Raw genomic sequence first — 57,671 nt, forward strand, 5'->3', positions numbered from 1 at the left:
CGCGACGGGGGCGACGCTGCGTTGACTTCAAGGCTCGGAATGACCGGGGCCGCGGCGATCGCTTTGAGTGAGGGTTTCTTGACACCAAACTGGTCCATTGGGAAGTTCTTAAATCCGATCGCCAAAGCGGGTGAACCCTCCTGCACACGAAAGTCGCCTCGGAGGGGATCGACAAACACCGGGTCCGCGGCAATGGAGTTCACGTCCCAACCGAATTCTGCGTAGCGATCCTTTGCTTCGGCGTCGGTGGAATAGAAAAGGTTGCCATCAATGCGTTTTCCCTTGGCATTATCATTCGGCATCCGAGCGCCACGGGCGGCGGCCATGAACAAGTTGCCATACACTTCATCGCCGCTGTGGTTGTACCACACGTGCGGGTGAAAGCCGTTGTTGACGGTGATGTTGTTCCAAGCCCGGCGCCGGAACCCTTCACGCAGTTTTAGCCCGCCGGAGAGTAGCAAATTATTGTAGATGTCGTAGTTGGACGAACCATCGTCGAGGTCGATGTCCCAGCCATGATCGCATCGCCAGCGACTGTTGCGAATCACGGTTGTTTCAACCGCGTCGAGAAATGGCAGCGTCGGATCCTCGTCAATTGCCGTTTGGCTTGCGGATCGATCGCTGCGCCAATAGCGATCTCGCCCCCATGAATTGAACGAACCATGATCATGAGTTTCTTGCACGGTGTCGAACACATCACATCGTTCGATTAGGTGTCCGCCCCAAGCTCCATCACCGATGTTGATACCGGCACGGGCGCAATCGTAGATGGAACAATCGCGAACCGTGATCCGACGGGCCATCTCGATTTGGACGCCGGCAGGCTGCCGTTCCACGCGACCGATGCCGTGAATCAGACAGTCGGCGACCATCGAATCGGCGGGATAATTGTTGGTCTTGGGGCCCGGTGTGCGGTCAATCTTGGACAGATCGTTCTTTTCACCATATTGGAACAGGGGATCGCGCACGGCGTTGGGATCTCCGACAAAGCAGATGCCGCTGGCACCGGTATCGTGAATATGGCACCCCTTCACCAGCAGTCGCCGGTTGTAATTGCTGGCGAATATCGCGTTTCCCCCAACTTGATCAAACTCACAATCGAGCAGTTGAACGTTTTCCGTTCCTGTTAACAAAAACGCCCCGCCACGATAGATCGTCCAGTCGCTACGGAGCATGGGCTCCATCGTCAGCATGAACGTCCGTGCGGCATGGCGAATCACGAACCCGCTTAGCGTGATGAACTTGGCGGGATGCGGTTCGTCGCCGCGAAACTCGATCAAATGTCGCAGTCGCACGACCTCGACGGTTGCATTGGCCAAATCCGTGCCCGGCTCAGGCTGATAGTACAGCGTGTTGGCCTCGGCATGGTGATACCATTCGTTGGGCCCGTCGAGTTCTTCGAAAATGTTCTCGACCATACGGAACTCTTTGTGCATGCCCATTTGACGGTTGTTCTGCCAGCCGCCTTCATAGATCACTTCACCCTCATCGTTCTTGCCGGTGATGCGGTAGTGATATCCGCCCCATCGAGCGCGGTGCATGGCGTGGATGTATCCGCCTTGGGGATTCGCCCAATTGGCAGCCCGCTGTTGGGAAAACGCGTCGGCCGCAAAGCCCTGGTAGGCTTCCGTCTTCTTGGTTGCGTCGAAGTTTGGATAGCGAGCCATACGCTGGTTCTTGCCGTCCACGAACAGTTGGTCAATGACCAATCCCGGTTGGGTCTGGGCCATGAAGATGCCATCACGATACGGTTTCCAAGTCAATTCGAGTCTTGACCCACCGCTGAGGACCGCGCCGCCCTCGTTGTCCGCTTGGTAACGAACGGGAGCATCCGAGGAACCGGAATCGGCTTCTGTGAAGACGAGTGTCTCCGGCAAATAATAGACCCCATCGGCAACATGAACCGTCACGGGTTCGGTGCCAGCGTAGGATCGAGCCAGGGTTTGTACTCTTTTCAGCGAGGCAACCGGTGCCCTTTTCGTACCTCGATTCGAATCGTTTCCGGTCGGGCTGACGTAGAGGTCCATCGCGGCCGTCGCCCTCATGCCAAACGCGATCAGCAACAGCAAGGCGACAAGTGTTTTGCTTGAATTCATGGGTGGGGCTCTTAAGGTGTTGTCGCTTCTCGGCAAAGGACCGAAACGGCCTTTGCAATGTGCGCTGCGATGATCGCGTTTCCGGCGTTGCTAGGATGCACGCCATCGTTGCTAAGCCATTCCGGGTCATTCGTCAGCAGCGACTGTAGATCGACGAGAGGCACATCGCATTTTTTGGCGACGTCGGCTGCGGCGGCTTGATAGCGGGCGACTAACGCGGGCAAACCGCCGGACTGTTCGAAAGCGTTGCGATCGTGCCGGGTGAAATAGGGACCGGGATCAATTGGCGGCAGCGTGCACAGCACCACTTTGGATCCGGCACCACGGCAATCGTTGATGATCGCCGTCAAGTTATCCTTGTACTTGTCCACGGGGACGAATGCTCTTTCGCTGTCGATCCTCATATCATTCGTTCCAAACAAGATGACGACGACCTCGGGTGAGTGATCCAAGACGTCGCTTTGGACGCGCCGCAGCGCCTGCGAAGTCGTATTGCCTGCGACTCCCGCATTGATGCTGTCAACGTCCACCAGACCACTCAAAATCTTGGGATAGCCCCGCTTGGTAATGCTGTCTCCGAAACAAACGACCTTGGGTCGTGATCGTGCATCCCTCGTTTGCACGTTGCAAATCGCCTCGGCGTAGCGTTGGCCGAGCAGCAGTTGGCTCGGCGCGTCAAAATGGGTGCCTTCATCCCAAGTGGTTGTGTCGTCGGACGAAACGAATCCGACTCTGGGACCGCTGGTACCCACCGCCCGAATCGCGGCACGAACATTGTCGCGTTTACGGTTGTCGAAAACTTCGCCAACGATGACGGGCAAGTCGGCAACACCGAGGTCTTCACGAATACGGATGATCAATTGATCCAGTCGCTGCTGATAGTCTTTGACGCTGGATTTTGAATCGGATTCACCTTGATGCCACAACAAACCGCGCAGCGTGTAGGTTTCACCTCGCTGTGTGAGTTGATTGGTGGCCAACCGAATGGTCTCGATAAAATCCCGATAGCGAGGTCCCTGAGAGTCAGGATCCCCTTGGCTGCCTGGGTTCCAATCGGTTCGCAAGCTGGTGCCACCCTTGGAACCCTTGATCAACGCCAGTTTTTTTAGCGGCTGACCGTCCAACATGGCTCGGGCAAATCCAAGTTCCGGGCCGAAGGTTTGCGACGGCAAGGTCCCTTCGTATTTTGGCGGAATGCTGTATCCCGGGCCGAGCGGTTTCCAGCCCTCGCTCGTGTGCGGCAAGTTGCGATAGAAAATGATGGCGTGCTCAAACGGCTGACGCTGTTCCGCCGGCAAGTCGGATGCTTGTCCACGCCCGTCCATGTTCGACTGGCCCGCCAGCAAGTAGACATCGTAAGAGGCCGCCGCTGCGATGTTGCAGCCGAGCAGCAGCCCAGCCAGAGATACGTAGACCAACCATCGATTGCAAATCGAGCGTTGCCTTGTCAAGGTTCTAAGGCTGCTCGGAAAACAGAGGGCATCGCGACCTTTGAGGTACTCGGCTTTCGTTTTGATGAAGTCGCTCCTGGTCAATGTTTGCCCTTTTCTATCACAATATCCTCGACGTCATTCCTGGCGGCTGGACCGTCCGTGCTACGTCCACGATTCACATCCGATTCAAGCTGAGCCAGTAATCGCTTCGCCACCGCTGGCTCGGATGTGTACAAGTTGTTGGTTTCATGCGGGTCGATTTCCATATCATAAAGCTGAGCGATTGGGGCATCGTCAGCGACTTCGTTTTCTCTCGGTGAAGTCCAACCTCCTGACCCTTTTGCGAGTAACAATTTCCATTTGCCCTGCCGATAGGCAAAATAACCACCGATTGAATGGTGGATGACGCCTGCTCGTGTCGAGTCAATTTTCTTTCCTGACAACGCGGATAGAAAACTGACGCTATCTTCGCCAGCACCATTCGGTAACTCACTGCCCATCAGCTGAGCACACGTGGCCATCAAGTCAATTTGGCAGATCAATTGGTCAGACGATGTGCCCGGTTTCACCTTGGATGGCCATCGAACGATGAACGGAACGCGATGCCCGCCATCCCAAAGGTCTGCCTTCGAACCCCGAAAATGTGCACTCGGGAAGTGTCCTTTGGATTGCAGATCTTTGATACCCGCCGCTTTGGAACAGCCGTTGTCACTCGTCATGATCACGATGGTATTTTCGCTTAGGCCTGCTTGATCAATGGCGTTGACGATCTCGCCGACAACGGCATCGGTTTGCATCACGAAATCGCCGTACTTGCCCAACACGCTCTTTCCCTGCCAATCCTTCGACGGCAGAATCGGTGTGTGGGGTGACGTGAAGGGTACGTAAGCGAAGAACGGCGTTGAGTCCTTTTGTCGCTTGATGAACTCGACCGCTTTACGGCCGATCATGGGCAACACGTCGATCGCCTCGAAGTCCGGTTCGGCCGGGCCTTTGCGATTGAATGCCTTTGTTGCCGTGCCGCGTCCAACGAAACGGTCGTTTTCGATATAGATATACGGCGGCATATCCAACGAGGCGGAAATGCCAAAGAAGTAGTCGAATCCTCGCGTGACGGGGCCGTTGTGGATTTGCGAATCCCAATCAATGTTCTGGGGATTGTTGCCCTTCACGGGCGTGTCGTCGATCCGTGGCAAGTCCATCCCCAAGTGCCATTTGCCAATCCCTGCGGTTGTGTACCCGTGCTGTTTCAAATATCCAGCAACGGTCAATCGGTCCTCCGCAATCAAGGGAGCGTCAAAACCGTGCAACACCCCTTTTTGGAGCTGAGTTCGCCAGTTGTAGCGTCCGGTCAAAATGCCATAGCGTGTTGGCGTGCAAACCGACGAGCTTGTGTGAGCATCGGTAAACATCATCCCTTGTTCGGCCAACCGATCGATGTTGGGCGTTGCGATTTTGCATCGCGTTGGATTGAAGCAATGCACATCACCATAGCCAAGGTCGTCCGCAAGGATGAAGACGATGTTTGGCTTTTCCACGCTGGGTGTATCGGCGCCAACGACCGCCTCGCTATGCCACATTAGCGAGGAGGTGCACAACAGCAGCATCAAGAATCGCAGAAGCTGGCCAATACGGTGGTCGAACTTAATCATGGGAGTCTCTGCTTCGGGCGCGGTTTGGAACGTGGATCCGGTGTTGGGAAACCGGAGGGGTCAAAAGACTCGTTTGAAGTCAATCGACTTCAAGCTTGCCGATTCGAGGTCACCTTCGACGCATTTTACGAAAACGTTGTAGCGGCCCGGTTTGGGGAAATGGATCCATCCAATCGGAAACGCTTGATAGTTATGCGATGAATTCTGCTGATTTTGGATGGATTCGCCGCCTTCAATCGACACGCTCCAAACCAATCTTCCTTCGCCAGCGTACGTCAATTCGACATTGTAGTCGCCTGGTTCGAGCACATCGACTTCCCAGGATGCTTTGCCTCCTGCTTCCCATTGATGCACATGGGTGATTCCCTTCCATTCGCCGAACTTCTCCATCCACCGCTTCTCGGATTGTTCGGCGTCTTCGACGGTTGCGAATTCAGCCAAGATCTCGGTTTTGATGTCTGGATCCAACGTCCATGCCGGATCGACAACCGGCTCGGAAGCCAATTGCAATTCAATCACGGAAACCAACTCCTCTGGTGCCTGGGCAGGTACTTCCAGCACGACCCAGTCACCGGACTTGCTCCATGAAATGGGATCGTGTTCGTCGCCACGTAGCATCGTTGCGGATGTGATTTTGGTCTTCAAGTTCGGTAAATACAGTTGGCCGTTTCTTGGCCACTCAAAGACGCACAAAAACAGATTGTTGTCTTTGCGAGTCACGTCGCCCCAAGGTAAGGCGTGTTGCCAGGGTGAAGCCTGCGCTGCGTAGACCACTTGTGGGTATCGCTGAATCCAATGGCCGGAATGACGGAGCGTTTCCTTCGCACGCTCGGGTACCGCGCCGTCGCCACGTGGGCCGATGTTCAACATGTACGTTCCACCTCGGCCAACGCACGCGATCAGTCGCTTGAGGATTTCTTTGGGTGATTTCCAATATTCGTCGTACCAGGCATAGGCCCAGGAATCGTTCGTTGTATCGACGCTTTCCCACAAGCCTTCGATGTTGTGACGCGGGACTTCCATGTCTCCGAGCGTTTGATAATCGCCAAGTCCATGCCCCGCGCGACCGGAAACCATCGCGTGGGGTTGGTTCTTGTGGACGACATCGACCAATTGTTCGACGTAGTGCTTGGGCATCTTTCCAGGCGTGTCAAACCAAACGATTTCGATCGGGCCGTACTCGGTCGTGATCTCTTTGACTTGCGGCAAGCACTTCTTGACAAAGTAGTCGTCGAAGGTGGCTCGTTTGCCTTGTTCGTCAACGCCAGGGCCATTTCCGCCACCGGGGAACGTCCAGTCTTGGTTGTGTGAGTAGTAGAAGCCAAAACCTAAGCCGGCCTCACGACATGCCGTGGCCAGTTCCTTCATCGGATCTTTGTTCCAAGGTGTTGCGTCAACAATGTTGAAGTCGCAGGCTTTCGAGTGATACATCGCGAACCCATCGTGGTGTTTCGCTGTGATCACGATGTATTTCATGCCGGCATCTTTGGCAAGTTGTGCGATCTGCTTGGCGTCAAAATCCACTGGGTGAAAGGTTCCCGCCAGCCGTTTGTATTCGGGGATGGGGATGTCGGCCATGCGTTTGTTCATAATCCACTCGCCAATGCCGTAGTAGGTCTTGCCATCGACCTTGTTCCCCAACTGGGAATACAGTCCCCAGTGAATGAACATGGCATAGTTCCCCTCATCGAACAGCTGGCCACGTTCCGCGTTTTCCGCACGTAGCTTGACGACGTTCTCGCCCCATAGCTTGTCCATCGACTGGGAGCGATCGGTTGCGCTGTCTTGTGAAAAAACGTGCACCGGTTGCACCGTGAGCATGGCTATCAAGCCAAGAAAAGATAAAGTGAGTTTAAACATCGTGAAGCTTCTCGGAGGGGAGTGGATTTGTTTCGCGGAGTGTTAGTTCCGTCCGTAGAGTGGGCCGAAGTTTTCGCAGGCACGAAAGTCCGCCGCTTCCAAGTTGTCGGTTCCAAAGGCGTTCCAAGCACTTGGGCGGAACACGCGATCTTCCGCGACATTGTGCATGTAGACGGGAATCCGAAGCATCGAGGCCAAGGAAATGAATAGGTGGCCGACGTGCCCGGCGGTCATCACACAGTGGTTCGCACCCCAGTGATTCATCACTTCGTACGTCGAGGTGAACGCGCCACGTCCGGTTACCGTTGGAGCAAACCATGTTGTCGGCCAGGTCGGGTTGGTACGCTGGTCCAAAGTATCATGAACCTTTTGCGGCAGCTCAACGGTGTGGCCTTCGGCGATCTGGATTGCGGGGCCCAACCCGGCGACCAGGTTGATCCGCGTCATGGTCGCGGGCATGCCGCCCAACGTGCTGAAGCGAGAGCTTAGGCCGCCGCCTGGGAAATATTCCGTGATCGAGGGATGCCAAGTGGTCGCCTTCAAACATTCGTGGACTTCTTGATCGCTGATTTCCCAGAATGGCTTCATCGTGGGCCGACCGTCGGCGTCGGATTGTCGGCCGGTGCCGTCGAGTGTGGCGGGACCCGAATTGATCAGGTGCAATAACCCGTCGGAGGCAGCACCCTCGAGCTTGTACCCGTCACAAGCCGAGGCCACAGCATCCGGACTCCAGTAGGTCCGGAGATCGGCAAACACTTGCGCCGTGTTCGTCAGCAAATGGCCAAACAACATCGTCGCTGCATTGAGTGCGTCGTTCTCGGTTGCGACAATGTACGGAGCGCGTTTTCCGTTCCAGTCGAACGACGTATTTAAAATCGCTTCGAGGAAATCCCCATTGGGGAAATGATCCGTCCATTGGCGTTGGCCTTGAAATCCCGACGCGATCGCCTGGTGACCATGGGCCTGTTCTTGAAGGCCCATCTCGGCCAGTTTCGGATTGCCGACCATTAAGTCGCGGGCAATTAACGTCATCTTCACACAGTCGGACCATTCCTTGTCGAGTGTTTCGCGAGATCGTTTCTGGTCCTCGCTGTTGTAATCGTCTCCTTCGGGACAGTTTTCGCGGACCCAATCGAGTGCCTTCTCATACTCGGCTTGGTCGAATTGGCCCTTGTTCATTCGGCCAATGAACTCGCTCATGTCGATATCCTCGACACGCATTCCAAGCCACTTTTCCCAGAAGTTGTAATCGACCATCGAACCAGCAATGCCCATCGACGTGCCTCCCATCGACAGGTACGCCTTGCCCTTCATCAGAGCCGCGGCCAAACCGCAGCGGGTGAAGTCCAGGATTTTCGCTTGGACGTCGGCGGGCATGTTGGCGTCACCGGCGTCCTGCACATCGCGTCCGTAGATGCCGAATGCGGGGATGCCTTTTTGAGTATGACCGGCAAGAACGGCGGCCAAGTAAACCGCTCCGGGACGTTCGGTGCCGTTGAAGCCAAAGACGGCTTTGGGACGCAACGGATCCATGTCCATAGTTTCCGATCCATAGCACCAACATGGCGTTACCGTCAAGGAAACCCCAACGTTCTCGCGACGAAATTGGTCGTCACATGCCGCTGCTTCCGCCACACCACCGATACAGGTGTCTGCGATCACGCACTCGGCCGGGGCACCGTTTGGGTAGCGAATGTTGCTCGAGATCAACTCGGCAACACGCTTGGCCAAGTTCATCGTTTGCTCTTCCAACGATTCGCGAACACCACCCAGTCGACCATCGATGGTGGGACGGATGCCGACTCGAGGCAGGTCGCCTTGAAAGACGGTGGGAGAGGATGGGTTGGCGTTCATGAAAGGAGTCCTCGTTGAAGGGGAAGCGGTAAATGGGAAGTTGAGTGTTGTGATCCTTTTGGGGCACAACGACGGTCCAAACCCGGCAGGTCATCCCCGCCGGTGGCCTCGCGCCGTGACGGATCCAAAAAAATGGATTTCCTAAGCTGAAGCACACGAAATAGGGTCTTGGACGCGAATCTGGAATCGTATTATAGAGTTAAGGGAATAATATGCGACACGTCGCAACGCCATGGGTTATGATTTATCCGGAATGACAACGGTAGACGAGAATAATATGCGACATGGAGATGTGGATTTGCGACATGTTGCAGGAGGTCGCGTCGTGCGATGAGACAGAAATCACGTCCTCGAATTGCGTTGCTGGTGGAGGCGTCGCGTGCCTACGGGCGTGAGTTGTTGCGTGGCGTTTCGCTGTACGCACGCACTCAAGCGGATTGGTCCCTCTTGCATCAAGAGATGACGCTCGATTCTGAAATGCCCGAGTGGATGAGTAACACTCGGATCGATGGTGTGATCGCGCGGGTCGACACTCACACGGTGAAACCACTGCGTGCCTTGGGGGTGCCGATTGTCGACGTGCGTTGCAACCGAAAGTTTTCCGGCATTCCTCAAGTCGAGACCGACAATCAGCAAGTGGCCGAGCTCGCGTTTGAACATCTGTGGGAGCGTGGCTTTCGCCGTTTTGCTTTCTGTGGCTTTCGCTTCGCTTCGTACTCCGATGCGCGACTGCACCACTTTCGAAAATGCGTGACCAAAGCAAACGGTGAGCTTTCCGTCTATGAAACCCCGGGTAAACCGAACGACACGTTAACGGCGATCGAAAAGGCGGGAATGGTTGACTTCAAGCCTTTGTCGGAGTGGCTTTTGTCGCTGAAGCGTCCAACAGGCCTCTTTGCGTGCAATGATATTCGCGGACAACAGGTTGTGAATGCGTGTCGTACTTTAGAGATGGCGGTTCCCGACGACATTGGCATCATCGGTGTCGACGATGATGACGCGATCTGTTTGCTATGTGATCCGACACTTTCGAGTGTGCGGCCCAACGCAGAGCGTGTCGGGTTTCGTGCGGCGGAGATTTTGAATCAGATGTTGGTGGGGACACTCCCCACGGAAGAAATCGAATACGTACCTCCCCAATCGGTATGCGAACGACTTTCGACTCAAGTCGTTGCCGTCGAGGATGTCGAACTTGCGAGGGTTTGTCGATTCATTCGCCAACATGCCTGTGATGGGATCAATGTTAATGATGTTTGCGAATTCACTTCGCTATCGCGTCGTCAGCTTGAACGTCGATTTCGAGAGGAGCTTGGTCGTACACCCCACGAGCAGATCACAGCGACGCAAATCGAGCGTGTCAAGCAATTGCTTCGCGAGACCGACATGACCTTAGAGCAAATCACACCCAAGGCGGGCTATAGCCACAAAGAACGACTCAGCGCCGTGTTCAAGCGAGAAACCGGCGAACCCCCCGGCGAATATCGCCGCACCAAGAGAGGCTAGCCCGGGCGATTCGTTGGAGTGGTAGGCTATCGCCGATTGCGTGCTGGATGCTTGCTATTTGCGGCTGGGCTGTCGATAATCATTCGTCTCGGTTGCTGAGTCGGTTGAATGGGCTACCGTGATATCGGCTTGATTGGCTTGAACGAATTTCCGTTAACCATCGCGAGAGTTTCCTTGAAAAACAACTACTTTTTCCTGTTCATCCTGTCTGTTCTGTTTGTCACGCCCGCGATTGCGGAACAAAGTCCTAACATCGTTTTGATCCTGTCCGATGATCAATCTTGGACGGACTATGGGTTCATGGGGCACGAAGCGATTCAGACGCCAAATCTTGACCGACTGGCTCGCGAAAGCGCGGTCTTTCGCCGCGGGTACGTTCCCACGGCGCTGTGTCGTCCATCGTTGACGACGCTGATTACGGGGCTGTATTCTCATCAAAGCCTGATCACGGGCAATGACCCGGCGAATACACCTGAAAATCGAGCTCATGCATCACGCACCGGCAAGGACGCTCGCGAGTTACTGATCTCCAACGTTGACAATCATCCTACGGTGCCGCGTTGGTTGGCGGATCGTGACTACCTAAGTTTTCAAAGTGGTAAATGGTGGGAAGGCAGCTACGCCCGTGGCGGATTTACACACGGGATGACACGAGGGTATCCCGAGAACGGAGGCAGGCATGGTGATGATGGGTTGAAGATTGGTCGAGAAGGGATGCAACCGGTCAACGATTTTATTGATACGGCGGTCGATGCGAATAAGCCGTTCTTTTTGTGGTACGCCCCGTTCCTACCTCACACACCCCATAATCCGCCAGAACGAATTCTCGCAAAGTATCAAAAGGAAGGACGCCCGAAAACGATCGCAACGTACTATGCGATGTGTGATTGGTTTGACGAAACATGTGGCCAGTTGCTTGATCGGCTCGACGAGAAAGGAATTGCTGACAACACGCTGGTGATTTATGTCACCGACAACGGCTGGATACAGGATCCGAACAGCGGTGGTTATACGGTGCGTTCGAAACGGAGCCCGTACGAAGGCGGCACGCGAACACCGATTATGTTTCGCTGGCCTGCGAAGGTCCGACCAACGGAACGGCCGGAATTGTGCAGCAGTATCGATATCGTGCCTACGATCCTTGCCGCGGCTGGGGTGGAAGTTGCCGAAAACCTACCTGGGCTCAATCTGTTGCCTCATTTGCAAGAAGGGACACCGATCGAACGTGATGCTGTTTTTGGCGAATCCTTCGCGCATGACATTGCCGACATCCAAAAACCGCAGGCCTCGTTGCTCTATCGTTGGGTGATTCGCGGAGACGACAAATTGCTACTCACTTACGATGGCCAACCGGGAAAGATGAAGTTCCCCCCGCAAGGTGGCGAGCCGCAATTGTTCGACTTGAGAGCGGATCCGCATGAAGAGGTTAATTTGGCGTCGCAGCGACCCGAGTTGGTGAAAGAACTTAGCCAACGGCTGACGGATTGGTACCCGGTGACCGAGCGATCCGTGAACGCGGTGGCACCCCGCCGTCAAAACGCCCAATAACATAGATTGGACGCCGACTGCGCGTGTACAGGGCACCGTCTCGTTCTGGTGGTGTTAGTGCCGTGGCAGATCACTCAAATCGATCTGTGGTTTTTGTGTTGGCGTGGATTCACGTAGGAAGAACTGGTCGAGCGCAACTTGGTCAGCAAAGAAACCGCAGTGCCGAAGGAAGAAATGGTCTTCTTCGCTTCCGCCTGCGAAATCGAGCCGGTGTTGGCCTCGTGCGGTGGCGTCGCCCGTAAACCTTGCTCGCGTGATTTCATGCCACGCGCCTTCCGTATCGCAAACCCACTGATTTCCGTAGTGCGCTGACCGCGAGAGGTGGCCGTCGTTCGGGGAGAAATTCTCCAGAAAGGAATGGAATCCGGTCAGATGCTTGTCCGTTTTTGGACGCAGGAAACTGGCAATCAATCGCCATTCCTTCAATTTTTTGTCGCCAAACCATGACGTGTACTGCGTGTTCCCCTGCCCGTCCGGTTTGACTTCCGTCAAGAAACGGTAGGTCACTCCCGCCTTCCACGGGTAGACCAAATAGCTTTGGCCGCCGGAACCTTCGTTTCCAAAATCTTGTGCATGCACGCCCTTGCCCTTGGCTGGTGTGGTCACGCGGTCTTCTGATGGAATCTCCGCTGGATTGTCCGTGCGAAACGGACTCCATACCGAAAACAAGACACGACGTTCGGTGTCGCTGTTGACTTGAATGCCAAAGTAGCCTTCACCAAAACCGTTAGCCATAAAGTAAGCGCCCCTCCGATCTTGCCCGATTGGCACCGTCACTTCATTGTAGGCGTAGGTTAGTTGTTTCCCCTTAGGAAGTTGGTAACCAAGATGCACGGAAGGCCCGCGTCGTCCCCAATAAAACATGTTGCCTTGATTACTCTTGACGTAGTCAAGCGTCAGGTTGTCGGTGTCCGAGGAGACGAGCAATTCGCTCAGCTCCGCAGCTGCATTGCCGGTTTCGTCGTCACCACGCAGGTCAACTTGAACGTACCCTGGTTCCGACCGAGTGAACTGCCCAAGCGAATAAACGCGCTGCGCTTCGTCCCGCAGCGGTGTCGTTCGTGGTTGGCCGTCAACACTCGCTAGCAGCTTGGCGACTCCGTTCACGCCGCGTCCCTTGACGGCGATCGAGAGGTTGCCCGGTCGATCCACGTGGAAAAAGACCGAATAGACGTCATCGGCTCCACTGCAACGCAGCATACCCTGGCGATTACAGGGGTTGCCACCGCGGTGATCGAGGCCCGTCCGGAACGTGTTACCCGCAAGGGGGACGGACCATTCACTGCCAGCGACGGAAGTTGCGGCGAGGGTCATTGCCAATGGCAGCGTCAATAGAAACTGGATGACGGATTTCATAGTTTATTGTCTTGTCGTTGTCGCTCAGAGGTCGATTTGGGGACCAAAAAAGGCTGCTTCGTGGTGGGGTCGCGAAATACTTGTCTCCGCGGGATCTACACCGAATAACTTACCATGTTGATCGCAAGCCGGAAGATGAGACCTCGCTTGCTGGTGCGCTGAGCGGGCGATAGGTTCGTATCGAGGGGGTATACTACAGAAGACTTACTCTTATCTACTGACGCAGACAGAAAAGGCTCACAATGGGTGTACGAATGATGTTGCTGGCGGTTGTCCATTTGGTGTGCATTCTATCAACGGACGCGGCCGAATATGATCCGCTTGGGGTGCCAGATTCGTTCCAGGCAGAGACGCTCGACTGGACGGTGCGAGACGAAGCCCGCAGCCGAGACATTCCGATCAAGGCCTATCTGCCCGCTACCCGAACGAGCCAACCCGTGGTGCTGTTCAGCCATGGGCTGGGTGGGAGTCGTGAGGGATGTTCGTATCTTGGAAAACACTGGTCGGCACGTGGTTACGTGGCGGTTTTTCTGCAACATCCCGGCAGCGACGATTCGGTGTGGAAGGACACATCGCTGTTGAAACGCATGTCTGCGATGAGAGAAGCTGCCTCGGCTGAGAACTTTCGATTGCGTGTGCAGGATGTCTCGGCGGTGCTCGATCAGCTTAGTCGCTGGAACGATTTACCAAGTCACAAGTTGGAGGGGCGACTCGATCTAGAGCATGTCGGCATGTCGGGGCATTCTTTTGGCGCCCAAACGACCCAAGCTGTGTCTGGCCAATCGGCAGGTGTCTTCGGATCGCGTTTCGCGGAGCCAAGGATCCAGGCCGCGATTGCATTGAGTCCCAGCAGCCCGCGACGCGGTGACGTCGCAAAAGCGTTTGGGTCGGTGAAGATTCCATGGCTGGTGATGACGGGGACTCAGGATAAGGCGATGATCGGTAACCAAACGGTTGCATCGCGTTTGGAAGTGTTTCCCGCTTTGCCGCCGGGTGACAAATTCGAACTGGTATTGCACAACGCCGAGCATTCTGCATTTGGCGACCGTAGACTGCCGGGTGAAACCCAGACGCGGAACTCAAACCATCACCGAGTGGTTCTTGGACTGAGCACTGCCTTTTGGGACGCCTACCTTCGAGCTGATGACTCGGCAAAGCAATGGTTAGTCGGCGCTGGACCGTCCGGACTGCTCCAGCCAAACGACCGTTGGCAAACAAAGTGATGACTGCCGAACATTCGAAGTTCTTTCGTCGGACCTACTCTCGTAGTCCGACGTGCCTTGTTTTTCGGGTAGGTGGATTTCGCCAGAAATCCGTAACTCAAATGTTCTTAGGGACTTCTGGCGAAGTCCACTACGTCCCAACTCGCAGTTTTGACCTTGACGGTCCACTAGGGCACAACATGAAAACCGCGATTGTCCTCGATCGTCACGTTCGTTGTGTCCGAGGATTGCTGAATTGTGAGCGGTCTTGCAAACCCAGTCACCGTGTTGGCCCGGATCGTGACATGATCACAGTAGTCCAAATCGATTGTGGGTCCTGGATCGGCGGCCGGGTAATCGTCGCTGAACTCGAGCGTGTTTGCTTCGATCGTTAGTCCGCTAACCGAACGAGCTTGAACAAGCAATCCGTTGAAACTCTTGACCGTGTTTCCGCTAAAACGAATATTGCGGTGGTAGTGTCCTGCACCCATTCGCTGCGCGCCGTTCAGCAGTGGTGAAGCGAGTAACGGATAGTTTTGTGAACCGGAGAAGCCGATGTTCTCAAAAACATTGTTTCGAATTGTGACATCCCCGACGGCCCCCGACTCGTACCACTTGTTGTTGTCGCCTTCGATCAAGATACCGTGCATCTGCGACGAGAAATGGTTGTTCTCAATCAGCACCTTACCTTTGGTTGTAACCAGCACGCTGCGGGCACGGTTTTCGCGAATGATATTGTTCCGCATTTCCAAGTCTGGATACCAGGTCAGGTTCTCAACCGACATCGGGCCGTCTGGCAATGATTCTGGAACCTCGCTGACCGTCATCACAAAACGGTGTTCGTTGAGGACGTGGACGTTTTCGACCGTGGTTTCGGCAAACGGCAGAATCGTCTCACGAGAAAGGAGTGCCACGCGATCGCCTGGTTCGGCGAAGGTCAGACCCCATTGTTGAAAGTGACTGATCTCGCAGAGGAATTCGCGGTCACCAAGATACTTCTCGATCTTCACGTAGGCCCCATGTACGTTGATGCCGTCATCGAGCATGTGCTCAAACAGGCAGTCGTCTAGCTTAATGGTTCCTTTGCAGCCGATGAAATGGGTTGCATCGGCACGCGTTGCAACCAAGTGATCTTGGTTTGACGTGACCACCATGTGATCGAGAGTGATGTTGTTCGTTCGTTCCACGATCAGCGCCATGCCGCCCGCTTCGCGAACCGTAACGTTTTCGATCCGCAAGTCTTGAGAGTTGGTGACGTGAATCGCTGGGCAGAGTCGACTGGTTGGATGAACGCCATAAACGACGAGCACACTACCAACCGGTGGCGATTTCTTGACAGCGTCTGTAATCCGGAGACGGTTTCCTCCAGCCTGGGTCACTTTCGCTCTGCTTGAATTGACGGAATAATCGCGCGTGTTGTGCAGGGGGGCGCGCGTCGTCGGGTCAAAAACAATATTCGATCCGATGGGATCCTCTTGGCCAAAGCGTTGGAACAGTACTTTGGAATCCTGGAGCGTGTAGGGATAAGCCTCGGGATCGACTTGCACCACGAAGCTCTGCTCGTTCGCGTTGCTCTCGACGACGGTGAGCTCGGCGTGGAATGACCGAATCCAATCGATCGAAAAATTCTTGAGCGTTGCGCCGCGGACGTGGTCCATTGTCACGGGGACCATGCGGCCATGAAACATGAATGTCGAATCACCTCCGTCGATCGTGATGTTCTGGCAATCGAACAACGGGAAACCCATTCGTTTCAAGCCGTTATCATGGTTCGCCACCGCACGATACTTTTCGATCGCGTTTTCGGGGTAGAAGTCGTATTGGCCCTTCGGGAATTGCAGCGTAACGCCGTCCTTGTCAAGTACGTCTTGAATCAACTGGTTGACCGCGAAGGTGACATCCTTCCCAGGCACGATGCCGTGGTCAGCAACATTGATGACTTCCGCTCCGAGAGTACAAGTATGCCCACTCAGCAAAAATACAACGAGCAACAATGAGGTAAGGGAATGTTTCATGGCTTACATCTAATTTGGTTCGTAGGTCGTGGGCGTCCGTCTGGTCCGAGTGAACGTTGACGCAGATGAACTTAATCGCGTAGCGAAAGTTTCGCTTGCAGCTGGGTACTCAAGTCGCGGATCACCTCTGGATATTGGTCTGCAACGTTCAATGATTCCCCGAGTGGCGAATCATGATCGTACAATTCGGTGTCGCCGTTCGCGTGCTCGTTGAACCGAAATCGTGACGTGCGAAGCGATCCAACGGAACCGCGATAGGCGACTGCGGTATGACCGACATCATCCGGTTGCTTGAGCAGCGGGAGCAACGATTTGCCATGAACAAAGTTAGGCTTATCAAGTGATGTGAGATCGCAAAGGGTCGGGAAAAGGTCTGCGGTTTCGACCACCGCGCTGGTCGATACCCCTCGGTGCCCCATTTGAGGTGCGACAACAATCAAAGGTGAACGTAGCGATTCCTCGAATAGACTGTGCTTTCCCCATATAGCGTGTTCCCCGAGGTGCCAGCCATGGTCGCCCCAAAGCAGAATGACGGTATTCTCGTCGGCTCCGGTCTGCTTCAACTTGGCGAGGATGCGACCGACTTGGGCGTCGGCATAACTCACGCATGCGGCGTAGTGACGACGAACCTCATCGGCAAACTCGCTGTCATCGCGAGGGTCCTTTTCCCAGCGATTGTATTGCATGAACTCACCGGAGCCATGCCATGTCGTGGAACCTGTGGGCTTCTCGGGGTGTGCAATGGGGGGGATTTGAGCATCGCGGTAGAGGTCAAAGTATTTCGCAGGAGCTCCAAAAGGTAGATGGGGTCGGATGAGTCCTACGGCGAGGAAGAACGGCTTGCTGGGATCATCGGCCAGCAAATCCAATTGCCTCAGAGCCTCCTCGGTGATCAATCCGTCGGGATAAATATTGTCTGGCCCCTCGGTCGATTGAAAGACACTCATCTTGCTGGAGTCGGTGCGGGTTTCGCCGTGGGACAATCCGTGCATGGCACCTCGAGGGGATTGCCACTTCCCCGTGGGCATTCTTTGACGATCCCAAGCATTTGGAATCTCGATTTGATTCGGATCGTCCCAGTCTTCGCCGCCCCAGCCACCGGGATGATGAGAGACTTTGCCGATAGAAACGGTGGTGTAGCCGCGGTTTCGAAACCATTCCGGCATGCTGGGGAAGACTGTCTCAGGTGCCTCTTTCAATCGTTGGGCCCGTTCGAACAAGGCTTGATTGGGAGAGGGGCCGTAACGCCCCGTTAACAACGTGTAGCGGGACGGTCCACAGCTCGGCGAGTTGACGTAGTGCCGCTGGAAGCAGACACCTCGTGTTGCCAGGGCGTCGATGTGGGGTGACTTGATGTAGGGCTTGCCAAAACAGGCCAATTCGGGTCGCAAATCGTCAATGCAAAGGATCAAAATGTTGCGAGGGGTCGATTCCGCTTCGTTCGAGTTCGCGGGGCCGGCGCTCCACAGTGCTGCAAGAATTGGAATCCAAAGATGTATCTTCATTTCGTTTGACTTTGTTGTTGCTTGGATCATCGACGACGCTTGAAACGTGTTGAACGGGTCGCGAAGGATGACGCCCACGGAGAGGGTTGTACGATGCTCCTCTGAGCTGTGATGCGTCTTGGTTGCGGTCCATTGGTTGACGAAATTCCTTAGAACTTTTGAGCCTCGTCGGGGCCGGGATTGGCATAGGCCGGATCGAGGGCCCGGATGTAGACTTCCCCATTGTCGAGAACCCGAACATCCAACGGCACGATCGTCACGCCTTGCTCGTTGATCGTTTGGGCGTTGTCGCCAAGATCGCGAGTTGCGATCCCCTCTCGGGGCAGAGGTGCGACGTTGGCATTGAAGAATGCCGTACACCACCACTTGCCGTCTTTGGTTTGAAACGGAGTGCCATGCCCTAGAAATCGACCGGCGAATTTGCGAGGACCATAGGGGCCCGTGATCTTGTCGGCGACGCAGTAGTACAGGTTGTAGGAACCTTTACGTCCTTGATCCGTGGACCATGCCGTACCAAGATGCACGTACTTGCCACCCACTTTGATCATTGTCGCACCCTCGTGCCCAATGCGACCGATCGGATTGCCAGCGGGATCGGGACGCGTCCCCGCGGGATCAATGCGTACCGGCTCGGCGGTGTAGTGGGTCAGGTCCTTGCTAAGCGGCGCGATCAAGGTGTTTTGCCACAGCAAGTAAACCGTTCCGTCATCGTCCGTAAACAGTGACGGATCATGCCGTTGCCCCATCTCGCCATCCATCGGATGAGTCCATGGCCCGGCAAGTGTTTTACCAGCGGACAGGGCTAAACTTGAATGCGTTCTGGGACAATGAACCAAAGCCCATCGGTCGCCCATCCAATGGACCTCGGGGGCCCAAATGACAGGGTTGCGGAGCTTTTTGCCCGACTTGGCGTGATGCGTGTCGTCAATCGTGAAGATGGCTCCAAGAGACTCCCAATCGACCAAGTCTTTGCTGCGATAGGCCCGAACTTGTTTGCCAACGATCGTCGTGCCCCCCAATCCGATGTTGTAGGGATCTTCGTTCTCACGCGGATCATTCGAGTTGGGTTGCGTCCCCGTCAGGTAGTAGTCGCCATCCGGCCCCGTCGTGATGTACGGATCACGAATCCAGCCAGCCTTGATGTAGAGTGCTCGGTCGTGGCTTTCGAGTCCAGCACGAATGGTCGCGGCATCCATCACGGGGCCAGGTTTTCGATCAGACATTTCTTGGATGAATGCGGAGGCGGGAAAGTCATCGGCCGCCTTCACCGTCGGGCTCTCTAAGCTGGTGTCGACCTGATGTCGAATGACTTGACCGTTCAGAGGATTCGGCACCGAGTAATCGCCAGCCGCGGTCCGTTCATCGGCGCCAACACTCAAGGCATCTTTCGGTTGCACGGGGATCAGCCCTGGCGAATGCTCCGTCATGGGGGCCTGATCATTGATCGACAACGTCATGGTATCCGAAGAAAGGGTCGCATGGAGTTTGATATTTCCGCTGACGGGCTTGTCGGAGAGGATTCGTTTGACTTCACCATTGACACGTACATCAAAAGCCGGTCGGCCATCGATGAAGTGAAGGGCGTAACCGTGTTCACGGCCGCCTTGGGCAATCACCACACCACTCGGTTGCTCGGACCGGACCGTGACTTCGATTCGGAGTGGTTTGCCGGCGATGAGGGGTGAAGGATCTTGTGTCGATGAGGTTTCCGACAACGGTGCTTCTTCCCAGGTCACGCCGACGCGCCGGGCCCATTGCTCCCACTGGCCTACCATCGATGCCAATCGCTGTGGGTTTTCTTCGGCAAGGTCGTTTCTCTCGCAACGGTCCTCGGCCAGGTTATACAACTCCCACTTCAATTCCTCAGGCATTCGCTTGGAATAGACTGCCTTCCAGTCGCCCTCGCGAAAGGCATGCGCGGCTTGGTGGTCGAATCCGATCGCCCGTGGCGGCATCGTTTCACCCTTCATGGCCGCTAGCAAACTTTGGCCTTCGAGTGGTGTGATCCGTTGATCGTCGCGTTGTTCAGGGTACGTGGCACCGGTTGCTTCGATCAACGTCGGCATGATGTCCATCATGTGTGCCGGGGCGCGGACCCAGCCTTCTCGCTTTCCGATCCCGCTAGGCCAATGAGCAATGAATGGCGTGCTAATGCCACCCTCATGCGTGAAATGCTTGTACATTCGGAAGGGTGTATTGCCCAGATTTGCCCAGCCACTGCCATACGATTGGTGCGTGCCGCGAGCACCGATCTGACGCAAATCGTCTCCGCTGCGAAGAATCGTTTCGCCACGTCGTGACTGTCCATCAAAACCAAAGGGGCCCCATTCGTAACAGGCTCCGTTGTCGCTCAAAAACAGAATCAACGTGTTGTCGAGATCACCCGTTTGCTTCAAGTGGTCGACAATCCGGCCTACCCCATTATCGACCCCTTCCACCATGGCAGCAAAAATCGCCATCCGGCGGGCCAGGTCCGCACGGCGGTCGGGGTCAAGCGAATCCCAGGCCGGATTTTGTTGTCCCGAGAAGCCATTGGCGATATCGTCACGATCGACGGGAACGATTTCACGTGGCGGTAGCGTCCATTGCTCGCCGTCGATTAGCCCAATCTCTTTCATTCGTTCGAATCGTTCTTCCCGCAGCACATCCCAACCGCGAGCGTAAATATCGTCGTATTTGTCCGCTCGCTCGGCAGGAGCTTGTACTGGAAAGTGTGGCGACGAGTGGCCGAGGAACAAGAACCATGGTTTGTCCTTTTGTTGTCCTTGACGAATGAACTCCAATGCATAGTCGTTGAAGACATCCGTTGCGTAGTACTCGTCTGCTGGCGGATCGAACTCCTTCGTTCTCCCTTCCGGCAGCCGGAAATAGTAGTCCGCGTCGTATTGGTCGTGTGAGTGGTCGTTGGTGTAACCGTAGAACTCGTCGAAACCACGCTTAATGGGGCCGGTTTCCGGATGCATGTGCCACTTGCCGACGTAGTAGCATCCATAACCGGCTGGTTTCAACACTTCCGCAATCGTCGTGCAATCGTCACGCAGTCGCCCGAGATAGCCGGGGCCGCGGTTGGGGCTGGGGTTCCCCGTCGTGAAATCACCGATGCCCGCTTGCGACGGATACAAACCGGTCATCAGCGAGGCTCGACTCGGGCAGCAGCGAGCCGAGTTATAGAGCTGAGTGAATTTGACGCCGCCACTGGCAAGCGAATTGATGTTTGGTGTGTCCATCTCGCCGCCGTAGCAACCAAGGTCCGAGTAGCCCAAGTCATCAGCGAGGATCAAGATAACATTGGGCTGTTCGGCTGCGTTGGTTAGACAGGGAATGCCGATCAGCGCGGCCGTTGTGGCGAGTAAGCAATGGGTGATGTTTTTGAACATGGGACGTCTCGGAAGGGATATCGATTGGCGGCGTGAAAAAAGAGTGGGGGAGCGGAAAGTTAGAAGCCGGGGCTGGAGAAAAACAGTCAGCCCGCGAGTGCGTTCATCCCTTTGAGACAGGCTGATTCTGCCCCTTCACTTTTTTCTTTTTTTGCTTCGGTTCTGGTTTCGGCAGGACGTTGGCGGATCGAGCCCATTTTCGCCACTGGTTGGAAAGCTCAGCGACTTGGTTGGGATTTTTTGCGGCCAGGTCGTTCTGCTCGGTTCGATCCGCCTTCAACTGAAACAGTTCCCATGGCCCCTTATTTCCGAGTCGCACGAGCTTGGTATCACCGACCCGCACCGCGGCGTTTCCTTCGTGCTCCCAGAATAATGGTCGGTCAGCAAAGGTTCCTTCACCGGTCAGCAGCGGTTTCAAACTTTGCCCCTGTGCGGGAGTGATCGCATTGCCATCGAAGGTTTCGGGATAACTAGCAGATCCCAAATCAACGCAAGTCGCCATGATGTCAATCAAATGCGTCGGAGTGTCGATCCAATCGGCTTTGCCTGGGCGAGGCTTCACCGTTGCGGGCCAATGGGCGATCAACGGGGTCGCAATGCCACCTTCGTGATTGTAATGCTTGTACTTTCGAAAGGGTGTGTTGTTCAGGTGTGCCCAGCACTGGCCGATGAATACATCGGAGTCAGGGTCACCTGGATTGGTGCCATTGTACTTGCCTTTGACTCCCGCTTCGGCATTCCCACCATTGTCGCTGAGAAACAGAATGAGTGTGTTGTCGAGTTGGCCTCGCTGGCGAAGCGCTGTCACCAGCTTGCCAATGTTTTTGTCCACCTCGTCGATCATTGCGGCATAGATCGCCATCATGTCGTCGTAACGTTGTTGCTCGTCGAGAGACAGAGAATTCCAGGCAGGAATCGCCTCGGGACGGGGTTCGAGATTCCAATGGGCGTCGATCAATCCAGACTCAATCTGCCGGCGATATCGTTCTTCACGAAGAAGGTCCCAGCCCTTCATGTACTGCCCGCGGTACTTGGCGATCGTTTCTTCGGGGGCCATACAGGGAAAGTGCGGCGCGACATGGGCGAGGTACCAAAAGAACGGTTTCTCTTCTGCGATCGCTTCGTCGATATATCGAATGCCTTGTTCGGTCCAAAGATCCGAGCCATACCAAGGTGGATCAAACATCGGGTCATCGCGGGAAACCTGCTGCCCGTTAAGGAAAAGTTTCGTCCCCCCCTTGGAACCGGTTTGGTTCGAGAAATGTAAGCCTCCGGCCGGAAGATTCAAACTGCGATCAAACCCACGTCCCCACGGTGTGATGCCCTGTTCGAAGCCGACGTGCCATTTGCCCGTCATGGCCGTGAAGTAGCCCGCACTGCCGAGAACTTCGGCAATTGTCACGCAATGGTCATTCAGCCGTCCACGATACCCGTCGAGACCTTGGTCTGCGGTCATCCATCCGATGCCAGCTTGATGCGAATAGAGTCCGGTCAAGAGTGACGCGCGAGTCGGGCAGCAGCGTCCGGTGTTGTAAAACTGTGAAAAACGAACTCCGTTGGTCGCGAGTGCATCGAGATTGGGTGTTGGAATCTCGGAGCCGTAGCAGCCGATGTCCGAAAAGCCCATATCGTCAACCATGATGACAATGATATTTGGCCGCTCCGAGCCTTCCGCGATCATAGGGGCGAAGAGGGCAAAACCGAGTAAGCATAAAAGCCGTATCATGGATCGTGTCATGAAGAAAGTCTCAAAAAAAGGTTGTTGAGGAACGTTGGGAAACGAGAAATGCGTCATGGTTGTTGCGTCTTACTCTGCTTTCTGTTCTTTCCCACTGATTTGGTCCGATTTGGGCCCATGTGCTCCAATGCCTCCATCTCGGTATCTTGGCCGCGATCACCGCAGCGTTCCATCCACTGTTGAAGTTGCTCCCGAAGCTCAGCCATGATCTCAGCATGCTGAGGCTCATCCGCGATGTTCTTCATCTCGAGCGGATCCATCACGATGTCGTACAGTTCGACCTCCGGTCTCGTGGTGTAGCGAAGGACCAACTCGGCAGCTCGCTTGTCGCCTGAGTCGGCCTTCCGTTTCCAACTCTGAAACTCCTTTGAATGGGTACAGGCATTTTGGAACTCGGTTTCGGGAGTGAAGTTCCAAATGTACTTAAAGCGATCCGAACGAACCGAGCGAATGCCAAAGTGTTCGGCCCCCTGATTGATGCCTCGCGTCGTCATTTCACCGAAGACCAACGTCTTGTGGTCTTGTTTTCCGGCTAGTACGGGCAACAGACTCTTGCCATCGAGCACGGGTGCTGGGTTGCCTCCCGCAGCTTCGATGAACGTGGGTAGGATATCAACGTATTCGATCATGGCGGGATTCACGGTGCCGGCTTTGATTTTGCCAGGCCAACGAGCGATGAAGGCGGACTGCAAACCGCTGTCATAGCAGGTCCATTTTGCGAACGGCATCGAATTGCCCTGTTCGCTGACGACAACCAACAAGGTGTTGTCCGAGAGCTTGTGCTTATCGAGCAGATTCATCGCTTCACCCACTTGAGAGTCATAGTAGGTGATCTCCGCCAGATAACGCGACATGCCGTCACGGGTTTCGGGGGTGTCAACGTAGTAGGGCGGCAACTGAATTTTGTCGACGGGATAACGAGATCGGTCTCCCTTGTTCCAAGGTGAGTGAGGTTCATTGGAACAGAGCAACAAGCAGAACGGGTCTTGGTTTTCTACGCACTCCGCCAAAAAGGTATCGACCTTGTCAAACTCAGGGTTGCTGTTTCCGGGGATCTTTTCCCAGTCGAACACGGAGGCGGGGCCAACGTGCGTTTTACCACTCTGAGCCACTCGATAACCCAGTGCTTTTAGATACTGAACGATACTCTGTGTTCCGGGGTCGACGTGAGTATGGTTGGGATACGCCCCGCTCTTAACGGGATATTGCCCGGTGTAAATGTTGTGGCGTGTCGGCGAGCACATCGGTGCCGATTGGAAGCAACGGGTGAACCGCATGCCTTGATCAGCCAACCGATCAAGGTTGGGTGTCTCGGCTTGACCTCCGTAGCAGCCAAGGTCGCGGTACGTGCAATCGTCTGCGATGACGAACACAAGATTTGGTGGAGCCTCGGCACGGATGCCGCAGGCAAGGACGAGGCTGGCACAAACGGTGAAAGTCAATCGGTTCAACATGGCTATTTCTTGCGTTGCTATTGGTTCAGGAATGTTTGTCTTAACAGAAAGCAGGCTCTGGCAGGATCGTTGGGTCTATTGGTAATAGTATTCGTACCATCCTCGTTCTCGCTGTTTTTCTCCTCGGGGCATGCCGGGGGGGTGAATGCTGTTGGTCCAGGTTGATAGTTCTTGCTTCAAGCGGTCCGCTATTTCTGGATGCTCTTCCATCCGATTGAGCTGTTCATGTTGGTCGCTTTCAAGGTCAAACAAGTATTCGCTTCCCGCACCGACGAACAAGTACTTCCACTTGCCTTGCCGAATGGCGGCTTGGTCCCAGAAGCGAAAGAACAGGCTTCGCTCGGTCACGATTTGGGGAGCGTTCATCAATGGCAAGACATTGATGCCATCGAGTTCGCTTTTCACAGCCTCAACGGCATCCATTCCTCCCGCCAACGACAAAACCGACGGCGCAATGTCAAGCGTACTGATCGGCTGCTCGTAAACTTTGTTGCTTGGCAAGCCGCGAGGAAAGCTCCAGATCATCGGAACACGTAGCCCTCCGTCGGTCAACATCCCCTTCTCGCCGACCCAGGGATCGTTCAACGAGCCGTCCCATCCGCCAGCATCTCGATCGATCGGCGAATCGGGTTTGGTCATCTTGAGCGGCGCGCCATTGTCGCTGGTCATCACGATCAATGTGTTTTCGAGCAATCCGTGTTTGCGAAGCTGATCGACGATGCGTCCGACGCCATCATCGATCGCAGCGATCATCGCGAGTGCATAGCGTCTGCGCTCCGGCATCGGCCCGGGAAACCGGCTGAGGTATTCCTCGGTCGCTTGTAATGGCGTATGCGGACCGTAATAACCCACATGAAGATAGAATGGCTGGCTGTGGTTTCGTTCAATGAAGTTGACGGCGGCCTCCGTTTGGACATCGATTCGAAACTCAGAGTGCTGAACCATCTGCATCGGCGAAAGCATCTGGCCGCTTTGAAGATCATAGTTGACGCGATAGTTCTGCAACTCGCCCCAGTAGTATTCATCGAAACCCTGGGCCGCCGGTGAGTAAGGACGGATTTTGGTCCAGGGGACACGGATATCGCGACGTGGTTTGTCAGCCATCTCAGGCAGTTCTCGCTTCATCCAGTTGATACAAAGCACGTTGGGTTCCAAGTGCCATTTGCCGACAAAACCCGTTCGATACCCAAACGGCTGCAGTCGCTCGGCAATCGTGGTTGCTTCGGACGCAAGCGGCATATCGGGAATCGAATCGATTCCGAATCGTTGCTGATGCCGTCCGGTGATTAACCCGGCTCGCGACGGGCTGCATTGTGGAGCGGTCACATAGCCGGCGGTACAGCGAACACCGCGATCAGCAAGTGCGTCGATGTTCGGTGTAAGGATGTCGTCCACTTGGCCTTGGCAGCTCAGATCTGCCCAACCTTGATCGTCTGTCAAAACGACGATCACATTGGGCCGAATCGGCTCGTCGGCAGCCGTGATTGCCGTGGCGGCGAGGAATCCAAACAGTATTCGAATGGGAAGCTTCATTTCGTTGTGGGCTCAGCAGGTTAATTGTCCGATGGGATTGGGCAATCGATTAGCTTAGCATAAACCGCTTGCTGCTTAGCGTGCGACGAGATAAGTGCCAGCGACCCAGTCGCTGAACAGCCGGCCACGGCTGCGGTAGATCAGCACCGCGAGAAAGCCGACGACGGCGAGGCCGGCGACGATGTAACGCTCGGTGACGACGAAGGAGTGGTTTGCGGGGAACCAACCCGGGGGCATCATGAAACCCAGGATTAGGCAGGTGGGGACAATCCCGGTTGCCAGCATCCGGACCAACACACGCAGCCGCGACGCCGGCTCGCTTCGGCCGTTGGCAAGGGTCAGGCCGAATATTCGCAACAAGAATCCTCCGCGAAACAGGATCGCAGTCAACAAACTCGGCAACCAAATGCATTGCAGCCACGAGATCGTCGCCCAAAATACCCCATCAATCGGACTCATTAGCCCGCTCGTAACGCGAGGCAATTCGCCGACTCGCGGCATCATGGCCTCTTGGTGTTTGTAGGCGATCGTTATGAGCACGCCCGAAAGCAGGGTGAACAACGGCAAGATCATCGTGGCGGCGATCAGGCCGGCGACGCGGTACCGAACGTGTACGGGTTGGCGACTTCGCAATTCGTCGATCCATGGTTTGATCGCCGACACCCGCCTGATAAGCGGCATCCAAGCCATCGATGATTTGCAGGATTGCGTCGACGGCGGCTTTGGGCGCCAAAGCTCCCTTCACCTTGACCCTTTGTCCCAGCGTTCCGCCTCGCACCAATTCCATGCTGATGGCGGGTCGCCCGTCGATTTCTTCAGTCCCGTAAACATAGACGCTGTTGGGATGATTGATCGATGCGGCCAAGCGTCCTTCACGCAGAAAACGAGCCCGTGCGTCACGATCATCTAAGGAATGCCCCATCACTTTTAAGGCGACTCGTCGCGAGGTCGGTAAATGATCCGCTTCGTAGACGACGCCCATGCCGCCCCGGCCCAGTCGCCTCACAATGCGGTAGGTACCAAACTTCTGCTCGGGTGCAAGTTCGGCGAGTCCGTTGCGGAATCCGCCCCAGCCTTCAGGACGAGTGACTGAGTCAAATCGAGTGATGGTGACGCCACTTCCGAGGGGGTTGGATGGATGGCGAGCCTCATCGCACAGGGAGGGCAAACCATTTGTGCTGCGGATTGCACAAGTGGTTCCCCGCACGTCTTGCAAAATTCGTTGCCTTTGTCACTGTTAACCATCGTTTGTTTCACTTTCGGAGCTCGACGCGCTGAGAGCGTGAACACCAACGCTTGTACTTGTTATGTCATGCAGCTGACAAAGTGGCGCTGTCCCGCTAGGAATTCGGTAACAGAATTTCCCCTAAAGGTTACAGAAAAACCATGGATTTTTCTGCAAGGGGCTAACTGCTGCATGGGGCTAACTGCTGAGTGCTTTGAGCAGTGTTTCCGCTTCATGGATCGAGTGCCCCTGGCGGCGGGCAAATCCATAAAGTGGACGCCAATACCGCTGGCACAATTCGCAGAGCGAATCGTGTTCCGAAAATCCGACCTGCTCGCCCGCAGTAAGCACCAAGCTCCACTGCGTTGTCTCAAACCCAAGAGGCTCACCTGAGGGACGAGTCATAAGGCCTCCGAAGCCGGAGGCGTGTTGTCCGTAGCGGTCGCAGAAATCGTGATTGCCCAGTGTTCCACAGCGATGGATTTGAGTGTTTGCATTGCAGTAGTTTACACGATCGTGTTGCGACTTTCGGGCTGAACAGATTCACGTGACCTCGTTTCCATTCACCGTTTCCCCGATTCGCCCCATCGCAGCGGCCATCAATTTCAATCGCCGTTTTTCGCATCCAGGATCCCATGGGCGAGCCATGCTTCGAAGCGTGCTGATCGCAACTTTGGGTTGATTGTTGAAACGGAATTCGATTTCAGCAATCCTCAATTTCGCGTGGTTCCCGACCTCATCGCCTCGTGATGCCAACGTCCTTAGCAGGGGAAGTGATTCGAGGTACCGTTGTTGGGCCGTCAATTGCTTGATCAACCGTAGCATTTTTCGGCATGGGATCCGATTCCCGTGGCCGAGTTGGATGCAGCGGTTGGCAAATTCGAGAGTCAGGTCGGTATTGCCAACACGCGGGGCCTGCTCATTCACCGGCAGTGGTCGGACGACTCCGGCTGCAGCAGGCCGTTTGTCCGGCAAGAGATTCGACGTATCGAAAGGAGTTGTCATGTTGTTTTTTGGCGATCGGGTGCTTGTCGCAGACGTCCGTTGCCCACTTCGCGGATTGTACTCATCGGGGTTTTCCATGATCTGTCGTAGCGCGTCGTGTCCGCTGCTGTTGTTACGTCGAGTCGCATGAAGGAAAGCCTCTTTTCGGCGGGGTGTGTCTCGAAACAGACTGCCGACCAAGAACAAGGGATTGAACGAAAACGAGGTCGCTTTTGAGGTGGATTCACCAAAGTTGGAAAGCAAGTCCCAGCCTTCACAATCCACCCATCCGCGTTGCAACATCCAAATCGCAATCGGAAACCCCACGGCCATTCCCATCAGATGGAACAAAGCACTCGAAGGCTGGAAGCCCCACAGCGCAAGTGGGATCAATTGCAGTATCAAATAGAATCCACCGAGTGCGAGAACAGGAACTTCAATGGATCGGATGTAAAAGAGGTAAGGCGCAAACAGACAATCCATTTCGTTTTGAGGTGCCCAGACCATCGCAATGGCGATTAAGGCAAAGATGACGCCGGATGCACCAAGGGCTCCTGAATAGCCGTACAACAGAAACATGGGAATTTGGCCGATCGCACCATCGGCCAAACAGAGCACCAAATAGAGCAATGAAAAATGACGCCAACCCAATTTGCCTTCAACAAGGATGCCGAAGCTCCACAGGAAGATCATGTTGCCGATGAGGTGCATCCATGAAGCGTGCATGAACGCGGCGGTGATCCATTGAAGCGGATTGATTCGATCAAACTCGAGAATCAACCAGCGATACGGCTCAAAATCCCCCATTCCGGTGGACAAGAACATCGCCACGTTGGTGGCAATGATTGTCGTTGTCGCAATAGGACGATAGTAAAGAGGCGCGTCGGTACCGTAAGGAAACAACATCGTTGATTCGGGGGATGGCGTGGCGGGAGGTTTCGGGCTCATCAGCAGCCCTCCGTCCACTAGGCTCCGAAGCACCACCGATCGGGGCGCCGAAAAAACGCTCGGAATCCATCCCCTTGTTGGGAACCCGCCACGATCGGGGACCCTCCAACCCTCGCGAGCGTCGCAAGTAAGAGCGAAGTCATCGATTGGGAGCTTCTAAATGCCTGCGGGCTCCGGCGGATCGGCACTCATGACCCATTCGATGGTTTCGCTCAGCGACACCGTGGCCAAGGCGATCGCGGTATCGCAGACACCGTAGTAAAGATGCAAGGAATCGTCGATCGCGATGGCGGCAGTCGGAAACACAACGTTGGGGATGTAAAGCCCCACCTTTTCGTAATACGTTTCGGGTTGCATGAGAAAACGCTTGGGACGCCGGATCACTTTCGCAGGGTTCTCTAAGTCCAACATCATCGCGCCAAGCCGGTAAACCACTCGCCGCGTTGTCGGATCTTCGACTTCGACGCCGTGATGAAACGCCAACCATCCCTGTTCTGTCTTGATCGGTGGCGTGCTCATCCCCATCCGACTACTTTCCCAGTCATGACGGGGGATGTCGATGAGCTCAGGGGACGACCAATCGTGCAGATCATCCGAATAGCTGATCCACGCGGTAGGTCGATCGGTTCCGTAGCCATCGCCGACAAACTGCAGCGGTCGACGAAACGCTGCGAAACGACCACGAATCTTTTCTGGAAACAAAATGACATCGCGATCGTCAAGCTCTTTTGGCGTTGCCCAGCTGTGGTGTTTCCAATCCCTGAGGTTCTCGGATCGTAAGATTCCGGTCCGCGTCATGTTGTCCGCTGGGTTCCCGGTGTGACCTTTGCATTGCGGCTCAAAGGACTCGGGAACCCCGACACCGGTCGGGTGTGAATTCCATGCAAATGGCCTATAGGCGTAGGTCATGTAATAGACACCCTCGATTTTTGCGATCCGAGGGTCTTGAACGCTGCCGAGACGACTGCCGGCCATTTCTGGAGTAAAAATAGGCTCATCACTGACATGATCAAAGTGGACGCCGTCTACGCTCTGTAGCATGCCAATGTAACAAATGAACGGTCTGAGTTGTCCAGCGGTACGCTCGAACATCGTAAAGATGCCGTCTTCGTAGTGAACAGCGGGATTGAAAACCGTGGCCATTCGCCAGGGGTATTTTCCCGGGACCACAATGGGGTTTTCAGTGCAACGCGTGACGGGGGGAGGCTGTCTTTCCATCAATCCAATCAGGTCTTATTTTGGGTCAAACTGATCCAGGCGATCCCACCAAGTGAACTTCATCACCAGTGATGTGATTGCGAGTATACCGAGAGAAACGAGAAACATGTCCCAGCGACGGATCACCAAAGCGACCGGAACGATGATCAACATCAATTGCCAAACAATCCCGATTGCCACGTTGATCATATCCATCGAAAAACTGTGGTTCTTTTCAACGTCAGGATGCTCCAGCTTGACTTTTTGGTAAATCGGATCCCAAAAACCCCAAGGTCGGACGTCGTAATAGAACTGCTTCAGCACTTGTTCGTCGTCAGGCGGCGTCATCAGGGTAGCGACGACGGAAGCAAACGCTGCCACGGGGGCGGTCAGGAAAAAGGAATACATGTCTTCGATTTGCCAAACGCCTGTTTCGTTTAGCACCTTAAAGCCGATCGCCGCAAGCACGCCCGAAATCATGCCGGCAAAATAGCCGTAGCCATTGAAACGCCACCAATGCCATTTCAAAATATTGGGTACCGCGTAGCCGCCGTAGAGCGCGAACGTCAACCACTTCGTGATGTCGTCAATCGAATCAATCGACAAGGCAAACACGATCCCCACCACCACCAATAAAATCGACGCCAAATAGCTGGCGACGACATACCGGCGCTGAGTCGCGCGTGGGTTGATGTACCGTTTGTAGATGTCATTGACAACATAGGCGGCTCCAGCGTTCACGGTGGAATCAAAGGTGCTCATGAATGCCGCCAATAAACCGGCAACCAAGAAACCCACCAAGCCGACCGGGACGAAGTCGCGGATCACCAGCGGAAGTACCTGTTCGAAATCGAATTGACCACCGTCTGCGGTCATCTCGCGAACCATTGGCGTAAAATAGACCAACCCCAATACCGCAATCCCGCTGATCATCAGAAAACGTGGAATCAATTGAACGATTGACATCCACCAATTTTCAAGTGCCGCCTCGCGAGCGTTGCGGACGGACAATTGATGCTGCATTCCGTAGCCCGGCGTTGGCCCCGCCATGCTGACCATCAATCCTTTGCCGAACATGATTGCGATGATCCATCCGAACCAATCGTAGTTGTCTGCCTTGATTTTCTCATTCAATCCCTCAACGTGATTGCTCCAATCGAGATTCATTTGCCATCCGAGTTGCAAGCTGTCCCATCCCTCAGGCGTGGCTGCTTGTAACGCTTCGCGTGAAACATTCGTCATTGCGATGTAGGCAATGAACACGGAAGTCAACGTCAAGATGACGAATTGAATCAAGTCGGTCAGCACGACACTGTACCAACCTCCGAGCAGCAGGTAGGCCAAGGTGAAAAGCAGAATCGCGATCGCGTAAGAGTCTGCGCTCGAGATTGGGCCGATCGAAAGGTCCCAAGGAAAGAACACGACGGCGAAGCGTCCAATCCCTTCATACGCCAAACACAGAAAGCCGACGGAGACGACGATCGCATAGACCACCACACTCATGTGCGAGAGCGTTCCGGCGCGGCCGCTGCCGAATCGTGTTTTCATCCATTCGGCGCCGGTCAGTACGTTCGACTTGCGGATCCATGGCCCCAGATAGACTTGCCGGAAAACGCGGTCGAACAAGGGCCAAATCCATGGAATGAACGCACTTTTGACCCCATAGGTAAAGAAGGCGGCGACAAACCACATCGTTCCTGCAATGTCGAATCCGCTGGCACCGTGTGACGTCCCAATCACCCACCAAGGGAGGCTCTTGTCAGCCAGAAAATACGAATCAATGTCCTGCGAAGCACGTTTGGACAAGTACCACCCCGCGACCAGAATCAAGCCGCAATAGGCGACGATGATCGCGATGTCGATCCCGTGCATCGCGATCGCGCGCGACGGATCGTTTTGCGACAGAAGGAGAGCAAGCGAATCCAACGCAGCAATCATCTTTGATGTCTCAACGGTAGCTCGGAAGGTCCTCAACGGGAGGCGTCCGTCGCATTCTAGCGGATCTGATGCTCATCGTGGTGCGTTCCGATCGTCACGCCTTCATCAGATCGACTACTGGGGTGGCAAGTCAAACGACAAATCAAAACGTCGCCAACACCAAGTCGTCGCCATCACCGCGACGGCCGCCACCATCCATGTTGCCAGGATCGCTCCGCCGACGAAAGCGTACCGTTGAATATCGGGCGGAAGCAGTTTGCCGCACAAGACCGCCCAGGCAAACAACAGGGCGATGGAGCCAGCGATCACGCTGCCTTTGCCTAAGAATGTCAACTTGGCCCTCAGCATCATCGCCAACCCTTGTTGATGAGGATGGTGCGGGTAGGCCAGAAAGAGTGCGTTTTCGGCTGCAAAGGTAAAGACCGCCAAGGCGGCGAGCATCAGCGTCCAAAGCAACCACTGTTCCACCCCAGGTCGTAGCACGGCAGTGGCCACCAACAGCGTGACAAACTGAAATGCCCACGTGATGCAAATCGGCAACGCCAATTGTCCAACCACCATCGAGAACGGTTTGACGGGAAGCGATTTGAGCAGTTGCATCCTGAGCAAGTCGCGGCGAAAATCTAGTCTAAGCGCCGGAGGCGCCAGCAGCATTGTGTAGAATGCCAATCCGCCGACCGTATAAAACCACTCGTTGTTCGTGCTTCCTCTGAGAAGCGGCAGCCAGCACAACATCGCAGGCACGATGAAACTAAACAGAATGGTTCCACGATAGCGGCGAATGCTTGTCGCTTGACGGACCATCATGGGCCACGCGTCGGAGCACCATCGTGAAAGGGCGCCCTGCGTGAAGGTCAGGGTCAGCCCTGCCGAATGTATTCTCGCCTTTCCAGCATTTCTGTCGCCACTTGAATCGTGATGGAGGGAGCGAAGGAGTCGCTGTTCTTGTTGGTCCTGTTGGTGGATTGCCCAGCGATCGACCGCGACCAACGCGACAATCGATAGGGGAATCACGAGCGCGGTCAGCGTGAGCCACGGAAGCGCCATCAAGGAAGAGGCATTGGATGTCGCGACAAACGATGCGGGAATCCACGGGATCGCAAAACCTTGGATCGCCAAGCACTCCGCAGTCGCTCCGATCGCATGGGTTCCGTTGAGAATGTAACGCCAAATCGGGGCGTCGAGCGGCGTTGCGGCGAGCACGCGAGTGACCACTTGGAGCCCGATCGCTATCAACACCAATACACTGGTCACACGAGCGATTCTCTGTTGTCGCAAATCGAGTCCAGACACAAAACGTTGCACGATCTGGCGGACGATATCGAGCAGCAGTAGCGAACAAAACACCCCAAGTGCCAAGCGTTCGATGTGCACGACATCGCCTGAAAGCACGATGGTCAACAGGACGGTCTTGGATGCCGTCGCCGTGAACAAATTGCCGATGCGATAGGTCGAAAGGGTCGATCGATGCAGCGGGGATCCTCCGAGCCATAGTTGCTCGGCCGGTGTCAGTTCGAGGTCCGCAACCGATTCCGACCAGAGGCATCGGACCGCGTGATAGATCGCGTACAACACCATGCCGCCCGAGAGCCACAGGCGGAGTCGATCCAGGTCAGCGGGGTCGCGTTTGGACAGAACGAGGACGAAGAACATTACATACAGGAACCAGAACAAGATCGCTAAAAAGGTCGCGATGATTCGTCGTGGCGATCGGATGCGATCGAGCCAGCGGCGAAAACGAAATTGAGCTCGCTTGCGAGTCAGCCATACCAATTGGCTGTGCGTCGCGGCGGTATCCCACGTTGAACCGATGTCCCGATCGCTTTCAGGGGTATTCATGCGACGACTTCCATCTCCAACACTTGGTCCGTCGGCGATGGCGATGCGTTCGACGATAAGTTCTCGTCGATTGCCGCGAAGTAGGCATCTTCCAACGTACAAGTCGATGCGTAGTGTGAACGTAGTTGGTTGACGGAACCAAAGAACCGAAGTTGGCCCCGCTTCATCACCAGGTAATGCGTACAGACGCCCTCGATCATCGGCAACAAATGGCTGCTAATCATCACGGTGGCACCCGCTTCCGCTCGATCGCGAACCGATTGAAGCAATTCGCGGATTCCTGGTGGGTCAAGTCCGGTCATCGGTTCGTCGAGCAACAAAACCTTGGGATCAAAAAGATAAGCACAACAAACGGCAAGTTTTTGACGCATCCCACGCGACAGCGTTGTCGCACCGGCGTCCAGCTTGTCGACCAGATCGAATGTCTCCAAGAGCCGATTTGCTTTGCGGTTGAATTGGCTGACTTTGTAAAGGCGTCCCATCAATTCCAGGTGTTGGGCCACAGACAAATCGTCGAACAGCGGTGGGTCATCCGGTACGTAGGCAAGTTGGCGTTTGAGCTCGATCAGATTCGTGCGACTGTCGAATCCTCCGACCGACATCGAACCATCCGACGCAGGAATCAGCCCTGCCAAGCAACGCATCACCGTCGTCTTGCCAGCGCCATTGGGACCGACCAGTCCACAGATTTGCCCCGGTTCAAGGTCGAACGAGATGTCGTCAACCGCCAAGTGCCGGTTGTAGATTTTACGTAGACCTTCGACGTGAATCATGTTCGCGAGCCGTGCTTGATTTAGGAGGGGAATCCGAGGCGGGGATGGCCGTCAAGCAAGGTTAGCTTACAAAGTGAATGCGGGACCGTTGGAAAAGGGATCAAAAATCGAAACGATTGGAACGACTGTATCGAATACTACCCTCGTTAGGGTGATTTGAGTGGGGCCGTTCCATGGAATCTCGCCGCTCTCTTTTTGACGCTTGGTGACAGTGTCGACCTGAGACCTGATCTGCCACGTGCCCGACGCATCGGGTGGGCGCGATGGGTTGGGTGAGCCCTTCTTTTCCTCCTCATCCGACGGAAGCGCGCGGAACCCAGACTCGAGGTTTTTTGGAGGTATGGCTCCGGTGTCCAATGATCTCTTAGAAAAGAGTGCCCGACGGACGGTCGTCCGCAGGGAACCAGTAGCACCCTTGGGGCACCGTCGACCGGGATATCCCTTGTCAAGTTGCACCTCTGCAGAGCTCGACTCCGTTTCTCCCGGCAACTGCACGATGACAAGTGAAAATAGCTCCTGCCAGCAATGATTGGACACCGGAGAGATGCCTCGAAAACCTCCTGCGCACGCTTCCGCCGGATGAGCCTTTTTTCCCTCCCTCCGGTGCTAGACGGGCAGCATCTTCTTTGGAATGCCGATCGAGATCACTTCGACGATTCCGAGGAACTCGCGAGCTTCCTTCGTTGCAAAGCCGGTTTTTTCGGCAACAAACGTCAACGTTGCATCCGCTTGGAAAGTCGGTTCGCCAGGGACGCCCGTGTCGACATCAAGCCCGGTTGGAATGTCGATTGCAATCCGAATGGCGTCAGCGGCGTTCGCGGTGCGGACCGCATCGGCATAGACGCCTTGTGGATCTCCCGTCGCACCGGTCCCCAGCAAGCAATCGACAAGGATCGCCGCCGAGCCAAGGGTTGCTTCGAGCTCCGCGGGATCTTCGACCACTTCGATGTCCAATCCCGCTCGAACCGCGATGTTCGCGTTCGCAGCCGCGTCACCGGTCAGCGAACCGAGTGGCACGACCGAAACAACTTTGACTGTTCGGTTCATCAAGTCCAAGTGCCTTGCGATCACGTAGCCGTCGCCAGCGTTATTCCCTTTGCCACACAAAACCACCAGATCGCCACTTGGTGCAATCCGATGGATGGCCTCGGCAGCACCACGGCCAGCGTTTTCCATGAGCACCAATCCCGACATGCCATAATGCTCGATGGCGGTTTGATCGATTTGACGGACCTGTTGGCGAGTCAGGCGTAGCATTCGGTCATCCCCCAGTGTGTGAGCTTCAAGATCATGGTATGAAAACAGTTTCCAGTGATCGAATTGATTCCCCGATCCCTTTTTACTTTTCGCCTGCCAACGGAGAGAGGTTGATTCATGCCGCTTTACGAATACGAATGCAAATCTTGTGACAAAGTGATTGAGCTTCTGGTCCGTTCGCAAGACGAGCTTGCCGAATGCCCACAGTGTGGAAACACGAAGATGGAGCGACAATTAAGTGTGACCGCCGCGCCGTCAATCAAGCGGAGTTCGTCGCTGCCGATTAGCGGCAGCGGTGAAGCCTGCGGCATGCCGCGATGTTGCGGCGGTGGTTGCCAAATGTAACGCGAGGCGATCCGAAGCCTGCACTCCAACGCCTGGCATCGAGTGATGCCGGCGCCGTTCGCCTCGTGCATCATCCCGTCTTGCTTTTGGGGTAACGGAACGCGCCAACGGTATCGGCCGTCCCCGGAATCAGCGAAAGTGTTGACGACTGCCGCTACGACCCAACCCCAAATCTTGGCGTGGATAAAGCGCTAGTAGCCACCGCCACTTTGGTCATAGTCTCCGCCACTCTGATCATAGTCTCCGCCACTTTGGTCATAGCCACCGCCACTTTGATCATAGCCGCTGCCATAGCCTTGGCCTCGACCAGGCTGTTGTGGGGGCGTGGCCCCCATTGATGTGGCGACACCGCTTGCCGCTTGAAGGGCGGGAGCAATGGCGGTCATCATCGCGGGAACCTGTGAGAACACCTCCGTTTCCATCGCGGTATGGAAAGCCTGCTTCGACTCGGCCGCGGCCAGTGCATCGATTTTCGGCTGTAGCATCATCATGAAGGCCGAAACCAACGGATTGGAAGTCAAGTTCTGCACTTCCGACTCTTCGATTTGTTTCTTCGCTGTTTCGATTCGTTCGTCCCATTTGTCGACCAAGATCGCTGGGACCCAGTACCCGTCAACCTTCTTCAAGGTGAAAACGACCGACTGGTCATTCCGCGTCTGTTTGACATTCAGCTCGGTCTTTTCGACGACTTTTTCTTCCTTCGGCGCACCACCCGATCCGCTTTGTGACCCGCCGTAATCGGACCCATAGTCCGATCCGTAATCGGATCCGTAGTCATCCGACCCACCATAATCATCCTCGTAACTGGATCCATAGTCTGCTCCATAATCCGAACCATAATCCGAACCATATCCGCCGCCGCCACGGTTCGTGGAGGTTGGTTTTTCCGTTGTCTCTTCGAACGACGATGCCCCTGTTTGTGTCACCGATTTGATAACATGTAAGTGCGGTGCGATCGCGTTGTCTCGCTGAGCCAACCAATCTCGAAACGGCTGTGAAGCGAGAGCGTTCGTTGCCAAAAAATCTTCTGCTAAAGTTGTTTGCAATAGACCGGAAACCGCAAGAGTCAATTCGCGAACCTTTGACCTCGTCTCCTCGTTGAGTTCTTCCATCCGCGGGTGACTGAACACCCAGTTCTGTCGTGTGGTGACGACTTCCCCCAGTTTGCTAATCGGCTGAAGGGCAGACACCAAGCCAGCGGGTTGCACCTTCTGAGCGACGAGCTTTGCCAAGGTATCAATGTCGTCGCGGTACTTCTGTGGAAGCGAATCGTACGCGGCCAACAACCCGTGACCGTTCGTGTCCTGTTGCTCGATGTGTTTCATCGCCTCGATGGGATCGCTGTCTTTCCCGAGCGGTTGGTAGGCTGGAGCCGGATCGGGGGTCGGCAGCGGTTCGGGGGCTCGCGCGTTATCCACTGCAACTTGTGTTGCCAATTCTTGAATCAACTCGGAACGCTGGGATTCCTTTTTCGCCGCCAACTTTTGGGCTTGAATGCGACTTTCGGCGCGAAGATTGATTAGTTCAACGGAAACTCGTCGGCCATCGGCCAGTTTCAAAATTGCGTGGTCCTCCCAAATCCCCATCAACTCGCCATCGACTTGGTGATTGCCGTTCAGTCCAGTCCATGTTTCGGCGATTGCATCGTCGGATGTCGAAAGGCATGCGATCACGACGAGCAGCCAAGTGGCAGCGCTGATCGCGACCGGTCGTCTCGTTCCCATCGCAGGCAACCGAACAGGGTGGCATCGGGATGGATTGGACGGCAAAAATTTGAAAGGTGTCATGTCAGATGGTGGGAAAAAAGGAGGGAAGTCCTCTGTCGCGACCGACCGAGAAGGCTTCGGGCAAATAAAAAATGCTCTGAGGGCGGTTTCCACGCATTGTCGCCAACACGCCTGGCCTCGAGAACCATTATATTGAACACCGCATCGATTTGCGTGACCGATACAAGTCGATCCCGAAATTCTTTTCTGTTCCCGGTGGGAGTCTGTTTTGAGTGAGATAGTTGACACGATACCGTTGAGTGCCGCACAAATCCACGAGTTGAAGGAAAAATACTACAACGCCACCATTGTTGACCGAGTAGATACACATCGCGACTTGGCTCGCTTCCGAATTCGCCCTGACAAGCCATTTCCGCCGTTCGAGCCGGGGCAATTCGTTAGCCTCGGGATAGGAAATTGGGAACAACGGGTTCCTGGGACGCAAAAGGAGGAATTGACGGAAAAAGACTGGGCAAAATGCATTCAAAGGGCCTATTCGATCTCGTGTCCCGTCGTCGATTCGGATGGCAAAGTGGCACCCGTCAACTCGGTCGATTACCTCGAGTTTTATGTGACGTTGGTTCGCCAATCGGGCTTGCCTGGCGAACCGCCGCCAGTGGTCACGCCACGACTGTTTGGCTGTTCCGTGGGGGATCGCGTTTTGGTGGGAAAGAAGATCGTGGGCCACTATACGATTGGAAAGGTCGAGCCAGACGATACGATCTTGATGCTGAGCACCGGAACGGGTGAAGCGCCTCACAATGCCATGGCCGCTGAATTGCTTGCCCGAAACCATCGAGGCCGTATCGTCAATGCAACGTGCGTGCGCAATCGCATCGACCTGGCTTATTCGAAAGAACACCAGCAGCTAATGGAAGCGTTTTCACAGTACCGCTACTTGCAATTCACGACACGCGACCCCGAAAACATCGATCCAGAGCATCCAGGGTTCGTTGGCAAACAGCATTTGCAGGCGTTGTTCCTGTCCGGTGAATTGGCCAAAGCAGCCGAGGATCCGCTCGACCCGGCACAGACCCACGTGTACCTCTGTGGAAACCCAGCCATGATCGGTTATGTGCCCCCAGGCGCCGATCCGCCCACGACCCCCGGCATGTTGCCGCTGTTAAAAGATGCTGGATTTCGAGACGATCACGGTTATGAAGGCCCCGGATCCATTCGTTTCGAGAAGTACTGGTAATCAATTGTCGCACACTCTTTCGGTCTGCAATTCCGCACGTTACAAACAAAGATCCGATTCTCAAACTCCTGATCCCTCTTTTCCCGAGCTGCATCATGAACCTGAACAACACAATCGCCCTTATTCTTGGTGGTGGCCGCGGGACGAGACTGTTCCCGCTGACGAAAATTCGTGCCAAACCGGCTGTGCCGTTGGCGGCCAAGTACCGGTTGATCGACATCCCGATCAGCAATTGCATCAATAGCAATCTGAATCGCGTTTATGTGTTGACGCAGTTTTTGTCCGAAAGTCTGCATCGTCACCTTCGGCAAACCTATCACTTTGACCACTTCAGCGGCGGATTTGTCGAATTGCTCGCGGCTCAGCAAACGGTTGACGAAGGAACCGATTGGTACCAAGGCACCGCCGATGCGGTTCGCAAAAACTTGGTCCACCTTGAAGAGAGTTGGATCGAGCACGTGTTGATCCTGTCGGGTGACCAGTTGTACCGAATGGACTTTCGCGAAATGATGCAAACCCACATCGATTCGGGAGCCGATGCAACGATTGCCGGCATCCCCGTTTCGCGGGAGGATGCTTCTTCACTTGGAATCATGCAAGTTGATGACGAAGGTCGTGTCCGTGGTTTCGTTGAAAAACCGCAAACCGAAGAGCAGCTTGCCACGGTTCGAATGAACCCGGCCTGGATTGACGGTCATGGTATCCCCAGCAAGGGTCGCGACTTATTGGCCAGCATGGGGCTCTACATCTTCAACAAATCGGTCATGGTCGATTTGCTCAATAGCACCGACCACGAAGACTTTGGCAAAGGGATTTTCCCCGAAGCGATCAAGTCTCACAAAGTCCAACTCCATCTGTTCGATGGCTATTGGGAAGATATTGGAACGATTCGAGCATTTTACGAATCAAACCTAAGCTTGGCAGGCAAGGCACCGCCCTTCGATATTCGCAATCCCAACGCACCGATCTACAGTCGACCGCGGTACCTGCCCCCGACGATCATGGGTGATTCCAAGATCATTTCCAGCTTGATCGCTGACGGATGCCGGATTGGGGACAATGTCACGATCGAAAACAGTGTAATTGGATTACGAACGGTGATTGGGGACAACGTCACCATTAAAGACAGCGTCGTGATGGGGGCGGATGAAATCGAATCTGAGGATGACGCCAAGGCGAGCGGGCTGTTGCCGGTCGGAATTGGCAGCAATAGCCACATCGCTGGCGCGATCCTGGACAAGAATTGTCGGATTGGCGAGAACGTGCGAATTACCAACGTAGCGGGCCACGACCATCACGGCGAGGATGGGCCGCTGCAAGTTCGCGATGGTATCTCGATCGTGATCAAGAACGCCCAAATCGAAACGGGTTTTCAAGCTTAAGAGTGCGTTGAGCCCCACTGCGCCATCCCTCCGCGATTCGCGGAGGCCGCGCCGGTTTCTCGCTGCTTATTGGCCACGTGCGCCTGCGGGACCCGCTCATTCCCCCCCGAATGACGTCGTGCAGCTATTCAGTGCTTGAACAATAAGCGCTTACGGGCTTCACCCTGCACGGGGCGTGGCCTGACCAAGCGGTGTTCAGGCGTATCGAAAAGTTTGCCGCGCGTTCTGGGCCCTCCCCCTCGCTGCGCTCGACCCCTCCCGCTGCGCGGGCAGGGGTGGTTGGATACCTAAACACTTCAGCAGTCACAACTTAAAAACTGCACGACCTCCAAGCGGGAGGGGTGGTTTGACTGTCCCTTGGTAGAGGGTTTCTTGGCACCCAATTGGTGTGCGGAATGCCCCTCACCCCTCCAACCCGCTAGTATCTGGGTAATCGTCTTTCTGGGCGTTACTTTGGGTGCTTTTGACAGTTGATGCGACCGACTTTGCCTGCAGCTATGTCGGTGGCACGGCGGAGTAGATCAATTACCCCTGGATGCATGACATCGTGGGAGAGCTGGATCGCGCCGTCGTTTGTATGCAATCAGCTTGCACCGATTGGGTAAGAGGCAGACTGCGCACGTTGGAGTCGTAGGCTTTAGCCGATTCAGCACGCAATCGGCTAAAGCCTACCACTCCAACGAATCATCCGTTTTAAGCTCCCGCTGAAAAACAGCACGAACCCTCGCCAGGGCAGGTGCTGGCGAGCTGAGAATCAAGCGGCCAAAAGGCGAGTGGACTGGACGCCATCAAGGGGTGAATGAGCTCCCTTGATGAGGTGCCAATTCAGCGGTGTTTTCTGTCTCTCGCAACGGTTTGCGTGGGCCTTGCGGGCCAGGTCGGCGTCCTCGCCGACGGCCCTGCTGTAGAGGTACGAACCGACCGGCGATGGGCAGCAGCAGCTTGCTGATGCACAGCTTGTTAATGCTCAAGTTCATCTCGTCGCTTTCGGCCTTCAAGACGTCGTGCAAACTCATCGGCAAGCGGATGGTGATCATGCGTTCGGGCTCCGCAGAGTCTCCCTTGGACGGGTCTTGGCCTCGCATCGCCGCGACCATTTCTTGCAGTGTCAGAAACTCTTTGGACATCTCGAATCTTCTTAGCGAATCGGCATCGGGGAACAGTCGGCGGACGACGCCGTCAACACCCAGCATCTCGCGGTAGAAGACCACCCAGTTGCCTGTCTTTGCAAACGCTTCTTCCGCTAATCGCAGGACTTCCTGGCCGCGACGTTCCGTCGGGATTTCATCAACAGACTCGGGGGCAATTCCCAAACGGGGGGCTACTGCATCGTGTTGGTCTGGGGCCGGGTCGCTAGCGTAACGAAGGGCTTCGCTGTTTTCGATAGGGTTCATTTTCGTGAGCTTCCTTTTAACTTCCATGGTCTTGCGTGCTGTTTCCATGCACATTGGTGCGGGTCGGTGGCACGCTGGTGCGGGGTGTTTGGCCCCATCCTCTCGACCCGTCAAACGAAGATTCGGAAGCTATGCTTTCAAAACAACTTACGGCAATTGCTAGCTGCGTGCGCAAGGCTTAGGCATCGCCGCTCGCATTTGTGCATCGCCGATGTGCCTGGAAATTAAGCAGCGGCGGTGTGTGCATTAACTAAGTGTCCATGTTTTTCGTGTGTTCGGTTTTCTTCGCCTTGCGCGAAGTATGCGTTGTGTTTTGCCGCGTTTTTTCGGTCCAGAGTTGTTTCTTGTTTTTTTGAAAGCAATTCTTTCGAGTCAAGGCTGGTGGAGGCGAGGGATGCTGGGTTGGCCAGGTTTGTGCGGCGGGTTCAGAGGATCCCGAGAAAATACCGCTAGAGGGGGTGGGCAACTCGGGTCGCAAGTGCGGCGATCTCCAAGCCGAGTCAAGGGCTCGGGGAGAACTGCATGGCCGCTAAGGGGTTCGCCAAGAGGGGGGGCGCTGAGTTTCGGCATCCGGCATCTGACATCTGACATCTGACATCTGACATCTGACATCTGACATCTGACATCTGACATCTGCCCAATCTTACCCGCATGCTTCGGCGAGCATTCCGACGGCGCGGTCGACCTGGTCGCGACTGGTGGTCCAGCCGAGAGAGATCCGCAGGGTCCGACCGATTTGGGCATCGGTCCGGCCGATCGCCTTCAGAGCTCGAGTGATCTCGTCGGGCGGTTCGGTCGACTGGGCGGTGGCGAAGACAAGCTGCCGCGCGGCTCTGCGGATCCGTGATACCTCGCGTGGCATCTCGATCGCCAGGGTGTTGGGGATCCGGGGTGCGTCTTCGGCAAGTAAAATGGGTTCGTTGCTAAGGGAGCTTTGAAGGCCTTTAAGGAGCCTCGCTGAGAGCTCTGAAAAGTTGTCGGATACCTCGCCTGCACATCGGCTGGCGAGGTTCGCGGCGGCGCCCATGCCGATGCACGCGGGGACATTCTCGGCACCGGGTCGCAAGCCCATTTCTCGCGGCTCGCCATAGGCAATCGGTGACAGGTGCAATCCGCGGCGAACATAGATCGCCCCAATGCCTTTGGGACCGTAGAACTTGTGGCCGCTGATCGCGATCGTATCGGCCCTCAGCCGGGTGGTGTCGACCGACAGCTTGCCGAAGACTTGGGTCGCATCACAATGGAGACGAACCCCCTGGTTGTGGCAGAGATCGGCAACTTCACGCACCGGTTGGATCGTGCCGAGTACGGGGTTGGCCAATTGCAGGCAGACCAGGCGCGTGTCGTCTCGCAGCATGGACTTGACCCGATCGGGGTCGATGACCCCCTCGGGCTCACAAGGGATCATTTCGACCTCGATCCCAGCGGCTTCGAGGCTACGGGCGGCGGCGGTCACCGAATCATGCTCAAGTTGGCTGACCAGCACATGGCCGGGGGACTCGTTGCGGTGCGCAGGCGATGTCAGCAGGCCGAGGATCGCCAGATTGTTTGCTTCGGTCCCCCCACTGGTGAACACGATTTCGAACGATTCGCAGCCCACTAAGCCAGCGACCGATTCACGAGCCTGCTCGAGTGCCTCGCCGACCGCTTGGGCATGGGCATGTTCTTGGTCCGGCAGCAGGAAGTGGGTCATCCAATAGGGCTGCATCGATTCGAGGACCGAAGGGGCCAGCGGCGTGGTGCGGTTGTAATCGAGGTAAATCAATGGAAATACGAGCTAAGTGGCTAGCGGAAGCTATCAAAAATCGCTGTTTTTTCGCCGCAGAGCAACTTGGTGCGGATCAAAATCGAGCGTTGGGCGTCAAACGCGAAGGGAAACACCAGACTAGTCGCCGTTTTCCCAAAAACCAGACGACACACGGGGCGCCGGAAAAAACGTTCTTTATGGTCTGGAAACGAGGTGCAATGCACTTCTTTTCCGTTCAACGGGTTTGCACTACACCGCAGAAGTGGCGATAATCGAGGTGTGAAGAACCTTAGCAGGATGCTGCACAAAAATCTCTACACTCCCCTCTCAAAAAATCTTTTCTTTACGGAGCGCGAAATGAAGCGACAACAAACTGGTTTCACCCTTGTCGAATTGCTGGTGGTGATCACGATCATCGGCATCTTGATGGGGCTATTGCTTCCTGCCGTCAACGCGGCTCGAGAACGAGCTCGTATGCAGCAGTGCCTTGCCAACATGAAGAATTACGGCTTGGCCGCGATCCAATATGAAAACACCAAAGGCGAGTTGCCGGGTTACCTGATGGATTTCGGGACCTTCACGACCGGAATCGATCCGACGGAAACCGACTCGTCGGCAACGCCTCCGCCATCCCATCGCAAGATCGGCACTTGGGCCGTCGCCCTGTTGCCTTGGCTTGACGCGCAACCGACTTATGAGCACTGGAGTGAGGATCGCTACCCGGTCGTTGACGGTGCTGGCGGTGATCGCCAGGGGACGAGTGGTCGAGATGCGGGCGACGGATTTCATGAGATGGCGGCGCCTAACTTGGCGATTTTCCAATGTCCCAGCAATCCCAACGACAGTTCCGAATGGGGCAGCAACAGCTACATCGCGAACAATGGACTCTACATTGCACCACCTCCATTTCCTACTTCTGGACTGATTAGCTTTGATGATTCCCAGGACCGCGCAAATGGGGCGTTCAACGCCAAGGCAGTGTTGCCCGCAGGGCCTAGGGTTCGATTGGATGACTTCAAAGACGGACAGGGAAATACGGTTTTGTTTTCGGAGAGTGTTCAAGCGTTGCCGTGGCATCGAGCTGGGTTCATCAATGCGTCCGATCTCGTTGCCAGCCCGCTTGTACCCGCTGCTTTCTCCAACGCTCGCGCGACGCAAGGGATGATGTGGCACTACGAAGATCCCGATGCTTCCGCTTCTTTGCCTTGGTCAAATGGGACCCCAGCGGAGGTTTTTTCTGTGCATCGTATCAATGGCGGCGGGACCAACCCAGGTCTCGATATTTTTAATCTGACCATGCACGATACCTTGCGATCGGGCGGGATGGACATTGGCGGTCGGGCGGCGTATCCGCAAGACCTCGCTCGCCCCTCCTCGGCGCACGTTGACGGCGTGAATGCATCGATGGCTGACGGTGGAACTCGGTACATTGGTGAGCAAATTGATTATCGTGTCTACCAAGCGTTGCTGACCCCTCGTGGAAAAAGCAGTGATGTGCCGTGGCAAGAGTTCGTGTTGAACGACGACGACTATTAACGGTCGACTCGCAAAAGGGACGATTTCAAAAACGAAGGTGGTGCTGGATACAGCATCGCCTTTTTTGTTTGCGCGGAAAGCATTTGATGGCAGCGGTTGGCAGCGGGAACGGAAACAAGGGCTCTTCAAACCCGTTCAATGCTGGCATACGAGACGAAGCGGAAAGGCCGAAAGCTTGCGGCGGTCTCAGGATGGAAATCTTTCCCTGTTTTAAAGGGGGCCTTGCAGTTTGGTGTTACCCAGCCAGAGGACATGGGTATCGACACGAGTCGCGTTCATGGAGTCTGGTTCCCCTTGCCCCGAACGCTCGCGGGGAGAGAATCGGGGGCTTACCTTTACCCACACGTCGGCACGCCGAAAATGGTCCAAAACCACGAGCTTCACTACGGCGAAGCCGTTAAACTCGGCAGCCCAGGGTCGCGATAGCGCAGCCTGGGTAAACGGAGCACTCAAAGCTCTTACGCCAACGGCGTTGTATTCCAAAGCCTAGGGTCGCGCCGCGGCGAAGCCGCAGAGCGCACCTAGGTCGCCGACCACGTCGCGTGGCATACCTCGAAGAGGTTTTACAAAGAACGGCATGGACGCCGCAAAATGATGCCAATCGGCGCTGGCGTCCTTGTACAACGCCTGCGGCGTAGGATAACGATGTCGACACGTGCCCCCAGGGTGCGCCGCTGCGCGTCGACCCTGGTCTCTGGAATCCAACCGCTTCGCGGTATTGTTCCCTAAGACAACAGCGATTCATTCCGAAACGCTTCTCGCGGTGGCGTGGCAGCGGGAGCGCATCATTGGATTTACACACACGTCGGAACGCCGAAAATGGTCCAAAACCACGAGCTTCACTACGGCGAAGCCGTTAAGCTCCGCAGCTCAAGGTCGCGATAGCGCAGCCTGGGTAAACGGAGCACTCAAAGCTCTTACGCCAACGGCGTTGTATTCCAAAGCCTAGGGTCGCGCCGCGGCGAAGCCGCAGAGCGCACCCTAGGTCGCCGACCACGTCACGCGGTATACCTCGAAGAGGTTTTACAAAGAACGGCATGGACGCCGCAAAATGATGGCAATCGGCGCTGGCGTCCTTGTACAACGCCTGCGGCGTAGGACAACGATGTCGACACGTGCCCCCAGGGTGCGCCGCTCTGCGTCGACCCTGGTCTCTGGAATCCAACCGCTTCGCGGTAATGTTCCCCACGACAGCATCGATTCATTCCGACGCCCAGCCCTTCTCTCTCAGGAAATTGCAAAGAGAAGGGAGGCAGGATCGCGGACGAAGCAGCATTTGCAAATTCACCCCCAACTTGCTCCAGGTAGGATTCCGATCAGGCCACGCCACAGGGAAGGTGAATTGTGCAAACGCCTACTTATGAACCGGTACGACCTCCAAGGGGGGCGGCATGCTCTTTCGAGGTGGTTAAGGCATCTGTCTATGTGAGGGCTTCCGTTTTTGCGATAGCCATACGATGGATCGCAAGGTTGTGGGTCCAATCGCTGGAGCGAAACACTAGCCATGCGGTGTCCAGCAATGGCTACCACCTCGCTGGGAAAATGTTGAACATAGATGGCGGGACAAGAGGAATGGGTTGATGTCGTCCTCAAGAAGCGGGACACACCGGAGTTTCCGTCCGCACGCCGTCACCGATTTTCATTCGCTGGCGCGGCCGCCGATACCCCTTGCGAACTTGCGCCAGCATATCTGCTGGCGCGGTTTGCTTTAGGCTTTGCGGGCCCTGCGTCGCCGGCGAATGGCCAATGCGGCCGTTCCAACTGCGAGGGCAGCCAACGACGTCGGTTCTGGGACAGCCGAAATCTCACTGATTACAACGGCGTTCAGAAAGCCGCCCGTGCCGAAATTACCCGCTTCGGTCGAAACAACTCCACCCAAGGTTGAAGTAGCGTCAACGCTCGAAAGGTACACGCCAAAGTCGGAGGGATTCACCGGAAAAGTGGGGCTGGTGACGACGTTTTCGTAGAATGTTCGTACCCCATCGCCGTTCTGATCCGCATACATGTTGAGTGTTGAGGGCGCTGTTCCGTTGGAGAGAATGTGATCGATGCGATAGTTCGCGGAGGCGTTTAGGCCGGAGAACGTAAGTGTTATTGGCGTGTCGAAATGTGAAAAATAGGTATTGCCGATCGTTTCCAAGCCAGTATTGTCTCCGCTAGCGACTCCAAAGTTTATGCCTGGCGCAGGTGTTGGGCCAACAACCGCAGAGCTATTTGTTTGGACGCTTAAGGTGATACTGCCCGCTGTAACGGACCAGGGTGCCGGACCCAGCAGAGGCGTGAACGAGACGCCCTGTACGGTCGCTGTCGTCACGGCGCTTGCCGCGCCGAGGTTCGCTGCCAAGAGCACGTTTCCAGAATCCAGGACCCATCCACCTGAAGCATCTCCGCCCGTCAATTTCACCACCGCCGCATCTACGTTGCCGCTGTTGATTCCGAATGCGAGGCAGGCCGCTGCGAGTGCCCGAAGGAGGTTTGACTTGATCATTTTCACGGCGTTTTCTCCACTTGCGCCCGTTCAGTGTGGGCGAGGAATGACGAGTCGAAGGGGATGGGAAGGTGTCTATCGTTCCTAACTGCCCCAGTCTGACTATCTAGGATGACTGGTGTCACCGCGCTTGTCAATTCTCATCGTAGGTCCTTTTCCCCAAATTGGGCCGGTTTTTGACACTCCTCGCGGAACGGCATCGGATTCCGGGAAACGGTTGGCGTTGGCAGTGGTCTAGCCCGGATGATTGGCGGCGCAAGTTGGTGTACCGTCAGAAAAGACCCAACTTAGGGAGTGCCCGGTAGCAGTGACCACGACGTGGTCGTTATCCTTGGTTGAACCCATTCCCTACGTTAGACGCTCTTTTGAGGCGGCATCGGTTGAGAAATGCCGGCTAGAGCCGGATTATTCGTTGGAGTGGTAGGCTTTAGCCGATTGCGTGCTGGACCCTTGCTGGATCGGCTAAAGCCTACGACTCCAACGTGCGCAGACTGTTTCTCGACTCATTGCCGTAAGCCAAACGAGGGAATGTGCTTACGGTGCGTTTTCATGAATTCATGAATAACCCTCCACGCCTGCCCCGCGATGACCTGAAGGAACTCGATAGTGAGTTCCTGGAGAATTCGGGCTAGCACTGCGTTTCCCCGAGGCCTCCACGCTATTCGATCCTATCAGGGAGTTTCCTCGATGGTAGGTCTCATCTTGTATTGATCCTTTCTGTCCTTCGCCGCCCCTCTTTTCACGGAGCCAATTTGAACAAGCGTCTGGCGTTTTCGGTTGTTTGCATCGCGAGCTGCTCTGGTGCGGCATCTCGCGTCTTTGCCAGACAACGCAATGTGTGTTCCACTCGCGCCGGTTCATTGGGCCGTTTACCCCGAAACGGTTCGGGACTCAAGTAGGGCGAATCGGTTTCCACGAGCAGGCGGTCGATGGGCACCTTTGTCGCAACTTGACGCAGTTCGTCACTTTTTTTGAACGTCACCATGCCCGCGAAACTGATGTGCAGCCCTAGGTCCAGACACTCCTCGGCAAGTCGCAGATCGCCGGTAAACGAGTGCATCACGCCGGGCGGCACGGTGCTTTGGCGACGCAGTTGTTCGACGATCAAATCGCCGCTTTCACGCATGTGAATCACCATCGGCAGCGAGGTATCGCGACAGAGTTGCAAATGACGGTCGAAGTATTCGTGCTGCATTGCAATCGGCGTGTCGTCCCAGTAGCAATCGATGCCGGTTTCACCAATCGCACAGACACCCGGCGATTTCGCCAGTTCGAGAATCGTGTCCCAGTCTTCGGGTGTTGCTTCCGCAGCCGAGTTGGGCTGGATGCCGACGGTCGCAAACAGGAAACCGGGGTACTCGGCGGCCAATTCGACGGCGCGACGGCTCGTTGCTGCATCGATGCCGATCACGTTGATGCCAACCACGCCCGCCGTTTTGGCTCTTCCGATCACGTCCTCCATCTCGTCGCCGAAGGCGCCCGTATTCAGATGCGAGTGGGTGTCAAAAAGCGAGAGAGTCATACCGACCAAAAGAAACGAGTGAGGTGATAGAAGACTGGGGCCGCGAAACAGATCGTATCGATTTGGTCGAGGAGTCCCGCGTGACCTTGGACCAGTGTGCCGGTGTCGGTCACACCACGGTCACGCTTGATGGCACTCATCGTCATGGTCCCAGCACACGCCATCACGGTGACGACGGCACCCAGCGTCCAGGCTTCCCAAGGTTGAAAGGGAGTCGCCCAGGATAGAGCGGCAGCGACCAAACCGGTGGTGACCATCGACCCGACAAATCCCTCCCAGGTTCGTGAGGCATTGATCTTTTCCGCGATCACGGTGCGGCCAGCAATCTTGCCCCAGGCTCGTTCGAACACGGAGGCCAATTGTGCGATCAGGACAAAGAACACCAGCAGCGAGACCTTGCTGCCTTCCCATTTGATGTTCCCCGTTTCTACCAGGTCTAAATCCAACAGGGCGGGTGTGTAACTTAACGAGTAAACACAGATCAGCAGGCCGGATTGAATTTTGGCACTGCGTTCGAGGAACCGCTTGTAATCGCCTGCAATCGCGGCTCGGGCCGGAATGAACAAACTGGCGTAGACCGGAATCATGATGCTGTAGAAATCATAAAAATCCCGATTGGGATCAAATCCAAGCCACGCGGGCGGATGGCTGCCAAGGCCGATCAGAATGTACTGGAGCGGCGTGAAAATAAAGAACACCCAAAACAACGTCCGGTGATCTCCGCGCCGCGTCGGCGTCATCGTGATGAATTCACGAAGGGCCCAAAACGAAACCAATCCGAACAGCACGACCACGCCGACTCGGTGCAGTACGAAGCCAAACACAAAGATCGCCAGCATCATCCACCAGACGCGAACCTTGTGGTTGAAGCGTCGAATCAATGCCGATTCGATCCCCATCTTTTCTCGTCGCCCCAGCACCTCGCCAACGACGGTTGAAATGCTGAGCGTCACCAAGATGACGGCAAGCAGCATGTAGGTCCGAGTGGACAACCACTGGGAGTCGGCGAGCAGCAGGAGTTGGGGGAAAGGCATAGGGGAGGCCGATGTCGGATATCAGAAGTCAGATTACGCGAGACGATTCAGTACCGCATCGGTCATTGCTTTGGTTCCAATTGCGGCGGCACCTCGGGCTAAGTCACTTGTTCGCAGCCCATCGGCAAGGACCTTTCCGACAGCTGCTTCGATCGCGTCCGCTTCTTTCGTTAAGGACAACGAATGACGCAGCAGCATCGCCGCCGCCAGGATCGTCGCCAAGGGGTTTGCAATTCCTTTGCCAGCGATGTCGGGCGCCGAACCATGGATCGGTTCGTACAGTCCCGGGCCTCCGTTACCGAGCGAGGCACTTGGTAGCATCCCGAGTGATCCCGGCAACATGGAAGCTTCGTCGGTGAGAATATCGCCGAACAAGTTGCCGGTGACGACGACGTCGAAATCGCGAGGACGGTTGATCAAGTGCATCGCCATCGCATCGACCAAGACCACATCAAACTTCACATCCGGAAACTCTTCCGCCATCACGCGGGCGGCCGTTTGTCGCCAGAGTCGGCTGGGTTCCAAAACGTTCGCTTTGTCGACACTGGTCAACCGGTTGTCTCGTTGCTGGGCCGCTTTGGCGGCCAATCGCACGATCCTTTCGACCTCGCCCACACTGTATGCCATCGATTGGAAGGCGGTCTCCTCCGCCCCCGATCCATTCCGGCCCGATTCGCCAAAGTAGATGCCGCCGGTCAATTCACGAAAGAACAAGATGTCGGTTCCTTCGATGATTTCGCGTTTCAGCGGCGAAGCGTCAACAAGTTCGTCGAACAAGCGGATCGGTCGCAGGTTGGCGAACAAGCCGAGCTCTTTGCGGATTCGCAGCAGACCCGCTTCCGGCCGTGTCTTGGCGGATGGATCGTCCCATTTTGGGCCGCCAACGGCACCGAGCAGCACAGCGTCGGACGCCTTGCACGCATCGACAGTCGCTTGAGGCAGCGGGTCGCCACACGAATCGATGGCAATTCCGCCAATCAGGTGAGACGAGAAGGTGAACTGGTGACCGAACGAGGCGGCGATCTTTTCGAGCACTCGCTTGGCTTCTGTGACGATTTCAGGACCAATGCCGTCGCCCGGCAATAAAACAAGGTTGGCGTTCAAGGCAATCTTTACTGGCAAGAGGAAACAAGTGTTGTTGGGTTCGAGGTGCCAATTTAGTCGAACGAGCCGTTTTCCCCAAGTTAGGCGCCGTGGCATAACCGTCACATCCGGAACCTTTGCCATCCGAGAGGCACGGGTTGGACATCCGGTCGTGGTTCCTGCCAGCCTGAGTGGTGGAATCGACGCAAGTTTGTCAGTAGGTGCGGTGAATCGTTTTCTCGCGTCGTGCGGAATCCCCAGGTCCCAGGGACGTTTGATGTTCGGAAGTGTTAACGATTTCTCGCTGAATCACCCGACCGCGCCGGTCTTGGTCCCGATTCCGTCTCCAGCCAGCGGCGCGGATTCGAACGCATCGGCTGCGGTGATGCCGGTCCGTGTTTTGCACGTGGTCAATGGAGAGCACTTTGCGGGTGCTGAACGCGTTCAGTCCCATTTGGGCCGCTGTTTACCGCAGTTTGCTGTTACGGCGGACTTCGTTTGCGTCAAACCGGGCAAGTTTCCGGACGCGCTTCGGCAGCAGCCCTGCAACAGCGGAAGGTGCCACTGTGCCGAGATGCGTGGCCGTTTTGATTTGCGTGCTGCATTGCGGGTCAAAGAACTGGTAAAAACCTACGACTACGATTTGCTTCACGCACACACACCGCGGACCGCGATGATCGCATCGGTCGCGTCTCGTTTGTCGGGGATTCCATGGGTTTATCATGTCCATAGCCCCGCCGCTCGCGATTCCGCGAACAAATGGAGCAACCGCGTCAATTTCCTGGTCGAACATCTGTCGTTACACGGTTGTTCGCATCTGATCACGGTTTCGGAAAGCCTTAGGCTTGAAACGATTGCCAAGGGAGCGGCCGAAGAAAAGGTGACGGTGGTCCACAATGGCGTACCGACGATTCGCTTGGAACGCGATCACACGCCCACGCCGGGTGGGCGATGGGTAATCGGCATGGTTGCACTGATGCGTCCTCGCAAGGGACTCGAAGTGGTCTTGCAGTCATTGGCGACGTTGAAAAGCGAAGGCCACGATGTTGTGCTGCGGATCATTGGTCCGTTTGAGTCCGACGAATACCGGTCGGAAATTGAGCAGCAGATTGAACGCCTTGGTGTCGCAAGCCGGATCGAGCGTGTTGGATTCACGCAGGATGTGCCAGCCGAATTGGCGAAGATGGATGCGTTGGTCTTGCCCAGTCTGTTTGGTGAAGGGTTACCGATGGTGGTACTCGAAGCCATGGCCGCGGCCGTCCCCGTTATCGCCACGCGCGTCGAAGGTACGCCCGAAGCCATTACCGATGGAGTCGAAGGATTATTGGCCGAACCACGCGATCCGATCACTTTGGCCGACAAAATCCGATCGCTTGTTACGGGACAGCACGATTGGAAAACGATGGGCGAAGCGGCGCACCAGCGTCAATCGAGGTGTTTTTCCGATGTCGCGATGGCCGAGAAGACGGCGGCCGTCTATCGAAAATTGATGACGGCCACCGACGGCACGATCGATACCGATCGGACCGACGCCCCGGCCGTTCCCTAAGAACTTTCGTTTCGCCGTTCAATAACGATCCCGGTTTCAAAAATAAACGCTTTTGAAGCGCTTACGACTCTGTTATGATTCCTTTCAGTGGATCGCGGTATGGAACGAATTGTGAGAACAATTGATGCTGAAAAAGCAGAAAAAACTTATCTTGACGGAGGCACAGCAGGAATCGATGCGACGTGCCGGGCGAGTCAACGCCCAATTGATGGACTTCATTCGACCCCATGTTGTTGCGGGTGTCAAAACAAGTCATTTAGATGAACTGGTGGTCCGCTGGACGGCGGATCATGGTCACAAAGCGGCGACGTTAGGGTACCAGAACTACCCCAAGAGCTGCTGCACCAGCGTGAACGAAGTGATTTGTCACGGGATTCCCGACGACTATGAGTTGCAGGTGGGTGACATTATCAATGTGGACCTCACGACCATCGTGGATGGATGGCACGGGGACCAAAGCGAAACGTTCTTGATCGGCAAGGTGTCGGAAGAGAAGTTGTCGGTGACCCAGTGTGCATTCGATTGTTTGTACCTTGCCATCGAGGCCCTCGAACCGGGATGCCGCGTGGCAACGATTGGCGAAACGATAGTGCCAGAAGCACATCGCCGCGGTTTTTCGGTGGTTCGCGAATATGTTGGCCACGGGCTTGGCAAACAATTTCATCTCGATCCGTCCATCCCTCATTTTCCAAACCGGCAAGCGAGAGTCGATCGGCTTTATCCTGGCATGTGCTTCACGGTCGAACCGATGATCAATGCCGGCTCGCGATACACGCGTTGTGACAAGAAGGATGGTTGGACCGTTCGTACCAAAGATGGTTGCCCATCGGCTCAGTTTGAACACACGGTGATGATGACCGACGAAGGGCCCGAGATCCTGACGCTTACCGAACATGGCCCACGCCGGGGGCACCAATTCGGCGTCTTGAGCTAGCCAGCGGTATGAGCCTCGCTAGGACTCGACCGGTGCAAGCCCGGTCGATTCGGCGGATCGAATTCGCCAACGCGACCATGTCGAACGCAACATTTGCGTCAGCGGTTGTTCGATTCGATGCGTCACGATGATGGCCATCGCGACGGAAAACAGAATGCCGATGGCGAAACAGAGGTTCGACGCGATGCCCGATTGGTTCAATCGGTAAATGATCACACAGCCAAGGTTGTTGTGACACAAATACAGGGCGTACGAAATCGTGCTGACGTAAATCAGCGGTCGAAATCGCAGCAGCGGCAATTTGCCATAGGCGCACAAGGTCACCAAGCTGACGATCATCACGGTCACGACGGGATTGTGTTCCCCATGATCGATCGCGTGGAAGACAAATGCTGCAAACACGATTCCAAGCAGGTTCTGCCAAACGTGGCCGGTCTTCGTTTTGATCATGTAAATCAAGAAGCCGATCGCAAACAGTGGCACGAAATCGAGCAGCATCACCAGCCGAATGGCATTTGCGAACGCATACCACGATTCATCGGCATGGGTCGTGGCGAGTGTGTCGAGGATGGGGCAAGCGATCAACGAGAGCGTCGCAAGCGTCCCCCATCCGATGAAGTAACGTCGCAGGGCACCGATTTGGAACAGGACGACGAGGGTGATGTAGAACATCATTTCAACCTGCAGTGTCCACATCACGGGGTCGACGCATTCAAACCCGAGCACTCGAGGCATCAGCGTCATGTTGGCGAAGAATTGGCCGGCATACATCGGACCGCTGGTGTAGGGATTGTTGACCAGTGGCATTTGCCGAGTGATCCAAAGGTTCGCGACAATGACGAGCAGGAAGATCGGGATGATTCGGATCAACCGGGCTGCGACAAAATCGACGGGCTTGCCGCGACGCATCAACGACATGCTGTTCACGAAACCGCTGAGAATGAAGAACATTTCGACGCCATACTTGCCGAACGGCCATTCCCAACCCAAGGGGGAGGTGTAGCCAAATTTGACCGCATAGACGTGCGTCAAATGAAAGAGCATCAAGTTGATCGCAGCTAACGCACGCAATCCGTCGAGTTCAAGGATGCGGCGGTGAGGTTTTAGAACCGGGCCGGTACTGGCAGATTCGGCTGTGAGGGTCATGGCGACTCGGATCAAATGGCGGCAAATGAAATGACGCCTGAGATCGCAGCATCAGACGCGTGTCGTACTCCGGTGGAGAGAACGACTCGCATAAACATTCGTTAAGGCAGGGCACGGCGCCGAGGCTCGGCCGCTGGGGAATGCGAAATACCCGCAAATGATTGTGGATTTGTAGCGGTCGATCAGGTTGTTCCAAGCTGCGGACGGATCGAAGCATTGCTTTTGTCTCGACTGCGACAATGCGTCCCTGGATCTTTCCATTGGTACCGGTTTCCCAAAAGTCAAAAATCGTTCCCCTGCCTCCCCTTTCGTTTGCCTCGAGTCTAAACGAAACTGCCGGTTTTTAACGTTGTAGGAGACGCCATGAAATATGTCATCGTCATTCCCGATGGATGTGCCGACGAACCGATCGAGGCGCTCGGTGGGCAGACACCGCTGCAAGCGGCCAAGTTACCTGCAATGGATCGGTTGGCAGCCCAAGGGGTGCTAGCGTTGGCCAACAACACCCCGGTTCATCTGCCTGCTGGCAGCGAAGTGGCGAATTTGTGCCTGCTCGGCTATGACCCCGACACCTATTTCACGGGCCGTGCGCCGCTCGAAGCCGCCGCGCAAGGGATCACACTGAACGAACACGATTGGGCCATCCGCTGCAATTTGGTCACGATCGAGAATCAGACGATGGTCGATTTTACGGCGGATCACGTCACGACCGCCGAGGCGACGGAATTGTTGGAAGCGGTGCAAACGCAACTGCTTTCGGAGACGCCGATCGATTCGCGATTGGAATTTATTCCGGGAGTCAGCTACCGCAATCTGCTGCTCTATCGAGGGGATCGGGCGACGTTGGCTCCGTTCTCAACCGACACACGCAGCACCGCGCCTCACGATTTGACCGATTTGCCCGTCGCGGATGATTTTCCTCGTGGACCCGGCAGCGACACGTTGGTGCGATTGATGAATGCGTCGGCCGAGTTGTTTGCCGATCATCCGGTCAACAAGAAACGCATCGCCGCGGGGAAACGCCCCGTCACGAACATTTGGTTGTGGGGAATTGGCGGTGCACCTTCGTTACCGAGTTTCGAGTCGCGACATGGCGTCCAAGGTGCGATGATTACCGCTGTCGATCTGCTGCGAGGTATTGCGGCACTCGTTGGCTGGCCACGCATCGAAGTCGACGGAGCCACGGGGTACTTGGACACCGACTATGCTGCCAAAGGTCGTGCGGCGTTGGATGCGTTGCAGCACTACGATTTGGTGTGCGTTCATGTCGAGGCTCCGGACGAAGCGTCACACGAAGGGCGGCATGCGGCAAAAATCGAAGCACTGGAGCAAATCGACCGGCACATTGTCGCGCCATTGCACCAGTCGCTGCAAGCGAGCGGCGATTACCGAATCTTGGTCACTCCCGACCATCCAACGTTTTGCAGCACGAAGAAGCACACCCACGGGATGGTGCCGCTGGCGATGGCGGGGACCGGAATCGTTGCGGACGCTCAAACGAGTTACGACGAATTGGCAGCCGACGCCTCGGGAAAACGATTCGATCACGGTTGGGACTTGATGAACGCCTTCATCAAACGATAGATTCCGTGCACTGAAACACGCGGCCGAGCTCGTTTTGAGTTTGGTTGAAACCGACGGAGGTCTCCTCGACTTCCTCCATTCCCCTCTTACCCGTTATTCCCATGTCACTGATTGTTCAAAAGTTTGGCGGTACCAGCGTTGCCGATGTTGAAAAAATCCGCGCTGCTGCACGAAAGGCAATTCGCGCTCAAAAGCAGGGTCACCGCGTCGTGATGGTTGTCAGCGCAATGGGAAAGAACACGGATTTGCTACTGAAGCTTGCTGGCGATGTTTCGCAAAGCCCGCCCGCGCGGGAAATGGACATGCTGCTTAGCACCGGCGAACAGGTTTCGGTGGCCTTAGTTGCCATGGCGATTGACGACCTCGGGTCCAAGGCGGTCAGTTTGACGGGCGGACAGATCGGGATGAAGACGGACGACAGTTTTAGTAAAGCTCGGATTCAATCGATTTCAACCGAGCGAATCGAACGATTGCTTGATGATGGGAACATTGTCGTCGCCGCCGGTTTTCAAGGGATTGACGATGATTTGAACATCACCACGCTCGGTCGCGGCGGGAGTGATACGACTGCGGTTGCCTTGGCCTCGGTGCTCGGTGCGTCCGCTTGTGAGATCTATACGGATGTTGACGGCGTCTACACGACCGACCCAAGGTTGTTGCCCGAAGCCCGCCGCGT

Annotated in this window: 40 protein-coding genes (2 of these 40 running past the window's edge); 11 read left to right on the forward strand and 29 right to left on the reverse strand. The window is 55.5% G+C overall.

Features of this window, described 5'->3' with window-relative positions:
- From Poly41_RS19715 to Poly41_RS19735, 5 genes are all read right to left on the reverse strand, one after another.
- Positions 1-2,096, reverse strand: partial view of a right-handed parallel beta-helix repeat-containing protein gene (locus tag Poly41_RS19715; RefSeq protein ID WP_146528447.1) — the 5' portion only. Its footprint begins 829 nt before the window's first position; the window shows 2,096 of its 2,925 coding nt (coding positions 1-2,096); it begins with the start codon at positions 2,094-2,096; the stop codon falls past the left edge of the window.
- 11 nt (positions 2,097-2,107) lie between these two features.
- Entirely contained in the window at positions 2,108-3,547 is a 1,440-nt protein-coding gene (locus Poly41_RS19720) for a sialate O-acetylesterase (protein WP_146528448.1), read from the reverse strand.
- An 80-nt stretch (positions 3,548-3,627) separates the two neighbouring features.
- Positions 3,628-5,181, reverse strand: coding sequence for a sulfatase family protein (locus tag Poly41_RS19725; protein ID WP_315853739.1), 1,554 nt, complete (start codon positions 5,179-5,181; stop codon positions 3,628-3,630).
- 60 nt (positions 5,182-5,241) lie between these two features.
- Entirely contained in the window at positions 5,242-7,041 is a 1,800-nt protein-coding gene (locus tag Poly41_RS19730; protein ID WP_146528449.1) for an alpha-L-fucosidase, read from the reverse strand.
- A 42-nt stretch (positions 7,042-7,083) separates the two neighbouring features.
- Positions 7,084-8,895: an L-fucose isomerase gene (locus Poly41_RS19735; protein ID WP_146528450.1), complete on the reverse strand. Its 1,812-nt coding sequence runs from the start codon at positions 8,893-8,895 to the stop codon at positions 7,084-7,086.
- Positions 8,896-9,225: 330 nt separating this feature from the next.
- Between Poly41_RS19735 and Poly41_RS19740 the strand changes: the two genes are divergently transcribed.
- Both Poly41_RS19740 and Poly41_RS19745 read left to right on the forward strand, forming a co-directional pair.
- Positions 9,226-10,398 (forward strand): AraC family transcriptional regulator, encoded by a 1,173-nt coding sequence (locus Poly41_RS19740; RefSeq protein ID WP_146528451.1) that lies wholly within the window; start codon positions 9,226-9,228, stop codon positions 10,396-10,398.
- A 108-nt stretch (positions 10,399-10,506) separates the two neighbouring features.
- Positions 10,507-11,946, forward strand: a complete 1,440-nt coding sequence (locus Poly41_RS19745) for a sulfatase family protein (RefSeq protein ID WP_146528452.1) — start codon at positions 10,507-10,509, stop codon at positions 11,944-11,946.
- A 54-nt stretch (positions 11,947-12,000) separates the two neighbouring features.
- Here the strand turns inward: Poly41_RS19745 and Poly41_RS19750 are convergent, their stop codons facing one another.
- Positions 12,001-13,302: a DUF3472 domain-containing protein gene (locus Poly41_RS19750; protein WP_197231464.1), complete on the reverse strand. Its 1,302-nt coding sequence runs from the start codon at positions 13,300-13,302 to the stop codon at positions 12,001-12,003.
- 242 nt (positions 13,303-13,544) lie between these two features.
- Between Poly41_RS19750 and Poly41_RS19755 the strand changes: the two genes are divergently transcribed.
- Positions 13,545-14,525, forward strand: a complete 981-nt coding sequence (locus Poly41_RS19755) for an alpha/beta hydrolase family protein (RefSeq protein WP_197231465.1) — start codon at positions 13,545-13,547, stop codon at positions 14,523-14,525.
- A gap of 167 nt (positions 14,526-14,692) precedes the next feature.
- Here Poly41_RS19755 and Poly41_RS19760 read toward each other — a convergent pair whose 3' ends face one another.
- From Poly41_RS19760 to Poly41_RS19830, 15 genes are all read right to left on the reverse strand, one after another.
- Positions 14,693-16,519 (reverse strand): right-handed parallel beta-helix repeat-containing protein, encoded by a 1,827-nt coding sequence (locus Poly41_RS19760; protein ID WP_146528453.1) that lies wholly within the window; start codon positions 16,517-16,519, stop codon positions 14,693-14,695.
- A 71-nt stretch (positions 16,520-16,590) separates the two neighbouring features.
- Complete coding sequence (locus Poly41_RS19765) at positions 16,591-18,024, reverse strand: sulfatase (protein WP_146528454.1); 1,434 nt, start codon at positions 18,022-18,024, stop codon at positions 16,591-16,593.
- A 149-nt stretch (positions 18,025-18,173) separates the two neighbouring features.
- Positions 18,174-21,401 carry a sulfatase-like hydrolase/transferase gene (locus tag Poly41_RS19770; protein ID WP_146528455.1) on the reverse strand — a complete coding sequence of 1,076 codons (3,228 nt, stop codon included), beginning with the start codon at positions 21,399-21,401 and terminating at the stop codon, positions 18,174-18,176.
- Positions 21,402-21,504: 103 nt separating this feature from the next.
- Positions 21,505-23,082, reverse strand: coding sequence for an arylsulfatase (locus Poly41_RS19775; RefSeq protein WP_231615809.1), 1,578 nt, complete (start codon positions 23,080-23,082; stop codon positions 21,505-21,507).
- A gap of 110 nt (positions 23,083-23,192) precedes the next feature.
- Positions 23,193-24,593: a sulfatase family protein gene (locus Poly41_RS19780; RefSeq protein WP_146528457.1), complete on the reverse strand. Its 1,401-nt coding sequence runs from the start codon at positions 24,591-24,593 to the stop codon at positions 23,193-23,195.
- A 75-nt stretch (positions 24,594-24,668) separates the two neighbouring features.
- Positions 24,669-26,126, reverse strand: a complete 1,458-nt coding sequence (locus Poly41_RS19785) for a sulfatase family protein (protein ID WP_146528458.1) — start codon at positions 26,124-26,126, stop codon at positions 24,669-24,671.
- Between the two features lie 75 nt (positions 26,127-26,201).
- Positions 26,202-26,585: a hypothetical protein gene (locus tag Poly41_RS19790; protein WP_146528459.1), complete on the reverse strand. Its 384-nt coding sequence runs from the start codon at positions 26,583-26,585 to the stop codon at positions 26,202-26,204.
- Positions 26,572-27,294 carry a protein kinase domain-containing protein gene (locus Poly41_RS19795; RefSeq protein ID WP_231615791.1) on the reverse strand — a complete coding sequence of 241 codons (723 nt, stop codon included), beginning with the start codon at positions 27,292-27,294 and terminating at the stop codon, positions 26,572-26,574. The genes Poly41_RS19790 and Poly41_RS19795 overlap by 14 nt, the downstream gene beginning before the upstream one ends.
- Positions 27,295-27,549: 255 nt before the next feature.
- Positions 27,550-27,756, reverse strand: coding sequence for a hypothetical protein (locus Poly41_RS19800; protein WP_146528460.1), 207 nt, complete (start codon positions 27,754-27,756; stop codon positions 27,550-27,552).
- Positions 27,757-27,894: 138 nt separating this feature from the next.
- Complete coding sequence (locus Poly41_RS19805) at positions 27,895-29,283, reverse strand: rhomboid family intramembrane serine protease (RefSeq protein WP_231615792.1); 1,389 nt, start codon at positions 29,281-29,283, stop codon at positions 27,895-27,897.
- 156 nt (positions 29,284-29,439) lie between these two features.
- The gene (locus tag Poly41_RS19810) at positions 29,440-30,501 is read right to left on the reverse strand and encodes a glycoside hydrolase family 130 protein (RefSeq protein ID WP_146528461.1); all 1,062 of its coding nucleotides are present in this window, start codon (positions 30,499-30,501) and stop codon (positions 29,440-29,442) included.
- A gap of 15 nt (positions 30,502-30,516) precedes the next feature.
- Positions 30,517-32,418 carry a sodium:solute symporter family protein gene (locus Poly41_RS19815; protein ID WP_146528462.1) on the reverse strand — a complete coding sequence of 634 codons (1,902 nt, stop codon included), beginning with the start codon at positions 32,416-32,418 and terminating at the stop codon, positions 30,517-30,519.
- 114 nt (positions 32,419-32,532) lie between these two features.
- Entirely contained in the window at positions 32,533-34,257 is a 1,725-nt protein-coding gene (locus Poly41_RS19820; RefSeq protein ID WP_146528463.1) for a hypothetical protein, read from the reverse strand.
- Entirely contained in the window at positions 34,254-35,030 is a 777-nt protein-coding gene (locus Poly41_RS19825) for an ABC transporter ATP-binding protein (protein ID WP_146528464.1), read from the reverse strand. The genes Poly41_RS19820 and Poly41_RS19825 overlap by 4 nt, the downstream gene beginning before the upstream one ends.
- Before the next feature lie 606 nt (positions 35,031-35,636).
- The gene (locus Poly41_RS19830; protein WP_146528465.1) at positions 35,637-36,287 is read right to left on the reverse strand and encodes an NAD(P)H-hydrate epimerase; all 651 of its coding nucleotides are present in this window, start codon (positions 36,285-36,287) and stop codon (positions 35,637-35,639) included.
- Positions 36,288-36,404: 117 nt separating this feature from the next.
- Between Poly41_RS19830 and Poly41_RS19835 the strand changes: the two genes are divergently transcribed.
- Positions 36,405-36,632 (forward strand): FmdB family zinc ribbon protein, encoded by a 228-nt coding sequence (locus Poly41_RS19835; protein ID WP_146528466.1) that lies wholly within the window; start codon positions 36,405-36,407, stop codon positions 36,630-36,632.
- A gap of 191 nt (positions 36,633-36,823) precedes the next feature.
- Here Poly41_RS19835 and Poly41_RS19840 read toward each other — a convergent pair whose 3' ends face one another.
- Positions 36,824-38,419: a hypothetical protein gene (locus Poly41_RS19840; protein WP_197231466.1), complete on the reverse strand. Its 1,596-nt coding sequence runs from the start codon at positions 38,417-38,419 to the stop codon at positions 36,824-36,826.
- A gap of 208 nt (positions 38,420-38,627) precedes the next feature.
- On the opposite strand from Poly41_RS19840, the gene Poly41_RS19845 reads away from it, so the two are divergent.
- Together Poly41_RS19845 and Poly41_RS19850 are read left to right on the forward strand one after the other, a co-directional pair.
- Positions 38,628-39,596: a ferredoxin--NADP reductase gene (locus Poly41_RS19845; protein WP_231615793.1), complete on the forward strand. Its 969-nt coding sequence runs from the start codon at positions 38,628-38,630 to the stop codon at positions 39,594-39,596.
- A 95-nt stretch (positions 39,597-39,691) separates the two neighbouring features.
- Positions 39,692-40,978: a glucose-1-phosphate adenylyltransferase gene (locus tag Poly41_RS19850; RefSeq protein WP_146528468.1), complete on the forward strand. Its 1,287-nt coding sequence runs from the start codon at positions 39,692-39,694 to the stop codon at positions 40,976-40,978.
- A 788-nt stretch (positions 40,979-41,766) separates the two neighbouring features.
- On the opposite strand, the gene Poly41_RS19855 is transcribed toward Poly41_RS19850, so the two are convergent.
- Both Poly41_RS19855 and Poly41_RS19860 read right to left on the reverse strand, forming a co-directional pair.
- Complete coding sequence (locus Poly41_RS19855; protein WP_146528469.1) at positions 41,767-42,372, reverse strand: hypothetical protein; 606 nt, start codon at positions 42,370-42,372, stop codon at positions 41,767-41,769.
- 643 nt (positions 42,373-43,015) lie between these two features.
- Positions 43,016-44,137 carry a cysteine desulfurase family protein gene (locus Poly41_RS19860; protein WP_146528470.1) on the reverse strand — a complete coding sequence of 374 codons (1,122 nt, stop codon included), beginning with the start codon at positions 44,135-44,137 and terminating at the stop codon, positions 43,016-43,018.
- Between the two features lie 339 nt (positions 44,138-44,476).
- Here Poly41_RS19860 and Poly41_RS19865 point away from each other — a divergent pair, with 339 nt between their 5' ends.
- Positions 44,477-45,655 carry a DUF1559 family PulG-like putative transporter gene (locus Poly41_RS19865; RefSeq protein WP_146528471.1) on the forward strand — a complete coding sequence of 393 codons (1,179 nt, stop codon included), beginning with the start codon at positions 44,477-44,479 and terminating at the stop codon, positions 45,653-45,655.
- 1,708 nt (positions 45,656-47,363) lie between these two features.
- Here Poly41_RS19865 and Poly41_RS19870 read toward each other — a convergent pair.
- The 4 genes from Poly41_RS19870 to leuB form a co-directional block, all read right to left on the reverse strand.
- Positions 47,364-48,143, reverse strand: coding sequence for a PEP-CTERM sorting domain-containing protein (locus tag Poly41_RS19870; protein ID WP_231615810.1), 780 nt, complete (start codon positions 48,141-48,143; stop codon positions 47,364-47,366).
- A 739-nt stretch (positions 48,144-48,882) separates the two neighbouring features.
- A complete protein-coding gene (locus Poly41_RS19875) occupies positions 48,883-49,665 on the reverse strand; it encodes a TatD family hydrolase (RefSeq protein WP_146528473.1) in 783 nt (260 codons plus the stop codon).
- On the reverse strand, positions 49,662-50,699 hold the full coding sequence (locus Poly41_RS19880; RefSeq protein ID WP_231615794.1) for a phosphatidate cytidylyltransferase: 1,038 nt from the start codon (positions 50,697-50,699) through the stop codon (positions 49,662-49,664). The genes Poly41_RS19875 and Poly41_RS19880 overlap by 4 nt, the downstream gene beginning before the upstream one ends.
- Before the next feature lie 33 nt (positions 50,700-50,732).
- Entirely contained in the window at positions 50,733-51,803 is a 1,071-nt protein-coding gene (gene leuB / locus Poly41_RS19885; RefSeq protein ID WP_146528474.1) for a 3-isopropylmalate dehydrogenase, read from the reverse strand.
- Between the two features lie 256 nt (positions 51,804-52,059).
- Here leuB and Poly41_RS19890 point away from each other — a divergent pair, with 256 nt between their 5' ends.
- Positions 52,060-53,331, forward strand: coding sequence for a glycosyltransferase family 4 protein (locus tag Poly41_RS19890; RefSeq protein ID WP_146528475.1), 1,272 nt, complete (start codon positions 52,060-52,062; stop codon positions 53,329-53,331).
- Positions 53,332-53,455: 124 nt separating this feature from the next.
- Positions 53,456-54,265: a type I methionyl aminopeptidase gene (gene map, locus Poly41_RS19895; protein ID WP_146528476.1), complete on the forward strand. Its 810-nt coding sequence runs from the start codon at positions 53,456-53,458 to the stop codon at positions 54,263-54,265.
- Positions 54,266-54,283: 18 nt separating this feature from the next.
- Here map and Poly41_RS19900 read toward each other — a convergent pair whose 3' ends face one another.
- Positions 54,284-55,411, reverse strand: coding sequence for an acyltransferase family protein (locus Poly41_RS19900; protein ID WP_146528477.1), 1,128 nt, complete (start codon positions 55,409-55,411; stop codon positions 54,284-54,286).
- Between the two features lie 363 nt (positions 55,412-55,774).
- Between Poly41_RS19900 and Poly41_RS19905 the strand changes: the two genes are divergently transcribed.
- Positions 55,775-56,995 (forward strand): cofactor-independent phosphoglycerate mutase, encoded by a 1,221-nt coding sequence (locus tag Poly41_RS19905; RefSeq protein WP_146528478.1) that lies wholly within the window; start codon positions 55,775-55,777, stop codon positions 56,993-56,995.
- A gap of 101 nt (positions 56,996-57,096) precedes the next feature.
- On the forward strand, positions 57,097-57,671 hold the 5' end (the start) of the coding sequence (locus tag Poly41_RS19910; RefSeq protein ID WP_146528479.1) for an aspartate kinase. It continues 1,222 nt past the right edge of the window; 575 of the gene's 1,797 nt are visible here — the first part of the coding sequence; its start codon is at positions 57,097-57,099; its stop codon lies off the right edge, out of view.

This window comes from Novipirellula artificiosorum (genome assembly GCF_007860135.1).
Lineage (GTDB): Bacteria > Planctomycetota > Planctomycetia > Pirellulales > Pirellulaceae > Novipirellula_A > Novipirellula_A artificiosorum.

Excerpts from the sequence above, each read along its gene's own strand:
- Poly41_RS19725 (WP_315853739.1), bottom strand. The coding sequence starts at position 5,181 with ATGATTAAGTTCGACCACCGTATTGGCCAGCTTCTGCGATTCTTGATG.
- Poly41_RS19730 (WP_146528449.1), bottom strand. The coding sequence starts at position 7,041 with ATGTTTAAACTCACTTTATCTTTTCTTGGCTTGATAGCCATGCTCACG.
- Poly41_RS19735 (WP_146528450.1), bottom strand. The coding sequence starts at position 8,895 with ATGAACGCCAACCCATCCTCTCCCACCGTCTTTCAAGGCGACCTGCCT.
- Poly41_RS19740 (WP_146528451.1), top strand. The coding sequence starts at position 9,226 with ATGAGACAGAAATCACGTCCTCGAATTGCGTTGCTGGTGGAGGCGTCG.
- Poly41_RS19745 (WP_146528452.1), top strand. The coding sequence starts at position 10,507 with ATGGGCTACCGTGATATCGGCTTGATTGGCTTGAACGAATTTCCGTTA.
- Poly41_RS19750 (WP_197231464.1), bottom strand. The coding sequence starts at position 13,302 with ATGAAATCCGTCATCCAGTTTCTATTGACGCTGCCATTGGCAATGACC.
- Poly41_RS19755 (WP_197231465.1), top strand. The coding sequence starts at position 13,545 with ATGGGTGTACGAATGATGTTGCTGGCGGTTGTCCATTTGGTGTGCATT.
- Poly41_RS19760 (WP_146528453.1), bottom strand. The coding sequence starts at position 16,519 with ATGAAACATTCCCTTACCTCATTGTTGCTCGTTGTATTTTTGCTGAGT.
- Poly41_RS19765 (WP_146528454.1), bottom strand. The coding sequence starts at position 18,024 with ATGAAGATACATCTTTGGATTCCAATTCTTGCAGCACTGTGGAGCGCC.
- Poly41_RS19770 (WP_146528455.1), bottom strand. The coding sequence starts at position 21,401 with ATGTTCAAAAACATCACCCATTGCTTACTCGCCACAACGGCCGCGCTG.
- Poly41_RS19775 (WP_231615809.1), bottom strand. The coding sequence starts at position 23,082 with ATGATCGCGGAAGGCTCGGAGCGGCCAAATATCATTGTCATCATGGTT.
- Poly41_RS19780 (WP_146528457.1), bottom strand. The coding sequence starts at position 24,593 with ATGTTGAACCGATTGACTTTCACCGTTTGTGCCAGCCTCGTCCTTGCC.
- Poly41_RS19785 (WP_146528458.1), bottom strand. The coding sequence starts at position 26,126 with ATGAAGCTTCCCATTCGAATACTGTTTGGATTCCTCGCCGCCACGGCA.
- Poly41_RS19790 (WP_146528459.1), bottom strand. The coding sequence starts at position 26,585 with ATGAGTCCGATTGATGGGGTATTTTGGGCGACGATCTCGTGGCTGCAA.
- Poly41_RS19800 (WP_146528460.1), bottom strand. The coding sequence starts at position 27,756 with ATGACTCGTCCCTCAGGTGAGCCTCTTGGGTTTGAGACAACGCAGTGG.
- Poly41_RS19805 (WP_231615792.1), bottom strand. The coding sequence starts at position 29,283 with ATGAGCCCGAAACCTCCCGCCACGCCATCCCCCGAATCAACGATGTTG.
- Poly41_RS19810 (WP_146528461.1), bottom strand. The coding sequence starts at position 30,501 with ATGGAAAGACAGCCTCCCCCCGTCACGCGTTGCACTGAAAACCCCATT.
- Poly41_RS19815 (WP_146528462.1), bottom strand. The coding sequence starts at position 32,418 with ATGATTGCTGCGTTGGATTCGCTTGCTCTCCTTCTGTCGCAAAACGAT.
- Poly41_RS19820 (WP_146528463.1), bottom strand. The coding sequence starts at position 34,257 with ATGAATACCCCTGAAAGCGATCGGGACATCGGTTCAACGTGGGATACC.
- Poly41_RS19825 (WP_146528464.1), bottom strand. The coding sequence starts at position 35,030 with ATGATTCACGTCGAAGGTCTACGTAAAATCTACAACCGGCACTTGGCG.
- Poly41_RS19830 (WP_146528465.1), bottom strand. The coding sequence starts at position 36,287 with ATGCTACGCCTGACTCGCCAACAGGTCCGTCAAATCGATCAAACCGCC.
- Poly41_RS19835 (WP_146528466.1), top strand. The coding sequence starts at position 36,405 with ATGCCGCTTTACGAATACGAATGCAAATCTTGTGACAAAGTGATTGAG.
- Poly41_RS19840 (WP_197231466.1), bottom strand. The coding sequence starts at position 38,419 with ATGACACCTTTCAAATTTTTGCCGTCCAATCCATCCCGATGCCACCCT.
- Poly41_RS19850 (WP_146528468.1), top strand. The coding sequence starts at position 39,692 with ATGAACCTGAACAACACAATCGCCCTTATTCTTGGTGGTGGCCGCGGG.
- Poly41_RS19855 (WP_146528469.1), bottom strand. The coding sequence starts at position 42,372 with ATGAACCCTATCGAAAACAGCGAAGCCCTTCGTTACGCTAGCGACCCG.
- Poly41_RS19865 (WP_146528471.1), top strand. The coding sequence starts at position 44,477 with ATGAAGCGACAACAAACTGGTTTCACCCTTGTCGAATTGCTGGTGGTG.
- Poly41_RS19870 (WP_231615810.1), bottom strand. The coding sequence starts at position 48,143 with ATGATCAAGTCAAACCTCCTTCGGGCACTCGCAGCGGCCTGCCTCGCA.
- Poly41_RS19875 (WP_146528473.1), bottom strand. The coding sequence starts at position 49,665 with ATGACTCTCTCGCTTTTTGACACCCACTCGCATCTGAATACGGGCGCC.
- Poly41_RS19880 (WP_231615794.1), bottom strand. The coding sequence starts at position 50,699 with ATGCCTTTCCCCCAACTCCTGCTGCTCGCCGACTCCCAGTGGTTGTCC.
- Poly41_RS19890 (WP_146528475.1), top strand. The coding sequence starts at position 52,060 with ATGTTCGGAAGTGTTAACGATTTCTCGCTGAATCACCCGACCGCGCCG.
- map (WP_146528476.1), top strand. The coding sequence starts at position 53,456 with ATGCTGAAAAAGCAGAAAAAACTTATCTTGACGGAGGCACAGCAGGAA.
- Poly41_RS19900 (WP_146528477.1), bottom strand. The coding sequence starts at position 55,411 with ATGACCCTCACAGCCGAATCTGCCAGTACCGGCCCGGTTCTAAAACCT.
- Poly41_RS19905 (WP_146528478.1), top strand. The coding sequence starts at position 55,775 with ATGAAATATGTCATCGTCATTCCCGATGGATGTGCCGACGAACCGATC.